Source organism: Rhizobium sp. BR 249, assembly GCF_047445895.1.
Lineage (GTDB): Bacteria > Pseudomonadota > Alphaproteobacteria > Rhizobiales > Rhizobiaceae > Rhizobium.
The window spans coordinates 1-56,876 of the sequence record NZ_JARWKX010000022.1; the positions used below are offsets into that span (position 1 = coordinate 1).

55 protein-coding genes and 1 tRNA gene (1 of these 56 running past the window's edge) are annotated in these 56,876 nt (G+C 61.5%); 10 read left to right on the forward strand and 46 right to left on the reverse strand.

Translation table 11 applies throughout. From position 1 onward, the window contains the following. Positions 1–262, forward strand: a 262-nt coding sequence (locus QD408_RS19840) for a transposase (RefSeq protein ID WP_414140476.1), incomplete at its 5' end; no start/stop codon positions are given. 408 nt (positions 263–670) lie between these two features. Here the strand turns inward: QD408_RS19840 and QD408_RS19845 are convergent. Next, entirely contained in the window at positions 671–955 is a 285-nt protein-coding gene (locus tag QD408_RS19845; protein WP_088685110.1) for a DUF982 domain-containing protein, read from the reverse strand. Positions 956–1,969: 1,014 nt separating this feature from the next. Between QD408_RS19845 and QD408_RS19850 the strand changes: the two genes are divergently transcribed. After that, a complete protein-coding gene (locus QD408_RS19850; protein WP_088685112.1) occupies positions 1,970–2,197 on the forward strand; it encodes a hypothetical protein in 228 nt (75 codons plus the stop codon). Between the two features lie 79 nt (positions 2,198–2,276). Here QD408_RS19850 and QD408_RS19855 read toward each other — a convergent pair. After that, positions 2,277–2,352: transfer RNA gene (locus tag QD408_RS19855), tRNA-Lys, on the reverse strand. A gap of 207 nt (positions 2,353–2,559) precedes the next feature. Between QD408_RS19855 and QD408_RS19860 the strand changes: the two genes are divergently transcribed. Continuing rightward, complete coding sequence (locus QD408_RS19860) at positions 2,560–3,309, forward strand: cytochrome c biogenesis CcdA family protein (protein ID WP_088685113.1); 750 nt, start codon at positions 2,560–2,562, stop codon at positions 3,307–3,309. A 41-nt stretch (positions 3,310–3,350) separates the two neighbouring features. Next, positions 3,351–4,313: an AEC family transporter gene (locus QD408_RS19865; protein ID WP_414140477.1), complete on the forward strand. Its 963-nt coding sequence runs from the start codon at positions 3,351–3,353 to the stop codon at positions 4,311–4,313. On the opposite strand, the gene QD408_RS19870 is transcribed toward QD408_RS19865, so the two are convergent. Genes QD408_RS19870 through cysG form a run of 5 tightly spaced genes read right to left on the reverse strand, consistent with a single transcriptional unit; the run spans position 4,281 to position 9,486 of the window. Further along, a complete protein-coding gene (locus QD408_RS19870; RefSeq protein ID WP_414140478.1) occupies positions 4,281–5,492 on the reverse strand; it encodes a UbiH/UbiF family hydroxylase in 1,212 nt (403 codons plus the stop codon). The two genes, QD408_RS19865 and QD408_RS19870, sit on opposite strands and share 33 nt — an antisense overlap. Before the next feature lie 38 nt (positions 5,493–5,530). Beyond that, the gene (locus QD408_RS19875; protein WP_414140479.1) at positions 5,531–6,043 is read right to left on the reverse strand and encodes a DUF934 domain-containing protein; all 513 of its coding nucleotides are present in this window, start codon (positions 6,041–6,043) and stop codon (positions 5,531–5,533) included. 10 nt (positions 6,044–6,053) lie between these two features. Continuing rightward, a complete protein-coding gene (locus QD408_RS19880; protein WP_414140480.1) occupies positions 6,054–7,724 on the reverse strand; it encodes a nitrite/sulfite reductase in 1,671 nt (556 codons plus the stop codon). Between the two features lie 8 nt (positions 7,725–7,732). Then, complete coding sequence (locus tag QD408_RS19885) at positions 7,733–8,047, reverse strand: DUF2849 domain-containing protein (protein WP_049735587.1); 315 nt, start codon at positions 8,045–8,047, stop codon at positions 7,733–7,735. A 2-nt stretch (positions 8,048–8,049) separates the two neighbouring features. Further along, entirely contained in the window at positions 8,050–9,486 is a 1,437-nt protein-coding gene (cysG, locus tag QD408_RS19890) for a siroheme synthase CysG (RefSeq protein ID WP_414140481.1), read from the reverse strand. Positions 9,487–9,754: 268 nt separating this feature from the next. Here cysG and QD408_RS19895 point away from each other — a divergent pair, with 268 nt between their 5' ends. Together QD408_RS19895 and mazG are read left to right on the forward strand one after the other, a co-directional pair. Further along, entirely contained in the window at positions 9,755–10,342 is a 588-nt protein-coding gene (locus QD408_RS19895) for a deaminase (protein WP_414140482.1), read from the forward strand. Positions 10,343–10,348: 6 nt separating this feature from the next. Beyond that, positions 10,349–11,194, forward strand: coding sequence for a nucleoside triphosphate pyrophosphohydrolase (mazG, locus tag QD408_RS19900; protein ID WP_414140483.1), 846 nt, complete (start codon positions 10,349–10,351; stop codon positions 11,192–11,194). A 101-nt stretch (positions 11,195–11,295) separates the two neighbouring features. On the opposite strand, the gene hflX is transcribed toward mazG, so the two are convergent. The 9 genes from hflX to dusB form a co-directional block, all read right to left on the reverse strand. Then, the gene (gene hflX / locus QD408_RS19905; RefSeq protein ID WP_414140484.1) at positions 11,296–12,621 is read right to left on the reverse strand and encodes a GTPase HflX; all 1,326 of its coding nucleotides are present in this window, start codon (positions 12,619–12,621) and stop codon (positions 11,296–11,298) included. A 77-nt stretch (positions 12,622–12,698) separates the two neighbouring features. Beyond that, on the reverse strand, positions 12,699–12,941 hold the full coding sequence (hfq, locus tag QD408_RS19910; RefSeq protein WP_003539403.1) for an RNA chaperone Hfq: 243 nt from the start codon (positions 12,939–12,941) through the stop codon (positions 12,699–12,701). Positions 12,942–13,052: 111 nt separating this feature from the next. Next, positions 13,053–13,916, reverse strand: a complete 864-nt coding sequence (locus QD408_RS19915) for a D-amino-acid transaminase (protein WP_414140485.1) — start codon at positions 13,914–13,916, stop codon at positions 13,053–13,055. Positions 13,917–13,981: 65 nt separating this feature from the next. Beyond that, positions 13,982–15,346 carry a sigma-54-dependent transcriptional regulator gene (locus tag QD408_RS19920; RefSeq protein ID WP_088685123.1) on the reverse strand — a complete coding sequence of 455 codons (1,365 nt, stop codon included), beginning with the start codon at positions 15,344–15,346 and terminating at the stop codon, positions 13,982–13,984. Next, the gene (locus QD408_RS19925; RefSeq protein ID WP_414140486.1) at positions 15,336–17,606 is read right to left on the reverse strand and encodes an ATP-binding protein; all 2,271 of its coding nucleotides are present in this window, start codon (positions 17,604–17,606) and stop codon (positions 15,336–15,338) included. The genes QD408_RS19920 and QD408_RS19925 overlap by 11 nt, the downstream gene beginning before the upstream one ends. 273 nt (positions 17,607–17,879) lie before the next feature. Beyond that, the gene (locus tag QD408_RS19930; protein ID WP_414140487.1) at positions 17,880–18,869 is read right to left on the reverse strand and encodes a potassium channel beta subunit family protein; all 990 of its coding nucleotides are present in this window, start codon (positions 18,867–18,869) and stop codon (positions 17,880–17,882) included. 576 nt (positions 18,870–19,445) lie between these two features. Further along, positions 19,446–20,897 carry a nitrogen regulation protein NR(I) gene (gene ntrC, locus QD408_RS19935; protein WP_088685126.1) on the reverse strand — a complete coding sequence of 484 codons (1,452 nt, stop codon included), beginning with the start codon at positions 20,895–20,897 and terminating at the stop codon, positions 19,446–19,448. Further along, positions 20,894–22,048: a two-component system sensor histidine kinase NtrB gene (locus QD408_RS19940; protein WP_414140488.1), complete on the reverse strand. Its 1,155-nt coding sequence runs from the start codon at positions 22,046–22,048 to the stop codon at positions 20,894–20,896. Before QD408_RS19940 ends, ntrC begins: the two co-directional genes overlap by 4 nt. After that, positions 22,045–23,064 (reverse strand): tRNA dihydrouridine synthase DusB, encoded by a 1,020-nt coding sequence (gene dusB / locus QD408_RS19945; protein WP_414140489.1) that lies wholly within the window; start codon positions 23,062–23,064, stop codon positions 22,045–22,047. The genes QD408_RS19940 and dusB overlap by 4 nt, the downstream gene beginning before the upstream one ends. Positions 23,065–23,206: 142 nt before the next feature. On the opposite strand from dusB, the gene QD408_RS19950 reads away from it, so the two are divergent. Further along, entirely contained in the window at positions 23,207–24,424 is a 1,218-nt protein-coding gene (locus QD408_RS19950; RefSeq protein WP_414140490.1) for a bifunctional 2-C-methyl-D-erythritol 4-phosphate cytidylyltransferase/2-C-methyl-D-erythritol 2,4-cyclodiphosphate synthase, read from the forward strand. Beyond that, positions 24,421–24,918 (forward strand): CinA family protein, encoded by a 498-nt coding sequence (locus QD408_RS19955; RefSeq protein WP_414140491.1) that lies wholly within the window; start codon positions 24,421–24,423, stop codon positions 24,916–24,918. Before QD408_RS19950 ends, QD408_RS19955 begins: the two co-directional genes overlap by 4 nt. Positions 24,919–24,927: 9 nt before the next feature. On the opposite strand, the gene QD408_RS19960 is transcribed toward QD408_RS19955, so the two are convergent. The 15 genes from QD408_RS19960 to QD408_RS20030 form a co-directional block, all read right to left on the reverse strand. After that, positions 24,928–25,380, reverse strand: coding sequence for a type II toxin-antitoxin system RatA family toxin (locus QD408_RS19960; protein WP_414140492.1), 453 nt, complete (start codon positions 25,378–25,380; stop codon positions 24,928–24,930). A 9-nt stretch (positions 25,381–25,389) separates the two neighbouring features. Next, on the reverse strand, positions 25,390–25,983 hold the full coding sequence (locus QD408_RS19965; RefSeq protein ID WP_414140494.1) for an AAA family ATPase: 594 nt from the start codon (positions 25,981–25,983) through the stop codon (positions 25,390–25,392). Between the two features lie 256 nt (positions 25,984–26,239). Beyond that, entirely contained in the window at positions 26,240–27,211 is a 972-nt protein-coding gene (lipA, locus tag QD408_RS19970) for a lipoyl synthase (RefSeq protein ID WP_414140495.1), read from the reverse strand. A 46-nt stretch (positions 27,212–27,257) separates the two neighbouring features. Beyond that, on the reverse strand, positions 27,258–27,506 hold the full coding sequence (locus tag QD408_RS19975; RefSeq protein WP_088683956.1) for a GlsB/YeaQ/YmgE family stress response membrane protein: 249 nt from the start codon (positions 27,504–27,506) through the stop codon (positions 27,258–27,260). Between the two features lie 23 nt (positions 27,507–27,529). Next, complete coding sequence (locus QD408_RS19980) at positions 27,530–27,784, reverse strand: GlsB/YeaQ/YmgE family stress response membrane protein (protein ID WP_088683955.1); 255 nt, start codon at positions 27,782–27,784, stop codon at positions 27,530–27,532. A gap of 76 nt (positions 27,785–27,860) precedes the next feature. Next, a complete protein-coding gene (gene lpdA, locus QD408_RS19985) occupies positions 27,861–29,306 on the reverse strand; it encodes a dihydrolipoyl dehydrogenase (protein WP_414140496.1) in 1,446 nt (481 codons plus the stop codon). A gap of 17 nt (positions 29,307–29,323) precedes the next feature. After that, positions 29,324–29,905 carry a GNAT family N-acetyltransferase gene (locus QD408_RS19990; RefSeq protein ID WP_414140497.1) on the reverse strand — a complete coding sequence of 194 codons (582 nt, stop codon included), beginning with the start codon at positions 29,903–29,905 and terminating at the stop codon, positions 29,324–29,326. Between the two features lie 2 nt (positions 29,906–29,907). Then, the gene (locus QD408_RS19995; RefSeq protein WP_414140498.1) at positions 29,908–30,549 is read right to left on the reverse strand and encodes an SGNH/GDSL hydrolase family protein; all 642 of its coding nucleotides are present in this window, start codon (positions 30,547–30,549) and stop codon (positions 29,908–29,910) included. Positions 30,550–30,568: 19 nt separating this feature from the next. Next, the gene (locus QD408_RS20000) at positions 30,569–31,909 is read right to left on the reverse strand and encodes a pyruvate dehydrogenase complex dihydrolipoamide acetyltransferase (RefSeq protein WP_414140499.1); all 1,341 of its coding nucleotides are present in this window, start codon (positions 31,907–31,909) and stop codon (positions 30,569–30,571) included. Positions 31,910–31,924: 15 nt separating this feature from the next. Beyond that, positions 31,925–33,307, reverse strand: a complete 1,383-nt coding sequence (locus QD408_RS20005; protein ID WP_414140500.1) for a pyruvate dehydrogenase complex E1 component subunit beta — start codon at positions 33,305–33,307, stop codon at positions 31,925–31,927. A gap of 15 nt (positions 33,308–33,322) precedes the next feature. Further along, complete coding sequence (gene pdhA, locus QD408_RS20010; protein WP_088683949.1) at positions 33,323–34,369, reverse strand: pyruvate dehydrogenase (acetyl-transferring) E1 component subunit alpha; 1,047 nt, start codon at positions 34,367–34,369, stop codon at positions 33,323–33,325. Positions 34,370–34,514: 145 nt separating this feature from the next. Continuing rightward, entirely contained in the window at positions 34,515–34,835 is a 321-nt protein-coding gene (locus QD408_RS20015) for an FtsB family cell division protein (RefSeq protein ID WP_088683948.1), read from the reverse strand. Positions 34,836–34,975: 140 nt separating this feature from the next. After that, entirely contained in the window at positions 34,976–36,250 is a 1,275-nt protein-coding gene (eno, locus tag QD408_RS20020; protein ID WP_414140501.1) for a phosphopyruvate hydratase, read from the reverse strand. A 140-nt stretch (positions 36,251–36,390) separates the two neighbouring features. Beyond that, on the reverse strand, positions 36,391–37,236 hold the full coding sequence (kdsA, locus tag QD408_RS20025; protein ID WP_414140502.1) for a 3-deoxy-8-phosphooctulonate synthase: 846 nt from the start codon (positions 37,234–37,236) through the stop codon (positions 36,391–36,393). Continuing rightward, positions 37,233–38,126 (reverse strand): VOC family protein, encoded by an 894-nt coding sequence (locus QD408_RS20030; RefSeq protein ID WP_414140503.1) that lies wholly within the window; start codon positions 38,124–38,126, stop codon positions 37,233–37,235. Before QD408_RS20030 ends, kdsA begins: the two co-directional genes overlap by 4 nt. Positions 38,127–38,324: 198 nt before the next feature. Between QD408_RS20030 and lexA the strand changes: the two genes are divergently transcribed. Continuing rightward, positions 38,325–39,044: a transcriptional repressor LexA gene (gene lexA / locus QD408_RS20035; RefSeq protein WP_088683944.1), complete on the forward strand. Its 720-nt coding sequence runs from the start codon at positions 38,325–38,327 to the stop codon at positions 39,042–39,044. Here the strand turns inward: lexA and QD408_RS20040 are convergent. Beyond that, positions 39,025–41,448 carry a ComEC/Rec2 family competence protein gene (locus tag QD408_RS20040; RefSeq protein WP_414140504.1) on the reverse strand — a complete coding sequence of 808 codons (2,424 nt, stop codon included), beginning with the start codon at positions 41,446–41,448 and terminating at the stop codon, positions 39,025–39,027. The genes lexA and QD408_RS20040 overlap by 20 nt on opposite strands. Positions 41,449–41,739: 291 nt before the next feature. On the opposite strand from QD408_RS20040, the gene gltA reads away from it, so the two are divergent. Then, on the forward strand, positions 41,740–43,029 hold the full coding sequence (gltA, locus tag QD408_RS20045) for a citrate synthase (RefSeq protein WP_038688692.1): 1,290 nt from the start codon (positions 41,740–41,742) through the stop codon (positions 43,027–43,029). 30 nt (positions 43,030–43,059) lie between these two features. Here gltA and lpxB read toward each other — a convergent pair whose 3' ends face one another. The 14 genes from lpxB to QD408_RS20115 form a co-directional block, all read right to left on the reverse strand. After that, complete coding sequence (lpxB, locus tag QD408_RS20050) at positions 43,060–44,229, reverse strand: lipid-A-disaccharide synthase (RefSeq protein WP_414140505.1); 1,170 nt, start codon at positions 44,227–44,229, stop codon at positions 43,060–43,062. After that, complete coding sequence (locus tag QD408_RS20055; protein ID WP_414140506.1) at positions 44,226–45,107, reverse strand: LpxI family protein; 882 nt, start codon at positions 45,105–45,107, stop codon at positions 44,226–44,228. The genes lpxB and QD408_RS20055 overlap by 4 nt, the downstream gene beginning before the upstream one ends. A gap of 3 nt (positions 45,108–45,110) precedes the next feature. Then, positions 45,111–45,929, reverse strand: coding sequence for an acyl-ACP--UDP-N-acetylglucosamine O-acyltransferase (gene lpxA, locus QD408_RS20060; protein ID WP_414140507.1), 819 nt, complete (start codon positions 45,927–45,929; stop codon positions 45,111–45,113). Next, on the reverse strand, positions 45,926–46,393 hold the full coding sequence (gene fabZ, locus QD408_RS20065) for a 3-hydroxyacyl-ACP dehydratase FabZ (RefSeq protein ID WP_064709042.1): 468 nt from the start codon (positions 46,391–46,393) through the stop codon (positions 45,926–45,928). The genes lpxA and fabZ overlap by 4 nt, the downstream gene beginning before the upstream one ends. Then, the gene (gene lpxD, locus QD408_RS20070) at positions 46,386–47,450 is read right to left on the reverse strand and encodes a UDP-3-O-(3-hydroxymyristoyl)glucosamine N-acyltransferase (RefSeq protein ID WP_414140508.1); all 1,065 of its coding nucleotides are present in this window, start codon (positions 47,448–47,450) and stop codon (positions 46,386–46,388) included. Before lpxD ends, fabZ begins: the two co-directional genes overlap by 8 nt. Before the next feature lie 50 nt (positions 47,451–47,500). Continuing rightward, positions 47,501–49,834, reverse strand: a complete 2,334-nt coding sequence (gene bamA / locus QD408_RS20075) for an outer membrane protein assembly factor BamA (protein WP_088680852.1) — start codon at positions 49,832–49,834, stop codon at positions 47,501–47,503. Between the two features lie 196 nt (positions 49,835–50,030). Next, the gene (gene rseP, locus QD408_RS20080) at positions 50,031–51,164 is read right to left on the reverse strand and encodes an RIP metalloprotease RseP (RefSeq protein ID WP_088680853.1); all 1,134 of its coding nucleotides are present in this window, start codon (positions 51,162–51,164) and stop codon (positions 50,031–50,033) included. 28 nt (positions 51,165–51,192) lie between these two features. Continuing rightward, positions 51,193–52,023 (reverse strand): phosphatidate cytidylyltransferase, encoded by an 831-nt coding sequence (locus QD408_RS20085; protein ID WP_088680854.1) that lies wholly within the window; start codon positions 52,021–52,023, stop codon positions 51,193–51,195. Beyond that, positions 52,023–52,763 (reverse strand): isoprenyl transferase, encoded by a 741-nt coding sequence (locus QD408_RS20090; RefSeq protein WP_088680855.1) that lies wholly within the window; start codon positions 52,761–52,763, stop codon positions 52,023–52,025. Before QD408_RS20090 ends, QD408_RS20085 begins: the two co-directional genes overlap by 1 nt. A gap of 37 nt (positions 52,764–52,800) precedes the next feature. Beyond that, a complete protein-coding gene (gene frr, locus QD408_RS20095; protein WP_088680856.1) occupies positions 52,801–53,361 on the reverse strand; it encodes a ribosome recycling factor in 561 nt (186 codons plus the stop codon). A gap of 165 nt (positions 53,362–53,526) precedes the next feature. Continuing rightward, positions 53,527–54,249, reverse strand: coding sequence for a UMP kinase (gene pyrH / locus QD408_RS20100; RefSeq protein ID WP_088680857.1), 723 nt, complete (start codon positions 54,247–54,249; stop codon positions 53,527–53,529). Positions 54,250–54,344: 95 nt separating this feature from the next. Beyond that, positions 54,345–55,271, reverse strand: a complete 927-nt coding sequence (tsf, locus tag QD408_RS20105; protein ID WP_088680858.1) for a translation elongation factor Ts — start codon at positions 55,269–55,271, stop codon at positions 54,345–54,347. A gap of 241 nt (positions 55,272–55,512) precedes the next feature. Continuing rightward, on the reverse strand, positions 55,513–56,280 hold the full coding sequence (rpsB, locus tag QD408_RS20110; RefSeq protein WP_008526906.1) for a 30S ribosomal protein S2: 768 nt from the start codon (positions 56,278–56,280) through the stop codon (positions 55,513–55,515). A 301-nt stretch (positions 56,281–56,581) separates the two neighbouring features. Then, positions 56,582–56,876: the 3' portion of a cell envelope integrity EipB family protein gene (locus tag QD408_RS20115; RefSeq protein ID WP_088680859.1), read on the reverse strand. 542 nt of this gene lie beyond the right edge of the window; the window shows 295 of its 837 coding nt (coding positions 543–837); its start codon lies beyond the right edge, outside the window; it ends in the stop codon at positions 56,582–56,584.

Consider the following 56,876-nt stretch of genomic DNA (forward strand, 5'->3'; position numbering starts at 1 on the left):
AGGCGAAGTCGACTACGATGGCCATATCTCTCGAAGAGGCGACTCCTATCTGCGGGGGCTGCTTTATGAAGCGGCGACGGTGATCCTTACCAGAACCAGTGCCAGCAACGAGAGCAGTCTCAAAAGTTGGGGGCTTAAGCTGCGTGAGCGGTTGGGCTTCAAGCGTGCTGCGGTGGCACTCGCCCGAAAGCTTGCGGTCATCATGCACAGCATGCTCAAGACAGGAGAAGGGTTCAACAGATTGGCCGGCGCTCCTGCATGAGCGAAGTGTCGGCCCCCTCCCTCAGCGCGTCAAACCTCATTTGAGGCCCTGAGCGTCCCAGCTGCGGGCGTGGGTCGGATCATTCCGCTGTCGCGGCTGCAGCTCATCGAGACTGCGCGCAAAACATAGGAAGGTCCTGCCTGCGAAGACCCATCATGCGGCGACCGTGTGTCGACCGCGCAGACAACCCTGCTCCCGGCGCTGGACAGCTTTGAAGACAACATCGCCCAAACATTCGAATCCCCCTCGCTACGCCGTCCCCAAAAGCGGCGTCGATGCCTGATGACAAAACAGCCTTGACTAAGGCAATGCGATTAGACAACCGTCGCACACTTTTGCGCGACATGCTCTAAAACGCGCCGCAGCGGCGGCGCATATTTGCCGTCCGATGGTCGATCCTATATCTGACTAAGCATTGCCGATATTTTGCTCGCTGAATACGCAATCAAATTTGGGACCGCCCTCGAGCACGCCCGACATCTTCAGGAAACGCCGGAAATTCTCGCGCGCGGCGCTGAGCGGAAAACGCCCGCTCGCCGTATCCCTGCATGCCTTCAACAGGGTATCATATGCCAAGCCCCGCTTGTCCGCCGGCCATTCGTCCAGAACATCGAAGATTTCATCGAGAGATGTGATCTGATCGACGAAATGATTGCGATGAAGAAAAACCGGATCAAACCGAGCTTCAGACATAGTAACCTCCCATTTATATTACTTTTATATGCGATAATTCTAATAAAAAACGATCACTCGTTCAAGACAAAATCGGGTTTCTTTTATTTTCAAGTATCGTGAAAATACTTCCACAGCGATAGAATAGCTCGATCAGATTATCCTGAAGCAAACTTGATCAGCGGGCTCAGAGGCCGTAGCTGGCATCCTCATTGGCCGATCGAGTTCACGAGCGTTCGGATCAAGCGAGAGTGATCAACCAAGCCGCGAGTTTCATGTAGATTTGAAATGGCACAATCGATTGGACGAGGGATCAACCTCGCAAGGAGGCGTTCAGATGAACCGATTTCTCACAGTGTTAGCCGCTGGAGCGCTGATCGGTGCGTCCACGATCACCTCTGCCTGCACCTCGACGGCAGGGCCTGATCGCCAGGATTTCCAATATCAGCGTGACACCTCCATAAACCCGGCGTGTGCAGGTGGCTTCCGGCCCAGCAACGCTCGCTCCTGCAGTTATTAACTGAGGTAAATATTCATTCGCGACTCCAGCACCGATAATATTGCGGCCGATTCGCCCAATCTCCGCGTGCACTATTTGAAAGTTGAGTATGAATCTGCAGCAATGAACCGCTGCTTTCAGTCATTGAAAACTGCAAGACTGCTGCGGCAATCGCTTGGCGGGAACTTCAAGCCAGCGCCGCAGTTAGTTATCGAGCCACGGAGGTTCAGTCGAACAGGAGAACAGTTCCCATGAATAATTTGATCTGGCTTGTCGGTGCTGTCGTTATCGTGCTCGCGATTTTGAGTTTCTTCGGCTTTCGCTGAGTGCAGACGTCGCCGACGTCATCATGGCGGTATAACCACGCCTCTCTCCGGGGAGCCGGGGATTTCGAAAGCGTGCGGGTCATGCAGCGTTACTAAGTTGGGTAATACCGGCTCAGCCGCGACGCAGGTTGTTCAAGTGAGCAGCCGCTCACGGAACGATCATCTCGGGATCTGGTTTTACCCACATCCCTCTCGTTAGCGGAGGCCATCATGTGGGCAATCCTGATCGGTGCCGCTCTCATAATCGGCGGACTTCTCTTTCTCTTTTCGTCGGCGCTCGGTCGAAGACCGAGTCATCCGCATCAAATGCCGCAAGGCGGAAGCACGCTGGAACCACGGCGCCAAGGCCTTAGGTTCCTCGGGATATCCCAGAATTGGCCAGCTCTGGCTGTTATCGCGGTCGGCGCGCTTCTGTTGGCTTTTGGGGGATATTCATGAGATCCGACAGCGCTTGACCGCGGCGAAACGTTCCCTCGACATCATCCGGAAAATGAATTTCACACTCTGCGGTCGATGATGGTGAGAGCGTCGGGGTTCGAACCCGAGACCTACTGATTAAAAGTCAGTTGCTCTACCGGCTGAGCTACGCTCTCCCTCTCCGCGGGTGAGACACCCCGGCTGGAAGTGGGCGGAACATAGGCAGGCGACCCATTGCGGTCAACCGAAAAATTCGGCTTTTTTCGGCGTTCGGCACATTTCTGCCGAGCGCAACGAACATTTCCTGCGCGCGCAAAAAGGTGATTGGCAATCAGGGGCCTGCAAAGCTAGGACATCACGCAGATTGCAGCCGGAGAGAATGCGTGTCGATTGCCGATATTTCCCTGTGGAGCGCACTGATCGCCGGGGCGCTTTCCTTTCTTTCGCCCTGCGTGCTCCCCCTCGTCCCGCCCTATCTCTGCTACATGGCGGGCATTTCAGTCGAGCAGTTCCGCGGCGGCTCCGCGGTTGCGGTGGCGCCGGACGTCAGGCGCGGTGTCCTCCTATCCGCGCTGCTCTTCACGCTCGGCTTTGCCACCGTCTTCGTGGCGCTCGGGGCCGGCGCCTCCAGCATCGGCATGGCGCTTCGCCAGCATCTCGATCTGCTCTCCAAGCTCGGCGGGCTGATCATCATCGTCATGGGGTTGAATTTCCTCGGCCTGTTCCGAATCGGGCTGCTCGCCCGCGAAGCCCGCTTCCAGGGCGGCGGCAAGCCGGCGACGCTGACGGGTGCCTATGTCATGGGCCTTGCCTTCGCTTTCGGCTGGACGCCCTGCATCGGCCCGGTGCTCGGCGCGATCCTCGGCGTCGCCGCCTCGCGCGAGACGGTCGGCTCCGGCGCCGGGCTGCTCGCCGTCTATTCGCTCGGCCTTGCCATCCCCTTCTGGATCGCCGCCGGCTTTTCCGGCGCCTTCATGCGCTTCCTGTCGCGCTTCCGCCGCCATCTCGGCACGGTGGAGAAGATCATGGGCGTTTTCCTCATCCTGACCGGCCTCGCCTTCCTGTTCGGCTGGGTCAGCGATGTGGCGATCTGGTTCCAGCAGACCTTTCCCATCCTGATGCAAATCGGCTAAGCAGTTCTCACCGCTTAACAAATGCCCAACTGGAAGATCCCTTGGCCGATATCGTCAGTCTGCTATTGCCGTTCTTCGGCCTGCTTCTGATCGGTTATACCGCCGCCAAGACGACGAAGCAGCCGGCCGAAGCGCTCGGCTGGCTGAACACCTTCATCATCTATGCCGCCCTGCCCGCTCTGTTCTTCAAGCTCGTCTCACGCACGCCGATCGAGCAACTGACGCGCGTCGATTTCATCGTCACCGATATCGCCGCGACCTATGCGGTCTTCATCCTGCTTTTCGTCATCGGCCGCGTGCTGCGCGGCAATACGCTCGCCGATTGCACCATTCAGTCCTTTGCCGGCGCATACGGCAATATCGGCTATATGGGGCCCGGTCTGGCGCTCCTGGCGCTCGGCGAAGGAGCAGCCGTGCCGGTGGCGCTGATCGTGTGCTTCGAAAACGCCCTGCATTTCATCGTGGCGCCGGCGCTGATGGCAGCAGCCGGCGACGACAAGCGGTCGGTCGGGCGGCTCGCCGCCGATATCGTGCGGAAGGTTGTGCTGCATCCCTTCATCCTGTCGACAGCAGCAGGCTTTGCCGTCGCCGCTTTGCATCTCGACCAGCCGCCGGCGTTTCAGCGTCTCGTCGATTATCTCGCCCAGGCGGCGGCTCCCTGCGCCCTCTTCGCCATGGGCGTGACCCTGGCGCTCAGGCCGCTGAAGCGAATCCCGGCGGAAATCTCATATATCGTGCCGGCGAAGCTGATCCTGCATCCGATCGTCGTTTTCATCGCGCTGACGGCGGTGGGCGGTTTCGAGCCGGTATGGATCTATGCCGCCGTGCTGCTCGCCTCGCTGCCGACGGCGACCAATGTCTTTGTCATCGGCCAGCAATACCGCGTATGGCAGGAGCGCGCCTCGGCGACGATCCTGATCACGACGGTATTTTCCGTGGTGAGCGTTTCGCTCTGGCTGATCGTGATCCGCTCAGGCCTTCTTCCGCTTCAGCTTTTCCCGTAAGGAATCGGGAATATCGCGGAAGCCGCGGCCCGGCTCGATGCCCTCGCGCATGACGATGTTGCGCAGGGGCGGAATGGCCGAGAGGATATGCAGGCCGGCCGCGCGCAGCATCTGCACCGGCAGGAAATCCGAAAGCAGCGAGCGGTTGAGAAGATCGACGCTTGCCGTGCGCGTCATGATATCGGCGCGCCGCCTGCGATCGAAGCTGTCGCCGGCATCGGCCGGCACCGGCAATTCGGCCCTGTCGCAAAGGATCTCGGCAAGCGTCATGATATCGCGAAGGCTGAGATTCAGGCCCTGTGCCCCGATCGGCGGGAAGACATGGGCTGCCTCGCCGATCAGCGCAATGCGCCCCTTGCCGAAGCGATGCGCCATCATGCCGGAGAGCGGCCAGACCTGGACTCCTTCTTCGACGTCAACCTTGCCGAGTATGGATTGCATGCGCGCCTCGACGAGAGAGCCGAGTTCGGCCAACGGCAATTCCCTGCGGCGTGCCGCCTCAGCGGGATCCTGGACCCAGAMGAGGCTGGAGCGGTTTCCGGGCAGCGGCACTTGGGTGAAAGGGCCGTGTTTGGTGTGGAATTCCGTCGAGATATTCTGGTGCGGCAGCGAATGGGCGAAATTCAGCACCATGGCCGACTGCGGATAAGACCATTTGCGGGTGTCGATTGCCGCCGTGTCCCGCAGCTTCGAGCCGCGGCCATCGGCGCCGACGGCAAAATCGGCAGAAAGCGTCTCGCCGCCGGCGAGCGTGATCAAAACCGCCTCAGCCGATATCTGGATCGATTCGGCCATATCGGTGAATCGGGTGATATTGCCCTCGCCGGCCGCCGCTTCTTCAAGCACATCGGCCAACGCTTCGTTGGGGAAATTGTAGCCGAAGGCATCGAGGCCGACCTCGGGCGCGCGGAAGGTGGTCGTCGGAGCGCGCAGCAACCGGTCGGTGCCATCGACGATGCGCATGCTGGTGAGAGGAGCCGCCGCCGGGCGCAGCTTTTCCCAGAGAGTCAGCCGATCGAGGAAGCGGATCGATTGGTCCATCAGCGCCGTGGTGCGCCGATCCTCTCTCGCAGCAACGGGCGCGATGAGCGCCACGTTGCGGCCGCCGCGCGCAAGCGCAATCGCGGCGATCATGCCGGCAAGACCGCCACCGATCACCGCCACTTCGAATGTCTTCATGCTATTATTCCGCCATCGTAAAAAGGCGGATCGGTCGCTTATGCGGCCGGCTTCGCCTGACGGCGCCAACTATAGCCCTTGCCGGCTTCGGCGTCACGCACCGCCGGCTGATAATGATGCGGAATCGCCGGAAGACGGTTTTCCGCCAGCCGCTTCAGCGCCGTGGCGTTGGTCACCGAAAAGCTGTCGATGCCGACGCGCAGCATCAGCGGCACCTGATCGATCAGCACGTCGCCGACGGCGCGCAGCTCGTTGGTGTAACCCAGGCGCTGGCGCAGCAGCGAGGAATGGCTGAAGGCGCGGCCGTCATTGAATGCCGGAAAGGCGACGGCAACGATTGCGAGGCGATCGAGGTAAGGCTCAAGCCGGCGCACGTCGTCGGCCGGCTTGATCAGCACGCCGAGGCCAACATCGTTGCTTTCATCTGCCTTGGCGATCAGTTCGTCGAGACCGAGCAGCGACTTCTGTTCGCCCGTCGCCTTCACCTCGTCTGTTTCGATTACCCAGGGATCGTTTTCGACAAAACCGATTTCTCTCCAGATCTTCGTCATCATCCCCTCCTTATGCCGCTTCCGCAGCCGAGCCGTAGAGCGCGGCCTTGAAAGGCTGCGGCCCGACGCGGCGATAGGCGGCGAGGAAGGTTTCGGAAGGGTCGAGACGCAGGCCGAGATAGGTGTCGACGATCGTCTCGATCGCGTCCGTCACCCGGTCCGGCTCGAAGCCGCGGCCGATGATCTCGCCGATCGAGGTATGTTCGTCGCCGGAACCGCCGAGCGTGATCTGATAGAGTTCGGCACCCTTCTTTTCCACACCGAGCAGGCCGATATGGCCGACATGGTGATGGCCGCAGGCGTTGATGCAGCCGGAGATCTTGATCTTCAGCTCGCCGATCTCAGCCTGACGTTCGGGACTGCCGAAGCGGCGGGAGATTTCCTGCGCGACCGGAATGGAGCGCGCATTGGCGAGCGCGCAGTAGTCCAGCCCCGGACAGGCAATGATATCGGTGATCAGGCCGGCATTGGCTTCCGCCAGATCGATGGCGACGAGGCCGCGATAGACCGCTTCGAGATCGGCCAGCGCCACATGCGGCAGGATCAGGTTCTGCTCGTGGCTGACTCGGATTTCATCGAAGGCATATTCTTCGGCGAGATCGGCGATCGCATCCATCTGCGCGTCTGTGGCATCGCCCGGAATGCCGCCGATCGGCTTCAGCGAGATGGTCACCATGCCGTAATCGGGGTTCTTGTGCGGCTGGACGTTCTGCTGGACCCAGCGGGCGAATCCGGCATCGGCCTTCTTCCAGCGGGCGAGATTTTCCCAGCCTTCGGCGCGCTCGGGCAGAGCCGGGGGTGCGAAATAGGCGGCGATCGCCTCGACATCCTGTTCCGGCAGCTTGAGCTCGGTATCCTTCAACGCGGCGAATTCGGCTTCCACCTGGCGCGTCAGCTCCTCGGTGCCGGTTTCGTGCACGAGGATCTTGATGCGCGCCTTGTACTTGTTGTCACGACGGCCGTGCAGATTGTACACACGCACGATTGCCGTGGTGTAGGAGAGCAGATCCTCCTCGGGCAGGAAGTCACGGATCAGCTTGGCGATCATCGGCGTGCGGCCCTGGCCACCACCGACATAGACGGCAAAGCCGATTTCGCCCTTGTCGTTCTTCTTCAGGTGCAGGCCGATATCATGGACCTGGATCGCGGCGCGGTCGCGGTCGGCGCCGGTGACGGCGATCTTGAACTTGCGCGGCAGGAAGGAGAACTCCGGGTGAACCGACGACCACTGGCGCAGGATTTCCGCATAGGGTCTGGGATCGGCAATCTCATCGGCGGCAGCGCCGGCGAAGTGATCGGCAGTCACGTTTCTGATGCAGTTGCCCGAGGTCTGCAGAGCATGCATCTCGACGCTTGCGAGGTCGGCCAGCGCATCGGGGATTTCCGACAGCTTCGGCCAGTTGAACTGCAGGTTCTGGCGCGTGGTGAAGTGGCCGTAACCGCGGTCATAGGTGCGGGCGATATGGGCGAGCATGCGCATCTGGCGCGCGCTCAGCGTGCCGTAAGGAATGGCGATGCGCAGCATATAGGCATGGAGCTGCAGGTAGACGCCGTTCATCAGGCGCAGCGGCTTGAACGCATCCTCGGCGAGTTCGCCGGCAAGGCGACGCTGAACCTGGTCGCGAAACTGCTCGACGCGCTCGGTGACAAAGGCATGGTCAAATTCATCGTAACGGTACATCGTCTTCCTCAGACTGCAATGAATTCGGGATCGGCAGGAGCGTAGCCCGGTGCGTATTCCATAGTGGGGCCTTGCGCGCGGATGCGCTCGCGCAGGCGAAGCGGCCAGAGAATGCCGTTGGTTTCCTGAACTTCGACGACGGCGACGTCAACGACCTCGTTGTCGGCATAGGATTTCTTGCCGATCGCTTCCAGCGCTTCGACGGCTTCGTTGTGACGGGCGACGAGCGCTTCCTGCAGCGAGGTGGACCACTTCCCGTTCGCATCCAGCCAGACGGCAATGCCGTCCGTCAGCCGGTTGGCCGTCAGAACCTTGTCTACCATATTCAGCTCCTTGCAAGTTCCTCGAGCCGGGCGTTCGCACGCACCAGCGGCTCGGACAGTTCGAAATTGGCGCCGGCGACCGCATCGCCGATAATGACCATGACCGGCCCTGACAATTCGTCACGGTGCTGCAGATCGGGCAGATCGGCAAGCGTGCCATGCAGCAGACGGCGCTCAGCGCGGCTGGCGTTTTCGATGACGGCGACTGTGGTCTCGGCGGGAATGCCCGCCTGCATCAGCCGCTCGGCGACGGAGGCAGCAACCGTGCGACCCATATAGACGGCAATCGTCGCGCCCGAGACGGCAAGGCTTGCCCAATCGGGCAGAACGTCGCCTGTAAGATCATGGCCCGTCGTGAAGACCAGCGAGGAAGCAACGCCACGCAGCGTCAGCGGCAGCTCGAAATCGGCAGCGGCGGCGAAAGCCGAAGTGATGCCCGGCACGACCTCATAAGTAACGCCGGCAGCGCGCAGCGCGGCCATCTCTTCCCCTGCCCGGCCATAGACCAGCGGATCGCCCGACTTGAGCCGGACGACGCGTTTGCCCTGACGGCCGAGATCGACGAGCAGTTCGTTGATCTCTTCCTGCGACTTGGAATGACAGCCCTTGCGCTTGCCGACGGAAAGGCGCTCGGCATCGCGGCGCCCCATATCGACGATCGCCTGCGGTACGAGCGCATCATAGACGATGACGTCGGCTTCCATCATCACGCGCTGAGCGCGCAGCGTCAGCAGATCTTCGGCACCCGGACCGGCGCCGACGAGCCAGACATGGCCGGCAACCCGATCCATGGCATGCAGCAGCCGGTCGGCGGCATATTGAGCCTGCGGCAGGTTGCCGTTGGCAACCGCATCGGCAACGGGGCCGGAAAAGAAACGGCGCCAGAAGACGCGGCGGGAAACGCCGCGGGGAACCAGTTGATCGACTGATTTGCGGTAGCTTGTCGCCAACGCAGCGAGGCGGCCGAGAGAAGGAGAAAGAAGCTGATCGATCTGGGCGCGGATCATCTGCGCCAGAACCGGCCCCGCCCCTTCGGTGCCGATCGCGACGGCTACGGGCGCGCGATTGACCAGCGCCGGCGTGAAGAAATCGCAGTAATCGGGCTGATCGACGGCATTGGCCGGGATTCTGGCAGCGCGGGCGGCATCAACGATGCTGCGATCCTCAGCGGCATCGCCGGTCGCGGCGAAAACGAGGGTGGCCCCTTCGATCTGCGCGGCGGAAAAAGCCGCGCGCACGGTTTCGATGCGGTTGGCGATCAGGAAGGCATGATAGTCGGCTTCCGGCCGATCGGCATAGGCGACGATATGCGCCCGCGTGTTCATGAGCAGCCGCACCTTGGCGAAAGCTTCGTCGCCATTGCCGAAGACAGCGGTCCTCTGGCCTTCCACGCGAAAGAAGGCGGGAAATACCGAAAGCTGTTCAGTCCTGGGAGGCATTATCAATCCACTTCGAAGTTGCCAGAATATGCCCTTGATCGACAAGGGATTGAAGGAACAGAAATTCGAAAGCCCCAGCAAGCGCGTATTCTTTTGCTCGCGCCATCCATGATTTGAGAAAAGTCACCCATGCTGACCAAAACAGCACATTCCGCAAGCGCTTGCTGCAGTGCACTATAAAGCCTGTGACAAACGGCGTCCACCGGCGACTGACGCATTTCACTTGCGCCGCCAAGGCGATAGACTACGGGGAAAACCGGAGATATCAATGCCCGACAAGACCATCGCCTCCCGCCTGCTTTCGGTCATCGAAGACGATATCCTGCCCTTGACGGAGCGCGGCGTTTCGCTGGGCAATAAAGTTTTCGGCGCGGCAATCCTGAGGAAATCCGATTTTTCGCTCGTCGTCGCCGAGACCAATAACGAGCTCGAGAACCCGCTCTGGCACGGCGAGGTGCATACGCTGAAGCGGTTCTACGAGCTTGGCGACAAGCCGCAAACCAAGGATCTGATCTTTCTGTCGACGCACGAACCCTGCAGCATGTGCATGTCGGCGATCACCTGGGCGGGATTCGACAATTTCTACTATTTCTTCAGCCATGAGGATTCGCGCGACGCCTTCGCCATTCCGCACGACCTGAAGATCCTGAAGGAGGTCTTCGGGCTTGAGCCCGGCGGTTATCGCAGGCAAAACGCCTTCTGGAACAGCTTTGCCATCTCCGATCTCGTCGAGACCGAAGAGACTTCTCTGAAGACGGCACTGGAAGCGCAGACCGCCCGCATCAAGGCGCGCTACGACGCGCTGTCTTCTACCTACCAATCATCGAAGAGCGCCAACGACATTCCCCTGAACTGAGGCATCATGGAACCTTCCAAAGACATTTCGCGCCTGATCGAGATCATGGCGGCGCTGCGCCATCCCGAGACCGGCTGCCCGTGGGACATCGAGCAGAACTTCGAGACGATCAAGCCCTATACGATCGAGGAGGCCTATGAGGTATCCGACGCGATCGAGCGCGGCGATATGGACGATCTATGTGACGAGTTGGGCGACCTTTTGCTGCAGGTGGTCTTCCATGCCCGCATGGCCGAGGAAGCCGGCGAATTCTCGTTCGGCGATGTTGTGAACGCGATCACCACCAAGATGATCCGCCGCCACCCTCACGTCTTCGCCCGCTCGGCCGCCGATACGCCTGATGCGGTGAAGATCCAATGGGATGAGATCAAGCAGGCCGAGAAACGCGAGCGCGCCGAGCGCCGGGCAAGGCGCGGCATCACCGAGGATTTCAAGGGCGGCTTCCTCGGCTCGGTACAGCGTAGCTTTCCGGCTCTGACGGAGGCGCTGAAGCTGCAGGAACGCGCCGCCAAGGTCGGCTTCGACTGGTCTGCACCTGAACCGATCCTCGACAAAATAGAGGAAGAGATCGGCGAATTGCGGGTGGCGCTAAGAGAAGGCGACCGGGCGAAGGTCAGCGACGAACTCGGCGACCTGATCTTCGCGGTCGTCAACATCGGGCGGCATGTGAAGGCTGATCCGGAAGATGCGCTGCGTGGAACGAACACGAAGTTTCGGCGTCGTTTCAATCACATCGAGCGTGTTCTTGAAGCGGAAGGTGAGACGCTGGAAGATGCGACCTTGGAACGGATGGAAGAAATCTGGCAGGCGGCCAAGGCGATTGAGCGTGCGGTGACGGCTGGAGGTGGGTGAGCTTTCTCCCCTTCGCCCCAGCGGGGGGCCATCCAGCCCTCGGTGCACTGTCCGATAAGCCCCTTTAGATGGATGGGGGAAAGCATGCCTCAAAGGCCAGCCTACCGCTCCCAGTCTTCCCTGGCTGCCTTCGGTCCATTGCCGATGCGGCGTTCGAGTTCGGCCGCCTCGGTTTCCGACAAGCGCAGGTCGAGCGTGATCGAACCGTCTTCATTGTCCTCGCGGCCATCGACGATCGCGTGGTCGTAGAGCCAGGGCAGCAGCGCCAGTTTGTCGACGGGAAGGCGGATCGTCGTTTCGGTCATCACGCCTGACAGTCTGCGGCTGATCTCTTCCATCAGCGTGTCGACGCCCTCGCCGCTGACGGCCGAGACCGCGACGACGTTGCCGGCGCCGGCGGCCTTCTGCACCATGGTGTCGTGCACCTCCGGCTCCAGCCGGTCGATCTTGTTCCAGACTTCGATCAGGCGCTTGGCGGCTTCGGCCTCGTCGATGCCGAGGTCGTTCAGGATGCGCATGACGTCGGCACTCTGCGCCTGGTTGTCGACATCGGACATGTCGCGGACATGCAGGATGAGATCGGCTTCCAGCACTTCTTCCAGCGTCGCGCGGAAGGCGGCGACGAGATGGGTCGGCAGGTCCGAAATGAAGCCGACGGTGTCGGACAGGATGACGGTGCGCCCGTGCGGCAGCTTCATGCGCCGAAGCGTCGGGTCGAGCGTGGCGAAGAGCATGTCTTCGGCGAGGACCCCTGCCCCGGTAATGCGGTTGAACAGCGTCGACTTGCCGGCATTGGTATAGCCGACCAGCGCCACGATCGGATGCGGCACCTTGCGGCGCTTGGCGCGGTGGAGCTGGCGCGTGCGCACGACCTGCTCCAGCTCGCGTTCGAGCTTGATGATGCGGTCCTGCAACAGCCGCCGGTCGGCTTCGATCTGGGTTTCACCGGGGCCGCCCATGAAGCCGCCGCCGCCGCGCTGGCGTTCGAGGTGGGTCCAGCTGCGGACCAGCCGGCCCTTCTGATAATTCAAATGGGCGAGATCGACCTGCAGCGTGCCTTCCTTGGTGGAAGCGCGGCGGCCGAAGATTTCGAGGATGAGGCCCGTCCGGTCGATGACCTTGGCGTTCCATTCCTTTTCGAGATTGCGCTGCTGCACCGGCGTCAGGGGATGATCGACGATGACGAGACCGGAATCGCGCTCGTCGAGCAGCGCCTTGATCTCCTCGATCTTGCCGGTGCCGAGCAGCGTCGCCGGTCTCGGATCGTTGACCGGAACGATCGAGCCGCTGACGACGTCGAGATCGATCGCCTGGGCAAGGCCCGTCGCCTCTTCGAGCCGGCTTTCCGGTGTGCGGGTCGAGGCCGATTCGGTCTGATTGCCGCGGCTGCGCGATTTCAAAACCGGCACGACGACGGTCGCGCGCATGTCGTCCCTGTGCTTGGCGGCCTCAGGGATGATCGAATCGTTCTTGGTATCGCGTGTCGAAATGACGGCTGATCCTGTTAGGACGCGGCTTCTTCACTCTCGAACATCTGCATGGGCTGACCCGGCATGATCGTCGAGATCGCATGCTTATACACCAGCTGCGAATGGCCGTCACGGCGAAGAAGAACACAGAAGTTGTCAAAAGAGGTAACAACGCCCGTGAGTTTCACGCCGTTGATCAGAAAGATTGTCAGGGAAATCTTTTGCTTGCGAACAGTATTGAGAAATAAGTCCTGCAAATTCTGAGAACGTTCCGCCATCGCGCCGCTTCTTTCTTTATTGCCGGCCTGAGCTGGCCGGTAGAATATCAATCAACCTCTCCATGCAAGACCGGCGGCACCCTCATTCCACCTGTCCAGCAAATCTTGGTATCAAATCGCAATCTTTTCCGCAACGTCGAAAAAGGCTTCGCGAACTTTCTGCGAGACGCTGCCGGGATGGCCGTTGGCAATCGCCTGATCATCGACGGAAACGACCGGAAAACAAATACTTGTGGCTGCCGTCAGGAAGACTTCGCGGGCCGCGAGCATCTCGGAAACGGAGAAGTTCCGCTCGGCGATCTTCAAGCCCAGCCTGGCCGCGACATCCATCAATGTGGTGCGGGTAATGCCGCGCAAAATGCCGTGTTCGGCCGGGCGCGTCACCAGCGTTCCGTCCGAATCGACGATCCAGACATTGGTCGCCGCCCCTTCCTTCACCATGCCGTCGGCATCGACATAAATCGCTTCCTGGGCGCCGGCTTCCTTGGCCTGCTGGCGAGCCATCGCATTCGGAAGCAGGCCGACGGATTTGATATCGACGCGGTCCCAGCGGTTGTCGGCAACGGTGATCGCCTTGATCCCGTTGGCATTCTTGGCGGCGATGATCTTCGGATCCGTGCTCTTGGCCGTTATGACGAGCGAAGGCGGGGTTCCCTCGGCCGGGAAAACATGGTCGCGCCGGGCGACGCCGCGTGTCACCTGCATGTAGAAGAGCCCGTTGCGGACATGATTGCGGCGCAGCGTCTCGCGAATGACCTGCGTCATCGCCGCCCGGCTCATCGGCCAGGCGATGCGGAGTTCACCGAGCGAACGGTCGAGACGGTTCAGATGGCGGGTGAGATCGACGATATAGCCGTGGCGCACCTCGCACACTTCATAGACGCCGTCGGCAAATTGATAGCCGCGATCCTCGATATGCACGCTTGCATCGGAATGCTTGACGTATCGGCCGTTCACATAAGCAATTCTCGGCATGGGAAACCTGGACTTCCGGGAGATAATTGAGGGACGCGGCGCGGCTTGCGCCGCGCCTTATATAATCAGACGCCGAGCGACTTCAGCTTGCGGTGCAGCGCTGAACGCTCCATGCCGACGAATTCGGCGGTGCGCGAGATATTGCCGCCGAAGCGGTTGATCTGGGCGATCAGGTAGTCCTTCTCGAACATCTCGCGGGCTTCGCGCAGCGGCAGCGTCATGATGTGGTAATCATTCTTGGCTGAAACTTTCGGCAGCATGTCACCGAGATCGGTCGGCAGCATGTCGGCGGTGATCGGCGCATCCGGGCCGTCGGTTCGGGCAAGAATCATCAGCCGCTCGATGTTGTTGCGCAACTGGCGGATATTGCCCGGCCAGTCATGGGCCTGCAGCACGGCCATGGCGTCGTCGCCGATTCGGCGCGGACGGATGCCGGCCTGCTCGGAAATCTGGCGCATCAGCTGATCGACCAGGAAGGGAATGTCCTCGCGGCGCTCGGCAAGCTGCGGCACGCGTACCGGCACGACCGCGAGGCGATGATAGAGATCCTCGCGGAACCAGCCTTCGGCAATGCGGCTTTCGAGATTATAGGCCGTCGAGGAGATGATGCGGACATCGACCTTGACGCGCTTGGAGCCGCCAACGCGCTCGAACTGCTGATCGACCAGCACGCGCAGGATCTTGTTCTGCGTCTCGCGCGGCATTTCGCCGACTTCGTCGAGGTAGAGGATGCCGCGATGGGCCTCCTCGAGCGCGCCGATCTTGCGAGCCTGGCCGGGCGTGCCCTCGGTGCCGAAGAGCGCCACTTCCATGCGGTCGGGCGTGATATTGGCGGCGTTCAGCGCGACGAAGGGGCCGCTGGCGCGGCTCGACTTCTTGTGGATCATCCGCGCCACCAGTTCCTTGCCGGAGCCGGATGCGCCGAGGATCATGATGCGGCTGTTGGTCGGCGATACCTTCTCGATCGTCTGGCGCAGCTGCGACACGGCGACCGAGGTGCCGATCAGCTCCAGAGCGTCGCCGGTGCGGCGCTTCAGCTCGGAGACTTCGCGCTTGAGCTTGGAATTTTCCAGCGCGCGTTCGGCGATTAGGATCAGCCGGTCGGCCTTGAAGGGTTTCTCGATGAAATCGAAAGCGCCGCGCTTGATCGCCGAGACGGCCGTCTCGATGTTGCCGTGACCTGATATCATGACGACGGGCAGATCCGGATGGCGGGTCTTGATCTCGTCGAGCAGCGACAGGCCATCGAGCTTGCTGCCCTGCATCCAGATATCGAGAAAGATCAGCCGCGGCACGCGATCTGATATCGCCGCCAGCGCGCTGTCGCTGTCATGAGCCGTGCGCGTCTCGTGTCCCTCGTCGGAGAGAATGCCGGAAACGATCTCGCGAATATCGTGCTCGTCGTCGACGACAAGAATATCAGAGGCCATAAACGCTTTCCTTGTCATTGGCTGCGGGAGAGGTGGGCGCCGGATCCAGACGCGGCAGATGCACGCGGATCATGGCCCCTCTTCCCCGGTCAAAATCGGCGGGCGCATCGTGCAACTCGAGCTGCCCGCCATGTTCCTCGATGATCTTCTTGACGATGGCGAGCCCAAGGCCCGTGCCCTTCTCGCGCATCGTCATATAGGGTTCCAGAATGCTGTGGCGGTTCTCCACTGGCAGGCCGCGGCCATTGTCGATCACGTCGACGGTGAAGCGGTCGCGGCCGGCATCGAGCACGGCTCGCACGAGAATCTTGCGTTCGTCCCGTTCGTCGCTCGGAACCGCCTCGATCGCTTCCACGGCATTCTTGATGAGATTTCCGAAAGCCTGGCCGAGCATACGGCTGTCGAACATACCCTCTAGCGGCTGATCGCCGAAATCCTGCCCGAAAGTGACGTGGTTGTTGCCCATCTCGCGCAGGAAGATCGCGTCGCGCAGGATGTCGCGCAGGTCGCTCGGCTCCTTGGTGGGCTTCGGCATACGGGCAAAGGCGGAGAATTCGTCGACCATGCGGCCGATATCACCGACCTGGCGGATGATCGTATCCGTGCACTGGTCGAAGACGGCCCGGTCGCCCTGGTCGATCTGCTTGCCGTAGCGGCGCTGGATGCGTTCGGCGGAAAGCTGGATCGGCGTCAGCGGGTTCTTGATCTCATGGGCGATGCGCCTTGCGACGTCCCCCCAGGCGGTCGAGCGCTGGGCGATGACGAGGTCGGTGATGTCGTCGAGCGTGATCACGTAGGATTCGCTCATGTCGCGCACTTCCTCGCGGGTGACCTGCACGCTGAGCGTTCGTACAGTTCCGCCGCGCACGAGCGCGATCTGCTTGCGGAAATCGCCGCGATGGCGCGCCGCCGCTTCGGTCAGCACCTGATCGACCTCGGGCGCGATATCGGCCAGCTGCTTGCCGAGCATCTCGTCGGCCGAGAGTGCCATCAGCGTCTCGGCCGAGCTGTTGACGATGGCGATGCGGCGGTCGTGCTCGACGCCGATAACGGCGGCGGTGACGCCTGACAGGACGGCTTCGATGAAGCGGCGACGGTCGTCGACCTCGTCCTTGGCCTCGAGGATTTCGTCGCGCTGGGTGCGGATTTCGGAGATCATCTTGTTGAAGGTGCGCGAGAGATTGGCGACGTCGCCATCGACGGCATGTACGGGCACGACGATGTCCATATTGCCCGACGCGACGCTGTCGGCCGCCGTGATCAGCAGGCGGATCGGCCGGACGATGCGGTCGGCGACGGCAATCGCCGTCCAGATCGCCGCGAGCAGCACGATCAGCGCGAAGCCGATATAGAGCACGGCGAAGGCGATCTGCAGCGAGAAGCGGTTGGCTTCCATCGAGCGGTATTCGGTGGCGTTCTCCTCCATCATGCGCATGGCGCCCATGACCTTGGGATCGACGGCGCGCACCGTATAGAGGAAGGTGCCCTGGATGGCATCGAGCTTGATGATGGCGCCGACGAGATTGGTAACGCCGGGCGGAATGAGCGTCGGCTGGCCGGCGGCGGCCTTTTCCAGCGCGTCCTGCGGGATCGCCGGCAGCGGCTTTTCGGTGGCGATGTCGGCCTGGACGATCACCGAGCCGTCGCGCTCTACGAGGAAGGAGCCAAGCAGGCCGCGGCCCCTCGCCTGGCGCGTCATCAGCTCGGCAAAACCTGTCCGGTCGAGACTGTAGAGGGCACGGTTGCGCTCCAGGTCGTTGGCCATGGAAACCGTCTGCCCCTGGAGGTAGCTGGCGTTCTCCATCATATAGGCTTGGCCGATATTGCGCGACGAGCTGACGATCGACTGGGTGCGCAAGGCAAACCAGCGGTCGAGACCGGCATTCAGCGTGATGCTGGCGAAGATGGCGACGAGGATCGCTGGCGTGATCGCCACGATCGAGAAGAGCACCACGATGCGGATATGCAGCCGCGCGGCCGCCCTGCCCCTGGTGCGCGCCTTGAGCAGCCTCGCCACCTCGCGCGCAATCAACGCCAGCAGCGTCAGGACGAAGAAGGAATTGACGATCACCGAAGTGATGACGACATGCGAAGTCGGGGCGATCGGCGTCAGGCCAAGCAGCACGAACAGCGTCACCGTGGCACAGAGAAGTGCGCCGCCCGCGAGCACGAGGCCGGGCACGGCAAAAAGGGCGCGGCGATCGGTCACCGTCGTCACCACCGTCTCGCCCGCCGCCGGCGATACCCCATCCTGCGTCATTCGGCCTCTCTTCAGACGGCACCGGCCGCCTTCTCCACGCAATCGAAACCGAACAACGCCGGCTCAAGAAAGCCAGCGCCGCAAGACTCGATCAGGAGCGAATGTCCAAAACCCTTGCGTGACCTTTAAGCAACGCATTGTGGCGAAAATGCAACGCATCTCGTCACATTGTCAAGCCGGGGCGAGCCTCACTACAGGGGACATTATGAGTTGGTGAGGATAGGTCAGCTACTATTTTTCCTTGATCTGACCGTGGCAGGAAATTATCTCGCCCTAGAAGCGACGCGGTCCTTCCGGCTTGTTTTCGGCAATCACGTCGATCCGCTCCAGCACGTCAGACGTCATCTTGTCCCTATGCGAAAGGGCCGCGAGATTGTCCTGCAATTGGCTGGCGCGCGACGCGCCAAGAATGACGGTCGAAACGTTGCGGTTGGCGAGGCACCACAAAAGCGCAAGGTGCGTGATCGACACGCCGATCTCGTCGGCGAGCTTTGCGAGCTGGCGCACCTTTTCGAGTTGCGCGCGGCCGGCATCGCTCGACCACTTCTCCTTCAGCCATTCGTAGCCAGGCAGGTTCATACGACTGTCGGCCGGCACGCCGTCGCTGTATTTGCCGGTCAGGACGCCGGAGGCGAGCGGCGACCAGATCGTCGTGCCAAGGCCGATGAGGTCGTAGAGCGGGAGATAGTCGGATTCGACCTTCTGGCGTTCGAAGATGTTGTATTGCGGCTGCTCCATGGTCGGCGGCGTGATGCGCAAGTCCCGAGCAACGGCATAGGCTTCCGTCAATTGCTGGGCGGACCATTCCGACGTGCCCCAATAGAGCACTTTGCCCTGGGCGACGAGATCGTGCATCGCCCGGACCGTTTCCTCGATCGGCGTGTCGATATCGGGGCGGTGGCAGAAATAGAGATCGAGATAATCGACCTGAAGCCTCTTGAGCGCCGCGTGGCAGGCGTCGGTGACATGCTTGCGCGACAGGCCGCGCTGCGTCGGCTTCTCGCCTCCCCAGAAGACCTTGCTCGAGACGACGAAGCTGTCGCGGCTCCAGCGGAGCGACTTGAGCGCCTCGCCCATCACGATTTCGGACTTGCCGCTTTCGTATCCTTCGGCGTTGTCGAAGAAATTCACTCCGTTGTCATAGGCGAGCTTCATCAGCTCGACGGCGTCGCCCCCTTCTACCTGCCTGCCGAAAGTGACCCATGAGCCGAAGGAGAACTCGCTCACTTTCAGACCCGACTTTCCCAAACGACGATATTCCATCATCCAACTCCCTCAAATTATGAACATGTGCCGGCGCGGGAACCGACGTCGACGTCGCACGAGCGATCCGCGTAATCTATGGCACGAGCAACGATATGCGAGGCTTAGCCTGCCAAATTGACCGGCATGAAACACGATGTCGCAGTTCGCGTCGCCCCGACCGAAAAGAAAGGGCGCTCCATGACATCAGTCGGAGCGCCCATGGCATGCTGTCGACGACAGTTACGGCGGAAGTCGGCAGCAGCAACGGCAGATGACGAGATTCGGAACGAATAGGCAACAGAGGAACCAAATGGGAACGCCATCGCCCGCTGGCCGACCTATGTCATCCACCTGTTATCCACAGCTTATCCACAGGCGCGGCGACGACGACCGCAACAACTTCAATGACATTTGCCTGGCGGCAAACAACAGCCTGCAAATACTATGTGACTGTTGAATGACACTGCCCTTTTGTTTGCCGGCGCGGATATAAACTGCGACCCCGCTCCATTAAATTCAATATCGCTCCCGACCGTGGCGGCGGATACTGGAGAGGGGATGGCGGTGGGCAAACGAGGTGCCCGCCGCCGCTTCTCAGGCGGTGCGGGAGCTTCTGTAGACAGAGACGCCGAGCTCCCTGATCTTCTTACGCAGGGTGTTGCGATTGAGACCGAGAAGATCTGCCGCCTTGATCTGGTTGCCGCGGGTTGCCGTCAGCGCCGCAAGGATCAGCGGGTACTCCATCTCCGTCAGCACGCGATCATAAAGGCCGGGCGGCGGCAAGTTTTCGCCGAAGCCAGCGAAATAGGTGCGCATGTTCTCCTCGACGGCCTGCGCGATCGTCATCGAGCCGCTTCGGATCGGCCCCTTGTCGATCGGGCTGTCGGGCACGTCGGAACGCAGCTCGGCATCGATGATCTCGCGGGTGATGACATCCTGCGGATAAAGCGCCATCAGGCGGCGGATGAGGTTTTCCAGTTCGCGGACGTTGCCCGGCCAGGCATAGGCCTTCATCAGTTCCAGCGCTTCCTGATCGAAACGCTTGGAACCGAGACCTTCCTTTTCGGCCTGCTGGATGAAATGGCGCACGAGATCGGGAATGTCCTCGGCGCGGTCGCGCAGCGGCGGCAGGCGCAGCGGCACGACGTTGAGGCGATAATAGAGATCCTCGCGGAACAGGCCCTGGTTGATCGCCTGCTTCAGGTCCTTGTTGGTGGCGGCGACGATGCGCACGTCCGTGCGGATCGGCGTTCGGCCGCCGACGGTGGTATATTCGCCTTGCTGCAACACACGCAGAAGCCGGGTCTGGGCATCCATCGGCATGTCGCCGATCTCGTCGAGGAAGAGCGTGCCGCCTTCGGCCTGCTCGAAGCGGCCGGTCGAGCGGGTCTGCGCGCCGGTGAAGGCGCCCTTCTCGTGGCCGAAGAGTTCCGATTCGATCAGATCGCGCGGGATCGCCGCCATGTTGATCGCCACGAAAGGCCCGTTGCGGCGCTTGCCGTAATCATGCAGAGCGCGGGCGACGAGCTCTTTGCCGGTGCCGGATTCGCCGGTGATCATCAGCGTCAGATCCGTCTGCATCAGGCGGGCGAGCACGCGGTAGATTTCCTGCATCGCCGCCGACCGGCCGACAAGCGGCATGCCGTCCTGCACGTCGTCTTCGAGCTTGGCGGGCTTGCGCTTCGGCTCGGCGAGCGCGCGGCCGATGATGCCGATCAGCTCGGTCAGGTCGAAGGGCTTCGGCAGATAGTCGTAGGCGCCCTTCTCCGAGGCCTTGATGGCGGTCATGAAGGTGTTCTGCGCACTCATGACGAGGACCGGCAGGTCGGGACGCGCCTTCTTGATGCGCGGAAGCAGGTCGAAGGCGTTTTCGTCGGGCATCACCACATCGGTGACGACAAGATCGCCCTCGCCTGCCGAAATCCAGCGCCAGAGGGTTGCGGCGTTGGAGGTGATGCGAACGTCATAACCGGCGCGGCTCAAAGCCTGGTTGAGCACGGTCCGGATGGCCGCATCATCATCTGCAACGAGGATCGTAGCTGTCATCGAGAAGGTCCTGTCGAGCTTACGGTAGAGGCGTCTTCAAGCGAGGCATCCTTGGATGCCGGCATGAGAACGCGGAATGTCGTGCGGCTGTTCTGGCTGTCGCATTCGATAATGCCGCCGTGATCACCGATGATCTTGGCGACCAGCGCCAGGCCGAGGCCGCTGCCGTTCGTCTTGGTGGTAATGAAGGGATCGAAGAGATGCGGCAGCAGATCGGAGGGAACGCCGGGGCCGTTGTCGTGAACGCAGAATTCCAGCGGCAGCGAGATCTTTTCGCGCGTGCCGGCGACGGAAAGGCGAATACCGGGTCGATAGGCCGTCGTCAGCACGATCTCGCCGTCCGTCCGGTCGCCGACCGCTTCGGCGGCATTCTTCACCAGATTGAGGAAGACCTGAACAAGCTGGTCGCGATTGGCATAGACGGCCGGCAGCGACGGGTCGTAACTCTCGGTGATGCGGATGTTGCGGGCAAAACCCGCCTTGGCGACGGCCTTCACGTGATCGAGCACGGAATGGATGTTGACCGGCATGCGGTCGACAGGGCGTTCGTCGGAAAAGACTTCCATGCGGTCGACCAGCGAAACGATGCGATCGGTCTCGTCGCAGATCAGCCGGGTCAGCGCCCTGTCGTCATCGATCGCGGATTGCTCGAGCAGCTGGGCGGCGCCGCGAATGCCGGAGAGCGGGTTCTTGATCTCATGCGCCAGCATGGAGGCAAGACCGGTCACGGAGCGGGCAGCGGCGCGGTGCGTCAGCTGCCGATCGATCTTGTCGGCCATCGAGCGTTCCTGGAAGACGATGACGACGGCGCCGGGCTCGCTGAGCACCGGTGCCACATAGAGATCGACGAGTTTATCCTGGCCGAGGCGCGGCGAACTCAGGTCGACGCGATATTCGTTGACCGGCGCCTTGCGCTCGCGCACTTGGTCGATCAGCGCGAGCAACGGGCTGCCGAAGGGAATGAAGGTCGAGATCCGGTAACGCGCGAGATGCGAGGCACTGGCGCCGAAGAAGGCCTCCGCCTCCCAATTGGCGAAGGCGACGAAACCGGATTCGTCGACCATGACGACGGGGTTCTGGATGGCGTTCAGCACGGCCATGGCGACGGTTCCGCCGGCGTGATCGGGCGGAGATGTCGTATCCTTCGTCATGCGGCCTCCCGGCTGTCAAGCGCGCCTGCCGCCAATGCATCATAAAGGCGCGCGGCCACTTCGCGCGGATCACGCGAGGTCATGATCGCGGCTTTTTCGCCACCGGCAAGCGCGGGGGCGAAACGCTCCAAATACCAGCCGAGATGCTTGCGGGCATGGCGGATTGCCACCGCCTCACCGTAGAAATCCAGCATCATCCGGTAATGTTCGACAGCGATATCAGCAATCTTTACTAAAGGCGGCTCGGCGGCGCCCGCGATGACGCCGGCATGCCATGGCCTGCCCTGACAGCCTCTGCCGATCATGACGGCATCGGCGCCCGAACGGCGCAATATTTCCTGTGCGTCCTCTGCAGTCTCCACATCGCCATTGGCGATCAGCGGGATGGAGATTACCTCGCGGACGGCGCGGATCGCGTCCCAATCGGCGCGGCCTTCATAGAATTGCATGCGGGTGCGCCCATGGATGGTCACAAGCTGGATGCCGGCCGCTTCGGCGCGGCGCGCAATGTCGGGCGCGTTGATGGAGTTTTCGTCCCAGCCGAGGCGCATCTTCAGCGTCACGGGGATGTCGACCGCCTTGACCGTCGCCTCGATCAGGCCGAGCGCATGATCGGGGTCGCGCATCAGCGCCGAACCGGAATAACCGCCGATCACCTTCTTGGCCGGGCAACCCATATTGATGTCGATGATATCGGCGCCGTGATCGGCGGCGATCTTCGCCGCCTCCGCCATCCAGTGCGCCTCGCGGCCGGCAAGCTGCACCATATGCGGACGGAATCCGGCGGCCTTGAGCCGCGACCAGGATTCGGCCGTATCATTGACCAGTTCGCGGCTCGCCACCATTTCGGTGACGACGAGGCCGGCGCCGAAGCGCCAGGCCAGCTCGCGAAAGGGCATGTCCGTGACGCCGGACATCGGCGCCAGCACGACGCGGTTCCGCACGGACACGGGTCCGATTCGGAAAGGCGCTGCGAGGTCCTTGGAAATCAACTGACTATCTTTCGGGCACACCATGGAACTGCATTATTTTTAGCCAGTGTTCTCTGGCTTGCCAAGGGGGTTGGGATCGAAATCGATATTTTTCGGGTAGATGCTGGAAAACGCCAAAGCAAGACGTTAGAGCACTCGGGTCAATTCGGGATATTTTTGGGGATTTATGCTGCAAATGCCTTCCAAGCAACCGATATCGGCTGGAATTGTCATCGTCGCCGCCGGCCGCGGCGAGCGTGCGGGGGCCTCTACGGAAGGCCCGAAGCAATATCGCATGATCGGCGGAAAGCCGGTTATCGCCCATACGCTTGAAAACTTCATGACATGGGAACTGGCGACACAGATCGTCGTCGTCATCCATCCCGATGACGAGGCACTGTTTGCGAAAGCCTTCCGCCACGTCGTCTCGGCAACGCCGATCGAAACGGTTCTCGGTGGCGCGACCAGGCAGCAATCCGTGCTCGCAGGCCTTCGATATCTCAAGGACAAGCATGTCAGCCATGTGCTGATCCACGATGCCGTCCGCCCCTTCTTCGACCACGTGCTTCTCGACCGAATCGCGGAGAGCCTTGAAAGCGGCGCACCGGCGGTCCTGCCGGCCATGCCTGTCACGGATACACTGAAACGGGCCGACAACGCCGGCACCGTGCAGACGACGGTTTCGCGCGAGCACCTTTACGCGGCGCAGACGCCGCAATCCTTCGCCTTCGAAACCATTCTCGACGCGCATGAGAAGGCGGCGGCGAGCGGACGGAGCGATTTCACCGACGACGCCTCGATCGCCGAATGGGCGGGCATTCCGGTGACGATCGTCGAAGGCACGCCCGACAACGTCAAGCTGACGGTCAAGAGCGATATCACGAAAGCCGACGACAAACTCTCGGCTCCATTGCTTCCGGATGTGCGCACCGGCAACGGCTATGACGTGCACCAGCTCGAAGCGGGCGACGGCGTCACCCTCTGCGGCGTGTTCATTCCACATGACCAGAAGCTCAAGGGCCATTCCGACGCCGATGTGGCGCTGCATGCGCTGACCGATGCGCTGCTCGCCACCTGCGGCGCCGGCGATATCGGCGATCATTTCCCGCCCTCCGATCCGCAATGGAAGGGCGCGGCCTCGCGGATCTTCATCGAGCATGCGGCCAAAATCGTGCGCGAGCGCGGCGGCACGATCATGAATGCCGACGTCTCGCTGATCGCCGAAGCGCCGAAGGTCGGCCCGCATCGCGACACCATGCGGGCGAAGCTTTCGGAATACCTCGGCATCGATATCGAGCGCTGCTCGGTCAAGGCGACGACCAATGAGACGATCGGCTTCGTCGGCCGGCGCGAAGGTATCGCGGCGATCGCCACGGCGACAGTCGTCTATCGCGGGAGGAAATGATGAGCCTTTTCCCGCAGGACATCGTTACAGCGGCAGAGACGATCATCCGCGATTTCACGGTGGCCGGGTTGATGGTCTCGACCGCAGAATCCTGCACCGGCGGGCTGATATCAGGCGCGCTGACCGAGATATCGGGCTCTTCCGCCGTCGTCGACCGCGGCTTCGTCACCTACACCAATACCGCAAAGATCGAGTTGCTCGGGGTACAGGAGCAAACGCTGCTTCAGTTCGGAGCCGTCTCCGAGGAAACCGCACGGCAGATGGCCCACGGCGCCCTCTTCCGCTCGCGCGCAGATATCGCCGTCGCCGTCACCGGCATTGCCGGCCCCGGTGGCGGATCGGCGGAAAAGCCCGTCGGCCTCGTGCATCTCGCCGCCAAATCGCGCACCGGTGCACTCGTCCACCGTAAAATGCTCTACGGCGATATCGGCCGCAGCGAAGTTCGGCTGGAGACGGTGAGAACGGCGCTGGAGATGGTGCTTTCGCTCCGCTGACCGGCAGTCTCAGGCGGTTGCGTAGATCTTGCCCGCGCGCGTCTCGAAGGCCTCGGTGAACATGCGGAAGGCGCGATCGAACATTGAGCCCATCAGCGCGCCCAGAATGCGGCTCTTGAACTCGTAGTCGATGAAGAAATCGACGGTGCAGCCGCCGGCAGGCGTCTCGGCGAAATGCCAGCGATTGTCGAGATATTTGAACGGGCCATCGATATATTTGACCTCGATGATGCGTTCCGCCCTGTTCAGCAGCACCTGTGTCGTGAAGGTCTCGCGGACCGCCTTGTATCCCACAGTCATGTCGGCCACGAGCAGGATCTTGCCGTCGCGCTCCCTGCGGCTCTTGACAGCGAGCGCTTCGCAGAGCGGCAGGAACTCCGGATAGCGTTCGACATCGGCAACGAGGTCGAACATCTGGTCGGGTGTGTGCGGGACGGGACGGTGCGTTTCGAATTGCGGCATAGGCGGCACTTAAGCGGGCCGGCTTAGAAGATCAAGAAGCTCGCGCATCTGGCGGCGGGATTTTAGCTGGAGAATGGGCACATCGGGGCCATGCTCGGCGATGCCGGCGACAATGCGCGGCGCGAATTTCTCCTCGAAAGTCCAGATGAAGTGGAGGAATTCCCAATCGATTTTTTCGATGCAGCCCGGAGCCATTTCCGGGCGAATGCGCCCGATCCATTTCGCCCACCGGCTGATCGCGCCCCAAATACAGAGAAGCCGCGGCATGCGGACCCAGATGACGAAATCGGTCCGCGGCAACCGAAGGTCGAAAGTCGAGGTGCTGGTGCCGTCCATGATCCAACGATCTTCGAGGATTCGGCTGGCGATAATATTTATCTGCTCGACCCTGTCACGCTGAATCCAGCCGGGAAGCCAGCGAACGTCGCGGTCGAGCGAGATGTAGGAAAGCCCGAAGCGCTTGGCGATCTTCATAGAAAGCGTGGATTTGCCGCCACCCGAGCAGCCGACGACAAGAATTCGACGGGCTGTCCGGATAAGTGCGGCGGCCTGCTCGATGTCGGTGATCTGTTGACGCAGCGGCAGCTCGGCTCTCTGGTCCATCGTGTTATCCTCGGTCCGTCTGCGCCAAAGGCTGCCCCTCACCCTAACCCTCTCCCCGTAAACGCGTAGAGGGGACGTGCCAAACGCAGCGTTGAGATTGAGGAAGCTGGTGCGGCATATCCCCTTCTCCCCGCGAGCGGGGGTCCGAAGGACGGGTCGAGACCCGTGGCTCGACCCCGGTCGGTGCCGGCAGGCGGATGAGGGGCAGGCGGCGATCTCGATGTAGGAGGTGTTCTCCTATCGCGGCACCCGAACCCTACTCGGCTGCGATCAGCAGCTTCTTCTCGCGCGCCGCCTTCAACCTTGCGAAATCGTCGCCGGCATGGTGGGAGGAGCGCGTGAGCGGGCTGGAGGCCACCATCAGGAAGCCCTTGCTGTAGGCGACGGTCTCGTAGGACTTGAACTCGTCGGGTGTGACGAAGCTTTCAACCTTGTGATGCTTGCGGGTCGGCTGCAGATACTGGCCGATCGTCAGGAAGTCGACATCGGCGGTGCGCAGGTCGTCCATCAGCTGCAGCACTTCGTTGCGCTCCTCACCGAGGCCGACCATGATGCCCGACTTGGTGAACATGGTGGGATCGAGTTCCTTCACCCGCTGCAAGAGCCGAATGGAATGGAAATAGCGGGCGCCGGGGCGAACGGTCAGATAGTTGCCGGGAACCGTTTCCATATTGTGGTTGAAGACATCGGGCTTGGCGGCGACGACGCGCTCCAGGGCGCCCGGCTTCTTCAGGAAATCAGGCGTCAGGATTTCGATCGTCGTCTTGGGCGAGGCCGCACGGATCGCCCAGATCACCTTTTCGAAGTGCTCGGCGCCGCCGTCCTCCAGATCGTCACGGTCGACCGAGGTGATGACGACGTGGCTGAGGCCCATCTCCTTGACCGCCTTGGCGACGTTCTCAGGCTCGGCCATATCGAGCGCATTCGGCTTGCCGGTCGCGACGTTGCAGAAGGCGCAGGCGCGGGTACAGATCTCACCCATGATCATGAAGGTGGCGTGCTTCTTGTCCCAGCACTCGCCGATATTCGGGCAGCCGGCTTCCTCGCAGACGGTGACGAGCTTGTGCTCCTTCACGATCGCGCGCGTCTCGGAATAACCCTTGGAGGTCGGCGCCTTCACACGAATCCAGTCCGGTTTGCGCATGACCTCCGTATCGGGCCGATGGGCCTTTTCAGGATGGCGCACGCGCTTGGCGTCGGGATTGATCGTGTCGAGGATGGTCACCATTGCAGTTTCAGCTTTCTATCGCCCCTATGCGGCAAATCATCAGGACCTAGCGCCGCACCAGCCGCGCAAGGAATATCAGCAGGCAGGCGCCAAGGAAACCCGTCACAAAATAACCGAGTCGCCCGCCGGCAAGCTGGACGTGAAACTGGGCGAGGATCGCGGTGGCAACGACCGAGCCGACAATGCCGAGCACGATGTTCAGGAAAATCCCGTATCGCGCATCCATCAGCTTGCCGGCGAGCCAGCCTGCGAGACCGCCGATGATGATTGCCGAAATCCAGCCCACGCCTTCCATGCCCGTCTCGCCCTCAAACTACGCTAAGCGACCGCCCTCGCGACCAGAACCACGACAATGGCGCCGACCGTCGCGTGGATGATCTGCACGACCAGCGCGTTTTCGATGCCCAGCGAAATGCCGAGCGCGCTGAACAGATAGCCGCCGACGAAGGCGCCGATGATGCCGCTGAGCAGGCATCTGATCAAACCGCCGCCACCGACGACGAGACTTGCGAGGAAGCCTGCCACCAGGCCGATCAATAAAAATACCAGCAACGCCTGCGTCTCCATAGACATGATAATTTCCTTTCGTTTTTTCCACCCGACCGGAGCAGCTTTCCACTCCGGGCAAAATGGGCAGTCCCGGAAATTATCAAGCGTTCAGCACACGACCATAAGCATCGAGCACTGCTTCCTTCATCGTTTCGGAGACAGTCGGATGCGGGAAGATCGTGTGCATCAGCTCTTCCTCGGTTGTTTCGAGGTTCATCGCGACGACGAAGCCCTGGATGAGTTCGGTGACTTCGGCACCGACCATGTGGGCGCCGAGCAGCTCGCCGGTCTTCTTGTCGAAGATCACCTTCACCATGCCCTGGTCTTCGCCAAGCGCGATCGCCTTGCCGTTCGCCGCGAAGGAGAAGCGGCCGACACGGATGTCGCGGCCCTGCTCCTTGGCCTTGGCTTCGGTGAGACCGACGGAGGCGACCTGCGGATTGCAATAGGTGCAGCCCGGGACCTTGCCCTTGTCGGTGGGATGAACGTTGGGCAGGCCGGCTATCTTCTCGACGCAGACGACGCCTTCATGCTCGGCCTTGTGCGCCAGCATCGGCGGGCCGGCGACGTCGCCGATCGCATAGATGCCGGGGACATTGGTCTTGCCGTAACCGTCGGCGACGACGCAGCCGCGGTCGGTCTTGATGCCGAGCGCCTCGAGGCCGAGGTTCTCGATGTTGCCCTGAACGCCGACAGCCGAAATCATCCGGTCGGCGGTGATCTGCTGCACCTTGCCATCCGAAGTCTCGACATGCGCGGTGATGCTTCCCGCACCCTTCTCGACCTTGGTAACCTTGGCGCTCGTGAAGATCTTGAGGCCGCGTTTTTCAAGCTGCTTGCGGGCGATGGCGGTGATTTCGGCATCCTCGACCGGCATGATGGTCGGCATGACTTCGACGACAGTGACGTCGACGCCCATTGAGCGATAGAAGCTGGCGAATTCGATGCCGATCGCGCCTGAGCCCATGACGATCAGCGACTTCGGCAGAGCATCCGGCTTCAGCGCCTCGAAATAGGTCCAGATCAGCTTGCCATCGGGCTCGATGCCGGGCAGCGCGCGCGGACGGGCGCCGGTCGCGATGATGATGTGCTTGGCGTTATAGGTGCCCTCGCCCTTGACGTTCTTCGGCAGCGGGTGCTGCGGCTCGACCACGGGCTTCGACGACTTGCCGACGACGATCTCGCCGGGCTTGGTGATTTTTCCTTCGCCCCAGATGATGTCGATCTTGTTCTTCTTCATCAGGAAGCCGACGCCGGCGTTGAGACGGGCGGAGACGGCGCGCGAGCGGCCGACGACGGCCTTGGCATCCGGCTTGACCGTGCCTTCGAGAACCAGGCCGAAATCCTTGAAGTGATTGGCATGGTCAAGGACCTCGGCCGAACGCAGCAGCGCCTTCGTGGGAATGCAGCCCCAGTTCAGGCAGATGCCGCCCATATGTTCGCGCTCGACGATCGCGGTCTTGAGGCCAAGCTGGCTGGCGCGGATGGCGGCGACATAGCCGCCGGGGCCGGAGCCGATGATGATGACGTCGTAGGATTCAGCCATGTGTTTCCTGCCCTTTGTTACGCTGCGCTGCGGGTCATGAGCACCCACGCATGTCTCTTGTTGTTTTCGAAGAGCGGCACGGCGTCAGCGCGCGCAGTCTCCAGGAATCCGTTTCTTCCATAAAGCGACAAAGCCGCTTCGTTATCACTTGCGGTAATGAGACTGACCGGACGGCAATCCGCCCTTTCGATCTGATCCTCCAGCAATCTGCGTCCGATGCCGATGCCGCGCAGGTGGCTGTAGACGCCGAGACTGCCGATGAACCAGCTTCCCACAACCGTTTTCTGCAAGGCGAGCATCGGTTCGGTCGCCGGAATGCTCGCCTCGATATCGCCTATGCCTTCGTCAAGCGCATGGCCGATCGCCACGCCCGCAACCTCACCATAGGCCTCGGCAATGACGGAATCCCGCCAGCCGCCGACAGCCTCTTCCTCGCTCATCTTCAGCCTGCCCCGTTCCAGCGGCGTGTCGCTGGCGCCATTCGCCACATCGGCGAACCAGAGCCAGGAGGCAAAGCCGTGCGATGCGATATCCGCCAGAATCGCCAGCTCCGATGCATCCCGCCGTGAGGCCTGCCGCAGCGCGATGAAGGCGGTCATGCTCAGATCCCCAGCATCATCCGCACGATCGATTCCAGCCCGCGTCCGAGCGCACGCGTATTCTCGGCATCGAGATGAATGCCATCGATCGGCGTGGTCTTGGCGACGGAATTGCCGTCGAAAAAGCCGCAGCCGAGTTCGTCGGCAAGATCGCGGTAGAGCGTTGCGAGCTTTGCCGATTCCTCGATGCCACCGGGGAAGGATGCGGCGAAGGGCACATTGCCCGTCGCGCAGATCGCCGGCGGCGCCACGATCAGGATCTCCGGCCCGTCGAATTCAAAGGGCCAGGCATGGTTGCGGATCAACCGAACGAGTCGGCCGATGCCCTGGCATGCGGCAAAGGCAGAGCCGGCGACCACCGGCTTCATGTCATTGGTGCCGAGCAGCAGAATGACGAGATCGAGCGGCGCATGCGTCTGCAGGATGGTCGGTAGGACGCGCGCGCCGTTACGGTCGCAATCGGCAAGATGGTCGTCGAAGGCGGTCGTGCGGCCGTTCAGGCCTTCGGCGATGACACGCGCCTCGTTGCCGAGCGCTGCCTGAAGCACGCTCGGCCAACGATTCTTGTAGTCGTGACGGCCGATCGTCTCGGCGTCATAACCCCAGGTCAGCGAATCGCCATAGCAAAGAACGGTCTTGGTCATTTCCGCCTCCGCCCAGCTATCAGACGAGCATGCCCATCGGGTTCTCGATGTAGCCCTTGAAGGCCTGGAGCAGCTCGGCGCCGAGCGCGCCGTCGACGCAGCGATGGTCGGTCGACAGCGTCACCGACATCACGGTGGCGATCGCCATTTCGCCGTTCTTGACGACGACCCGCTGTTCGCCAGCGCCGACCGCGAGGATGGTCGCGTGCGGCGGGTTGACGACGGCTGCGAAGTTCTTCACGCCCATCATGCCCATGTTCGAGACCGAGCTGGTACCGCCCTGATATTCCTCGGGCTTCAGCTTGCGGTCCTTGGCCCGCTTGCCGAGATCGCGCATCTCGTTGGAGATAACAGACAGCGTCTTCTGCTCGGCCTTGCGGATGATCGGCGTGATCAGGCCGCCGGGGATCGAGACGGCAACGCCGACATCGGCGTGCTTGTGCTTGACCATGTTGCTGTCGGTCCAGGAGACGTTGGCATCCGGAACATCGCGCAGCGCCAGCGCCATGGCCTTGATGACCATGTCGTTGACCGAGAGCTTGTAGGCCGGGGCATTGTCCTTGCGCGGAGCCGCATCGTTCAGCTGGGCGCGCAACGCCATCAGAGCATCGAGCTCGCAATCGACGCTGACATAGAAATGCGGGATCGTCTGCTTGGATTCGACCAGGCGCCGGGCGATCGTCTTGCGCATGCCGTCATGCGGCACCAGCTCGTAGGAGCCTGGTTCGAAGAGCTTGAGCACGGCGTCGTCGGAAGCACCCTTCGGTGCTGCCGCAGCCGGGGCCGGAGCGGCGGCTGCCGGAGCAGCAGCAACGGCCGGTGCGGCCGCAGCCTTGGCGCCACCGCCTGCAACGGCGGCTTCGACATCGCTCTTGACGACGCGGCCATGCGGGCCGGAGCCTGCGACAGCGGAAAGATCGATACCGGCTTCCTTGGCCAGACGGCGCGCGAGCGGCGAAGAGAAGGTGCGGTTGCCGCCCGATGAAACCGATGCGGGTGCGGCCGCGGGTGCCGGTGCAGCTGGAGCAGGTGCGGCGTCGGCCTTGGGCGCAGGGGCTGCTTCAGCCTTGGCCGGCGCGGCGGAACCTGCGCCGCTTGCGGCAGCGGCAACGTCCTCGCCATCGGCGGCGAGAACCGCGATCAGCGCATTGACCTTGACGCCTTCGGTGCCGGCGGCAACGACCAGCTTGGCGACCGTGCCTTCATCGACGGCTTCGACTTCCATCGTCGCCTTGTCGGTCTCGATCTCGGCGATCACATCGCCAGACTTGACCTTATCGCCTTCCTTGACCAGCCACTTAGAAAGATTGCCTTCTTCCATGGTCGGAGAGAGGGCGGGCATCGTGATATTGATCGGCATCGAAATACCCTCCCCTTATTTGTAGCAAACAGCTTTCACCGCATCGACGACTTCGCCGACGTTCGGAAGCGCCAGCTTTTCGAGATTGGCGGCGTAAGGCATCGGAACGTCCTTGCCCGCGATCGTCAGCACCGGCGCATCGAGATAGTCGAAGGCCTGCTGCATGACGCGGGTGGCGATTTCGGTGCCGACCGACGACTGCGGATAACCTTCCTCGACGGTGACCAGACGGCCGGTCTTCTTGACCGATTCGATGATGGTCGGCAGATCCATCGGGCGGATGGTGCGAAGGTCGATCAGTTCGACGTCGATGCCGATCTTTTCCAGTTCGGCGGCCGCCTTCGTCGCGTAAGTCATGCCGATGCCGAAGGAGACGACGGTGACGTCCTTGCCCGGACGGTGGATGCGGGCCTTGCCGATCGGGAGTACGAAATTATCGAGCTTCGGCACGTCGAAGTGCTGGCCGTAGAGGATTTCGTTCTCGAGGAAGATGACCGGGTTCGGATCGCGGATCGCAGCCTTCAGCAGGCCCTTGGCGTCAGATGCCGTGTAGGGCATGACGACCTTGAGGCCGGGGATGGCGCTGTACCAGGCGGCATAATCCTGGCTGTGCTGGGCGCCGACGCGGGCAGCAGCGCCGTTCGGGCCGCGGAAGACGATCGGAGCGCCCATCTGGCCGCCGGACATATAGAGCGTCTTGGCGGCCGAGTTGATGATGTGGTCAATCGCCTGCATGGCGAAGTTGAAGGTCATGAATTCGACGATCGGGCGAAGGCCGGCCATGGCGGCGCCGACGCCGACGCCGGCAAAGCCGTGCTCGGTGATCGGCGTATCGATGACGCGACGGGCCCCGAATTCCTGTAGCAGGCCCTGGGTGACCTTGTAGGCGCCCTGATATTCGGCGACTTCCTCGCCCATGACGAAGACGTCGTCGCTGGCGCGCATTTCTTCGGCCATGGCGTCGCGCAGCGCTTCGCGCACGGTCATCGACACCATTTCGGTGCCGGCAGGGATTTCCGGATCGTTCGGAACGACGGCCTTCGGCTCGGCCGGAAGTGGTGCCGAAGCAGAACCGGTATTGGTCGGCTTCTCTTCCTGGGCAACCTGCGGAGCAGCGGCGGCCGGCTTGGCGGCGGATATATCCGAAGCGGATTCGCCATCCTGCAGCAGCACGGCGATCTTGGTGTTGACCTTGACGCCTTCGGTGCCGGCATCGACCAGCAGCTTGCCGATGATGCCTTCGTCGACGGCTTCGACTTCCATCGTCGCCTTGTCGGTTTCGATTTCGGCAATCACGTCGCCTGAAGTGACCTTGTCACCTTCCTGCTTCAGCCATTTGGACAGCGTGCCTTCTTCCATCGTCGGAGAGAGGGCGGGCATGAGGATATCGATAGGCATGGGTTCCCTCCCCGATTAGAGCAGAATGTCGGTATAGAGCTCGGATGCATCCGGCTCCGGATCGGCCTGAGCGAAGTCGGCGCTGTCGGCGACGATGTCGCGGACATCCTTGTCGATCGCCTTCAGATCGTCTTCGGAAGCCCAGCCCTTTTCGATGAGGCGTGCCTTCACCTGCTCGATCGGGTCCTGCTCGGAGCGCATCTTCTGCACTTCCTCCTTGGAGCGATACTTCGCCGGGTCGGACATGGAGTGACCGCGATAGCGATAGGTCAGCATTTCGAGGATGATCGGGCCCTTGCCGGAGCGGCAATGTTCGAGCGCCTCGTCGGCCGCGGCCTTGACGGCGCGAACATCCATGCCGTCGACCTGGATGCCGGGGATGCCGAAGCCGGATCCACGCAGCGAGTAGTTCGACTGGGCCGTCGCACGGGCGGTCGAGGTGCCCATGGCGTAGCGGTTGTTCTCGACGATATAGACGATCGGCAGCTTCCAGAGCGCCGCCATGTTGAAGCTCTCGTAGACCTGGCCCTGGTTGGCAGCGCCATCGCCGAAATAGGCGATCGAGACATTGCCGTTGCCGCGGTAGTGGTTTGCAAAGGCAAGGCCCGTTCCGAGCGAAACCTGAGCGCCGACGATGCCGTGGCCGCCGTAGAAATGCTTCTCCTTCGAGAACATGTGCATCGAGCCGCCCTTCCCGTGGGAATAGCCGCTGCGGCGCCCGGTCAACTCAGCCATGACGCCACGCGCTTCCATGCCGGTTGCCAGCATGTGGCCGTGGTCGCGATAGGCGGTGATGACCTGGTCGCCTTCCTTCTGCGCCATCTGCATGCCGACGACGACAGCTTCCTGACCGATGTAGAGGTGGCAAAAGCCGCCGATGAAGCCCATGCCGTAAAGCTGACCGGCCTTCTCCTCGAAGCGGCGGATCAGCAGCATCTCGCGATAGGCCTTGAGCTCTTCATCGCGATCGAAGTCGGCTACCGGGCCGCCATTCGATGCTTTGACTGTGGATTTTGCTGCAGTTTTGCGGCTGGAAACGGTCGCGGTCTTTCGCGGCGCCATTCAACCCTCCCTATGGGTTTATCGGTTCTCGATGGCGCGTACCATAGGGAAGAAATATGACCACAGCAATGCCATAATTGCATGGCTCGTATTCGGCACTAAATTATTGGAAATACAGCAGAAATTCCAATTAACCGAATTTCGGTTAATTGGAATAATGGTTGAATATGACGATCTCGTCCGCGCGCGACATATTCAGTTGATATCGCGCCTTTTCGTCCAGCATATCCTTGTCGAGCGAGCCGTCACTGAGCAGCGCAACCTGACTTTCCAGATGTTCGCGCTTCGCCTTCAAGACTGCAAGCTCTTTTTCGCGCTCAACGCGCTGGCGCTCGAACGTCTCCGTTGCGCGCAGCCCATAGTCGCCATGGATGCAATGATAACCGAAGTAGGAAAGGAAGGCGACCGTCATGGCCGGAATGACGAAGCGACCGATTCTTCTCTTCTTATGATGCTTTGTCCACATACACGCATGCTCTTGAACGCATTACCAATTCGTTCAATCTAGCGCGCAGAGATTAACCGTTCGTTGACTCTAAAAAGCAGGCAACAAAAAACCCGCGCCCGGAAAAGGGCGCGGGTCAAGCCGTTAAAAATCAGTTCCGATCAGCCGCGGATGATCGAGCGGCCGGCATACTGGGCCTGGGGGCCGAGGCCTTCTTCGATGCGGATCAGCTGATTGTACTTGGCAAGACGGTCGGAACGCGACAGCGAGCCGGTCTTGATCTGGCCGCAGTTGGTGGCGACCGCGAGATCGGCAATGGTCGAATCTTCCGTTTCGCCGGAGCGATGCGACATGACGGCGGTGTAGGCAGCCTTGTGCGCCGTATTGACCGCGTCGAGCGTTTCCGTCAGCGAGCCGATCTGGTTGACCTTGACGAGGATCGAGTTGGCGACGCCCATGCGGATGCCGTCGCGAAGACGGGCGGAGTTGGTGACGAAGAGATCGTCGCCGACCAGCTGGGTCTTCTTGCCGATCAGGTCGGTCAGCGTCTTCCAGCCGTCCCAGTCGTCTTCGGCCATGCCGTCTTCGATCGAGATGATCGGGTACTTGGCGGCGAGTTCGGCCAGGTATTCGGCCATGGCGCCGGGCTCGAGCGTGCGGCCTTCACCTTCGAGAACGTATTTGCCGTCCTTGAAGAATTCCGTCGAGGCGCAATCGAGGCCGAGGTAGATGTCCTCGCCCGGCCTGTAGCCGGCTTTCTCGACCGACTTCATGATGAAATCGAGGGCTTCGGAAGCGCTCTTCAGGCCCGGTGCGAAACCGCCTTCATCGCCGACATTGGTGTTGTGGCCCTGTGCCGCGAGTTCCTTGCGGAGCGTGTGGAAGACTTCCGAGCCCATGCGCACGGCTTCGGCGATCGTATCGGCGCCGACCGGCAGGATCATGAACTCCTGGAAGTCGATCGGATTGTCGGCATGGGCGCCGCCGTTGATGATGTTCATCATCGGCACCGGCAGCAGGCTTGCGGAAGCGCCGCCGACGTAACGGTAGAGCGGCAGGCCGGAAGCCTGAGCGGCGGCCTTGGCGACTGCAAGCGAGACGCCGAGAATGGCGTTGGCGCCGAGGCGCGACTTGTTCGGCGTGCCGTCGAGCTCGATCATGATGTTGTCGATCTGGATCTGATTTTCGGCGTCGATGCCGCCGATCGCGTCGAAGATCTCGGTGTTGGCGGCCTCGACCGCCTTCTGGACGCCCTTGCCGAGGTAGCGCTTGCCGCCGTCGCGCAGCTCGACCGCCTCATGCGCGCCGGTCGAAGCGCCCGAGGGTACAGCCGCGCGGCCCATGCTGCCGTCTTCGAGATAGACATCGACTTCGACGGTGGGGTTGCCACGGCTATCGAGAATCTCGCGGGCAATGATATCGGTGATTGCAGTCATGGGTTCTTCCTGCTCGGGTGGGTGATAGGGGTTCGAAACCGTCTTAATCGAAGGTGCGCAAATTACAATGGCACTTTGCGATCCCTTCCATGTCCATATCCAGTCGTCGCTACAGCACGTTCGTGTCAGGCTTTTGACTGTCAGCCCTTGGCGACCGCGTCGAAGGCCAGCAGCTTTTCGAGAAGCCGCGGCATATCCTTGAGATAGACCATGTTCGGGCCGTCGGAAGGCGCATTGTCCGGGTCCTGATGGGTTTCGAGGAAGACGCCAGCAATGCCGGTGGCGACTGCGGCGCGCGCCAGCGTTTCGACGAACTCCCGTTGACCGCCGGAGGATTCGCCCTGCCCGCCCGGCTGCGCCACGGAATGGGTCGCGTCGAAAATCACAGGCGCACCCATCGCTGCCATGATCGGCAGCGAGCGCATGTCGGAGACCAGCGTATTGTAGCCGAAGGAAGCGCCGCGCTCGCACAGCAGCACGTTCGGATTGCCGCTGGCATTGAGCTTCTTCAGGACGTTCTTCATATCCCAGGGCGCAAGGAACTGGCCCTTCTTGACGTTGACGGCGCGGCCGGTCTTGGCGGCGGCGATGAGAAGGTCGGTCTGGCGGCAGAGGAAGGCCGGGATCTGCAGAACATCGACCACCTTTGCGACCTCGTCGCATTGCTCGGCGGTATGGACGTCGGTCAGGACCGGAAAACCGAATTCCTTCTTCAGGTCGGCAAAGATCTCCATGCCCTTCTCAAGCCCGATGCCGCGTTCTGCCGAAAGCGACGTGCGGTTCGCCTTGTCGAAGGAGCTCTTGTAGATGAGGCCGATGCCGAGCTTTGCGCAAAGCTCCTTCAGCGCGCCGGCCATCATGAAAGCATGATCCCGGCTCTCCATCTGGCAGGGGCCGGCGATCAAGGACAGGCGGCCGGTATTGGAAAAGGTGACCTGGCCGTTGCCTTCGCCAACCTTGACTTCGGAATTGGTATTGGAGCTCATCGTGGTTCCTCGAAGGCGAAGAGCGTGCCCTGACCGGGCGCGGGCTTCACCAGAATGCGATTGTTCTTGCGCGTGTAGGTCACCCCGTTAGCAGCCAAATGCGCTTCTGTCACGGCAAGATCGGCGACATTGAAGAGGATTGCCCGGCCCCGCAGGCCGCGCTCGGCGGATGAGACGGCGATCTCGAAATAGGCCTCAAGCCCTTCCGGCGTCATCAGGCTGATTCTCGCATTCGATGCCGCGATATTGACGCCGAAACCGGTTTTCTCGACTGCCGATTGCGCCGCGGCAAGGCTGACGAAGGCGCCGAAGGCCGCTGGTTCCGGGGCTGAAAGCGCCACCTCGGCAATTCCCGTGACGCCATTGGCATGTTTCTCCAGCGCACCACGATCGGCCGGCAGCGGGTTGATGCGCTGACAGGTGAACAGGAAGAGATCGGGCGCGCGCAGATCGCCCGCAAAGGCCAATTTGAAGCTGCCGACGCTCTCCGAACCATCCGGCATCTTCATCGGCCGGCTGAACTCCAACATCTCGCCGGCGCTCGATCCCCTGGTGGCGAACTTCTTATGATCGAGGGTGGAATTCTCGGTGGCGAAGACGATTGCCGAAAGCCCCTCCTCGCCGCAGCGGAAGCGGAAAGCCTGGTTGCGGGCGGTGAAGACATTGCCTTTCCGCGCCGATGCCTCGCTCTCCTCGACGCTCGCAACGCCGAGCGGCTCCAGATAGGTTTTGTCGGCGAAGAAGACGCAGGCATTTTCCGTTCCAAAGGGATGGCGCGCATCGGCGGCAACGGTGAAACCGAGCTTGCCGAGCCTCTCGCGCGCAAGATCGATATTGACGACCGGCAGCACGACATGATCCAGCGGGTGCGGCTTGGCATGCTCGTTCATCGGTTCCTCTCCCTGAAATGGCAAGAGATGTGCGACAGCGCACTCTCAATTCAAGACTTGCCTGCCAAATCCCGCAAATGAAAATAAAAATCGCAACGAGTTGATGGGAAGTTTTACGGAAATTTAGCTACTTGCGGAACACATATGGAACATATAGTGTCTGTTCTGGATTTGTTTCAATCACGGGGTCTGACGTCGATGCTCACGCGCAAACAACAGGAGCTACTCCTTTTCATTCATGAGCGCATGAAGGAATCCGGCGTTCCACCGTCTTTCGACGAGATGAAGGATGCCTTGGATCTCGCCTCGAAATCCGGCATTCACCGCTTGATCACGGCGCTCGAGGAGCGTGGCTTCATTCGCCGCCTACCGAACCGCGCCCGCGCCCTCGAAGTGATCAAGCTTCCGGAGGCCTACAGCCCCAGCATCCAGCCCCGGCGCGGTTTTTCGCCGAGCGTCATCGAAGGCAGCCTCGGCAAGCCCCAGCCGGTCGCCGCTCCCGCTCCTGCAAAGCCCGTCGCCGACAACGGCAACTCGGTCTCCGTGCCCGTCATGGGCCGCATCGCCGCCGGCGTTCCGATCTCGGCGATCCAGAACAACACCCACGACATCGTGGTTCCGGCCGATATGCTCGGCAATGGTGAACACTATGCGCTGGAGGTCAAAGGCGATTCGATGATCGACGCCGGTATCTTCGATGGCGACACCGTGATCATTCGCAATGGGAGCACCGCCAGCCCTGGCGACATCGTCGTGGCCCTCGTCGACGACGAGGAAGCGACGCTCAAACGCTTCCGCCGCAAAGGCGCTTCCATCGCGCTCGAAGCGGCCAACCCGGCTTACGAAACCCGTATCTTCGGGCCGGATCGCGTCAAGGTTCAGGGCAAGCTCGTCGGCCTCATTCGCCGCTATCATTGACACCGGGCGGGCTGGATTCGGCAAAACTCCCGCTGCGCCAATCATAAGCGCGATGGCGCATCCACGGCCGCGACAGCGTGCTGAATGCGGTGACGGTCTGCGGACCGTCATCCGTAAAGCGCAACTCGACGGAACCGGTCCGGCGCAGCGTCTCGCCAGTGAAGAGCGTCGCGCGTGAACGGCAGCGGTCGAACCGCAGCCGCACCGGCGTCACGACGATATTGCCCACATCGCAGGCCGGGCCGAGATAGGCGGCGTTGTCGATGACGGTTACGACTTTTCCATTTGCCAGCCGCGATATGCACCAGGCCTTCTTAACGCAGGAAAAGCGGTTGGCCTCGCCGTTTGCCGCGGCCGCCTGCATCGCGCTCCTCGCTTCCTCCCGCTGATCCGGGGAAAGCTGCAGACGCCGATCGTCTGCCTCGGGGATAGCGGGGCCATCCAGCATCTTCGGCGAATGATGGGTCGGCAGGACCAGCGCTCTCTGCCACTGATCGAAAATGAAATTCGGCGGCCTTTCGCGAGTGGAGGCCATGGCTGCGGCCTCAACGATCCCGACAAGACCGCCATCCTCCGAAATGACAAGGTCCGGCGAGTGGGCGGATGGAAGAACAAGCAAAACGAGCGTCGAAGCCGTCATGACGGCGGTGCCGATACGGCGCAGGCGCGTGCGCAAGAGCGTCATGAGCAGGAAGCCGGCAACGGCAACAGCGAAGTACCAGCCGGGCAAACGGCCGATCCCGATGCCGCCACCCCAGCCGGAAACCGTCTTTGCGACCGCGATCACCAGGTCGAGGCCAAATCCGACCACCTTCCAGGGCAGTGCGTCCAGACCGAAAGGCATGAGCAGCATTGCCAACAGGCCGGCGGGCATGACGATGAAGGAGATGATGGGTATCGTCGCGAGGTTTGCCGGCAAGCCGTAAGCCGTCAGGCGATGAAAATGCTCGATCGAAAAGAGCGCGGTCGAAAAGCCGCCGATCAACGAAGTTAGGAAGACGCCGGCAAAGAAGCCTCCGACCGCAACGAAGGGCCGAACGATCGGCAGTTTCAGAAAGGCATTTTCACGGACGCGCCGATCCTTCCAGAGCTGATAACCCGATACCAGCGCCAGCGTCGCGGCAAAGGACATCTGGAAGCTCGGACCCAATACCTCGGACGGTGAGATGGCAATGATGACCAGCGCGGACAGCGCGACATTGCGCAGGCTGATCGACGGCCGGTCGAAGAAGACGGCGATCAGCATGACGGCCATCATGATGAAGGCGCGTTCGGCCGAGACGGCGAAGCCGGAGATCAGAAAATAGGCGGTAACGGCGAGCAGCGCGCCGCCGGCGGCGATCTTCTTCGTTGGATAGGCCTGGGCGATACCGGGAAAGAGGCTGAGCAGCATTCGAAAGCCGACGAAGAAGATGCCGGCAGACAACGCCATGTTGAGACCCGATATGGCGATGATATGGGCAAGTCCGGACTGGCGCAGCGCCTCCGTCGTCTCATTCGAGATGGCGCGCCGCTCGTCGGTCACGAGGGCGGCCGCAAACGCACCGGTGTCGCCGGGCAGGACCGATCTTATGCGATCACCGATGCCACTGCGCAGCCGGTAGAGCCATTCGAGCAGCGCTTCCGATGTCGATGCCGCGGCCTGCGGCCCCGCCTGCACATCGACCTTGTCGGGTGCACCATAGAAGTAGCCGTTTGCGCCGATGCCGTCGAAATAGGCGCCGAAGGAGAAATCGTTGAGTTCGGGAAGCGCCGGCCCTGCCGGCGGCGTCAGCCGCGCCCTGCCGGTAATGATGTCGCCGATCTCGAAAGAAGCGTCCGCTCCGCGGGCGATCGCCGTGACACGCTCCGGCGGCCGTTTCAGCGTTGGCGCCTCGGTGGCGGTGACGGCAAGAATGTAGCGCCATCGCCCGCGATCGTCGCCCTCACGCCGCTCGACACGGCCGGTTATCGTCGTCGTCACGGCGGAATCAAGAATTACGGTCGAGGCTCGCCAGGTCTCGAACTGCGCCGAAAGCATGCCGCAGACCACAAGTGCGAGCGCCAGCAGCGTTGCCCGCAAGACCGTCCTGCCGCTGCCGATGACGGGGATGGCGACCATCAGCACCGACAGGCAGATCAGCGACGTAACAATCGGAAAATCCGATGCCGCGAGAAACCAGAAGGCGGCTCCCGAGCCGAGGAAGACCGGTGAGAACAGCAGTAGTCCTCCGTGGTCCGCCTCTTCGCCCAACATGCGGAGGCCGGCACGCAACGCTCGTCGAGCCGCGCCCGGCAGCCGATGGCGCAATGGCGTCGCCGACTGCGTCCTTGCCGGCCGCACCGCAGATGGCGCAAAACCCGAGGCATCGGCGGCTCCAGCGCCTGTTTCCGGCCGCAATTCGACTGTCCTCAACCCCTGCATGCACCGCCCGAAAACCACCCGCCAAGGCAGCCAGAATGCAGCCTCCCATCAAATCCTGCAAGGATAATCGATTGAAATACGAGGGAAAATCGCGAACACCAAAAGACCAGTCGAATCATCGGCTTCCGCTATGCACGCCGCTCATCGCTGCAGTGCCTAAAAGGTGATGCCGCAATGCACAAAATGCCATCACGGTAACTTGGCATTAGCTTCGCGATCATATAGCTATCGATGAGGACGCTTAACCCCTATGGCGCTTTTATGGCGCTACCGACATTTCGGAGGATCAGCATGACGGATCAAAGCGCTACAATAAAAATCGGTGACAAATCAGTCGACCTGGCCGTTAAAAGCGGCACGATCGGCCCCAGCGTCATCGATATCGGTGCACTCTACAAGAACACCGCCTCCTTCACGTACGATCCGGGTTTCACCTCGACCGCATCCTGTGAATCGAAGATCACCTACATCGACGGCGACGAAGGTGTCCTGCTGCACCGCGGCTATCCGATCGAGCAGCTCGCCGAACACGGCGACTTCCTGGAAGTCTGCTACCTGCTTCTCTACGGCGAACTGCCGACGGCCGCGCAGAAGAAGGATTTCGATTATCGCGTCACGCACCACACCATGGTGCATGAGCAGATGAGCCGCTTCTTCACCGGCTTCCGCCGCGATGCGCATCCGATGGCCGTCATGTGCGGCTGCGTCGGCGCACTGTCGGCCTTCTATCATGACTCCACAGACATCACCGATCCGCACCAACGCATGGTCGCCAGCCTGCGCATGATCGCCAAGATGCCGACGCTTGCCGCCATGGCCTACAAATACCATATCGGCCAGCCCTTCGTTTACCCGAAGAACGACCTCGACTATGCGTCGAACTTCCTGCGCATGTGCTTTGCCGTTCCGTGCGAAGAATATGTCGTCAATCCGGTTCTGTCGCGCGCCATGGACCGTATCTTCATCCTGCATGCCGACCACGAGCAGAACGCTTCGACCTCGACCGTCCGCCTCGCCGGTTCGTCGGGCGCCAACCCGTTCGCCTGCATCGCTGCCGGCATCGCCTGCCTCTGGGGTCCCGCTCACGGCGGCGCCAACGAAGCAGCGCTCAACATGTTGACGGAAATCGGCACGGTCGATCACATTCCGGAATATATCGCCCGCGCCAAGGACAAGAACGACCCGTTCCGTCTGATGGGCTTCGGTCACCGCGTCTACAAGAACTACGATCCGCGCGCCAAGATCATGCAGAAGACGACGCATGAAGTGCTCGGCGAACTCGGCATCAAGGACGATCCGTTGCTCGAAGTGGCGATGGAGCTGGAGCGCATCGCGCTCACCGACGAATATTTCATCGAAAAGAAGCTCTATCCGAACATCGACTTCTACTCCGGCATCACGCTGAAGGCGCTGGGCTTCCCCACGACCATGTTCACCGTGCTCTTCGCGCTCGCCCGCACCGTCGGCTGGATCGCGCAGTGGAACGAGATGATCGAAGATCCGGAACAGCGCATCGGCCGTCCGCGCCAGCTCTATGTCGGCGAACCGAAGCGCGACTACATCCCGGTTTCGAAGCGCTAAAAGCTGCAACAAGACAAAAAGAAAACCCGGTCAGAAATGGCCGGGTTTTTTATTTGCGAGAACATCGAGCAATATCTTAGCCGCGTGCTCTCCTGGCGGTCTTTCCGTCTGCATTCGCTGCCAGATGAGCTCGTAGCCTTCCTTCATCGCCTTGAGCTGATAGGTGTCGGCTGACAACCTTTCCATCCAGCGTGCAAGGCTTGCGCCGCGAACGACATCGTTCAGATATTCCGGCACGACCGGGTAGTCGGCGATCAGATTCGGCAACGCGCCGGTCCAGGTCTTGATGCTCGACGTCAGCATCCGCATGATCCAGTCGACCTTATAGGCCGAGACGACGGGAACATCGGCAAGCGCCAATTCGAGAATGACCGTTCCGGACGCCGCCATGGCTGCATCGGCTTCCGCGAAGGCCTTCCATTTCGCTCCCGCGCCGACAACGATCTCCGGCTGCACCGCCCATCCCGCCGTCATTTCGCGAACGAGCGCCTGCCTGTGTGGCACGGTCGGCAGAATAAAGCGCATAGAGCCGTTGCGGGCGACAAGCTCGTTCGTTGCGGCCTCGAAGTAAGGCAGGAGTTTCTTGATCTCGGAGGAACGCGAGCCGGGAAGAAGAAGGATCGGGCCATTGCCGGGCTGCCTGCCGGCGCGCAGGCGACGGGTCTCAAGCAACGCAGGCTCGGCAGTCAGGCGATGCCCGACATAGGTCGTTGCCGGTCCGCCGAGCGCACGCATCACTGCCGGCTCGAAGGGCAGAACGGCGAGCACGTGATCGACATAGCCAAGCATGCGCGTCGCGCGATATTCCTTCCAGGCCCAGACGCTTGGACAGACATAGTTGACGACAGGCAGATCGGGCAGCGCGGTACGCACGCGCTTGGCCACGCGATGGGTGAAATCCGGGCTGTCGATAATGAGCAGGATATCCGGCCTGGCCTCGATGATATCAGCCGTCGTCCTGCGGATCAGGGTGAACAGCCTCGGCAGCCGGCTCAGCACCTGGGTGATGCCCATGATCGACAGCTCGGAAAAATCAAACAGGGATTTCAAGCCTTCGGCCTGCAGCCCCTCGCCGCCGACGCCGACGAGCTCCACCGGTCCGGCATGAATGCGCTTGAGCGCGGCGATGAGATCGGCGCCGAGCAGATCACCCGAGACCTCGCCGGCGATGACGGCGATCTTCAGCGGCACGCCACTCATTCGAGCCCCCATGCCGGCAGGCCGCGATCGATGCCGCAGACGAAAAGCCCGGCCTCATCGGCAGCCTTGATGACGGCGGCGCGATCGAGCACCAGCGACCGCCCGGCCTCGACGGCGATGCCTGCAAGACCGGCTTTGCCAGCATTCAAGACCGTCGAAACGCCGATCGCCGGCAGATCGGCGCGAATATCCTGCTGGGGCTTGCAAAGCTTGACGAGCCCGCCGCGGCGGCGCGGAGAGATGCGCCCGGCGGCTCTGAGACCCGCGACACGTTCCAGCATCTCATCCGTGCCCTCAAGCCCCTCCAGGGCAACGACGCGCCCGCCGATGCTGACGGCGCCCTGCCCGATATCGAGCCGGCCGAGCGTTTCGGCGGCTTCGGCAGCGCGGGCGATATCGCGGCGATCTTCCTCACTGGGCGCCACCGCGCCAAGGGGGCCGATGGAAGCAAGAAGATCAGGAGCGATCTCATGGGCACCGACGACGCGCCGGCCGTTTCCCTCGATCAACCGGATCACCATCTGCAGAACCGTATCATCACCGCCAGACAGCAATGTGCGGATGGCGGCCGGAACCTTCATCAGGATGCGCAGGGTCGGCCGCACCTCACGCCACTCCGGCCGGCGGCGCACGCTGCCGGACATGACGACGCGGCTGACGCCGTAGCGGTTGAAGAGGCCGTCGAGGGCGGCGAAATCGCCGATGCCGACGACCGCGTGGTCATAGCCTTCCCAGCGCCGGTCGCTCTCGTCCTTCAGCGCAACGATAACGGGATTTTCGCCAGCCGCTCGCGCGGCCTCGGCGACATAGGAAGGCAGAAGACCACCGCCGGCGATGATCGCCAGCCGGCCCGCCGCGGTGTCGCCTGATAAAGCCACGGACTAGCCCTTCTGCCCTCGGGTCGGCGAGGACAGGGCGCGGTCGCTTTCAGCAGCGATGAAATCGAGGATCTGGACCACCTGCTCGCAATCGGCATATTCCTCGCGGATCGCGGCGGCATTTTCGCGGACGGAGGCCGTTCCTTCGAAAATCGCCTTGTAGGCGCGGCGAACCCTGTGGATGACGGCGCGATCGATGCCGGCGCGGGTCATGCCGACGACGTTGAGACCGCCCAGCAGCCCGGGATTGCCGTTCAACATGCCGTAGGGGATGACGTCGTAACTCACTGCCGACAGACCGCCGACGAAGGCGTGACGGCCGACGCGGGTGAACTGGTGAACGGCCGAGCCGCCGCCCAGGATGACGCGATCCTCGATGACGACATGGCCGGCGAGCATGACGTTGTTCGACATGATCACGTGGTTGCCGACGCGGCAATCATGCGCGACATGGGAATTGGCAAGGAAGAGGTTGTTGTCGCCGACGATCGTCTGACCGCCGAAATCGGCCGTGCCCGTATTCATCGTCACGCCTTCGCGGATCGTGCAGTTGGCGCCGACCGTCAGTGTCGTCTCCTCGCCGCCATGATGCACGCTCTGCGGATCACCGCCGACCACGGCCATCGGGAAGATGCGCGTGCCTTTGCCGATCACGGTGCGGCCGGTGACGACCGCATGCGCCAGGAGCTCGACATTCGCATGAAGCACGACATGCGCGCCGACGTAGCAGAAGGGACCGATTTTCACGCCCTCACCGATATCAGCTCCGTCTTCGACGACGGCCATCGGATGAATACGGGCGCTTTCGGCGATATTGCTCATGCCTGATCCTTACGAACGATCATCGCGCCGATATCGGCCTCGGCGACAAGCGCGCCGTCAACCTTGGCGTCGCAATGGAATTTCCAGATATTGCCGCGCTGCTTGTGCTTCTTGACGTGAAATTCGACGCGATCGCCGGGCACGACGGGCTTGCGGAAGCGCGCATTCTCAATGGTCATGAAATAGACGAGGTTGCCCGGCTGGCCTTCCTTCTTGGCACAGATCGCACCCGCCGTCTGGGCCATGCCCTCGATCAGCAGAACGCCCGGCATGATCGGAGATTCCGGAAAATGGCCGGTGAAATGCGGTTCGTTCACGGTGACGTTCTTGATGCCGATCGCGGTGTTGTCGCCGTCGATCTCGATAATCTTGTCGACCATGAGAAACGGATACCTGTGCGGCAGCAGCTTCATGATCTCAATGATGTCAGCCGAAGAAAGCGTTGTCGTGGCTTCCTCAGTCATTTTGCTTGCCTCCAGGGTTCTTTCCGCGCAACTTGCTCTTCGAAACCTGCTGCGCGGCCTCTCTCAGATAGTCTTTTAGCGGACGTGCAGGGACACCGCCATATTGTCCGCCGGCGGCAAGATCGGTCATGATACCGCTTTTGGCGGCAATCTGCACGCCGTCACCGATGGTCACGTGCCCCTTGATTCCGGCCTGGCCGCCGATCTGCACGCCATTGCCGATCTTCGTGCTGCCGGCAATGCCGACCTGCGAAACGATGGCGCAATGGCGGCCGATCTGGACGTTGTGGCCGATCTGCACCTGATTGTCGATCTTGGTGCCCTCGCCGATGACCGTATCGTCCATGGCGCCGCGGTCGATCGTCGTATTGGCGCCGATCTCGACATTGTCCTGAATGATCACGCGGCCAATCTGGACGATCTTGATCATGCCGCGCGGACCCGGCGCATAACCGAAGCCATCCTGGCCGATGCGAACGCCATTGTGGATGATGACGCCATTGCCGATCAGCGCGCAGAGAATGCTGGCATTGGCAGCGATCGAACTATCCCGGCCGATCTTGACATTTGAACCGATGACGGCGTGCGCGCCGATGCGCGTCCCCTCGCCGATCTCGGCGTGCGCACCGATGACGGCCAACGGCTCGACGATCACGCCTTTCTCGAGTTTGGCGCTCGGATCGATCACCGCGCTCGGAGCGATCTCGCTCTCGCCTGGAAGGCCAACTGGACGCAATGCAGCGGGATAAAACAGGCCGCCCGCCATTGCGAAAGCCGCGTGCGGATTGGACGACAGGATGATCGGGATATGCGGAGGTACGAGGTCCACAAGCGCCTTGTCACAGATCACCGCAGAGGCTTCGCACGTCGCGAATTCATCGCGGCTGCGGCGCGACAGGATATAACAGACGTCGCCCGCCCGCGCCCGGCTGATGGGCGCGACGGACCTGACGACGACATCGGCATGATCGGAATTAGCGAGCTCCGCCCCAAGAAACTCTGCCAGCTCCGCGAGCTTCAGACCTTCATGGGGCAGAAAAAAAGCGTTGTGCTCCATCGGCAATGCTCCAGAACGGAATTGAGTCTTACAGTTCCGGACTGCCGATATCAGAATTGGTTGTTGATGCCAAACTTGAAGTTCTGCGTCTTGTCGAAGTCTTCCTTGAGAACCGGGATCGCGTAATCCAGACGCAATGCACCGAAAGGAGACTGCCAGACGACGCCGACACCGACGGAAGCGCGCAGCGAAGCGCTGGTGCCTTCAGCCTGGTCTGCACCAAGAAGATCGACATCATTGCCAAACAGCGTACCGGCGTCCGCAAAGACTGCGCCACGCAGGTTGAAGTCACGCGGGAAGCCCGGCATCGGGAAGGTCGCTTCCGCGGACGCCGTGAAATAGGTCGTGCCGCCGAGCGGATCGTCGTTGGTGCCCTGGATGCGCGGACCAATACCCTTGTTCTCAAAGCCGCGAATATCGGCGTTGGTCAGGGTGAACTGGTCGAAGACGTTCAGGTTATCGCCGAAGCCGACGACATAACCCGCCGAAGCAGAAAGCGATCCGATAATATCGGCATCGTCGGCGAGCAGGTGGTAATAACGCGCTTTACCGTAGATCTTGTAGAACTGGGAGTCGCCGCCGAGGCCGGCAATTTCCTGCGTCGCCGTTGCGTAGATGCCTTCACGCGGCAGGACGGTGTCGTCGAGCGTGTTATAGGTCAGCGTCTGCGAGACGGAAGAGCGCGTCCACGGGCTCTCGTCGACCAGATTGGCGTAGGTGGCCGAAAGGTCGGCGGTATCGCCGTCATACTTCATCTGCTTGTAATTATAGCGGAAGGTCGTCGCCAGATCTTCGGTGATCGGCGCCGTGACGCGCAGAACGACGCTGGTTTCCTCGTAATCGTAGTCGTCGTTGCTCGACGTTTCGCTGTGGTTGACGTCGAAGCCTGCCGCCAGACGGTAACCGAGGAAATAGGGTTCGGTGAAGCTGACGCCGTAGGCGCGCGAGCCTTCCTGACCGCCGCCGGCCGAGATGCGGATGTACTGACCGCGGCCGAGGAAGTTCTTTTCTTCGATCGAGGCTTCGAGCAGCAGGCCATCGCCGCCGGCCGCATAACCGGCGCCGACACCGAACGAACCCGTGGACTGATCCTGCACGTCGACGACCACCACGACGCGGTCCGGCGAGCTGCCGGGCTGGGTGGAGATATTGACGGAGGAGAAGTAACCGAGCGCTTCGAGGCGACGCTTGGCCTTGGTGATCATCTGCTGATTGAAGGCGTCGCCTTCGCTCATATCGAATTCGCGGCGGATGACATAGTCGCGCGTGCGGCTGTTGCCGCGGATTTCGATGCGCTCGACATAGGCGCGCTCGCCCTGATCGACCAGATATTCGACACCGATCGTATTGTTGTTGAGGTCGCGGTTACCGCGCGGCGTGACGCGTGCGAAGGGATAACCGGCAGAGGCCACCTGATCGGAGATCGCCTCGATCGACTTCTGAACTTCCTTGGCGCTGTAGAGGTGGCCCTCTTTCGTGCGCACCAGCGGCTGCAGCTGATCCGAGCCGACGCCTTCGACAGTCGACTGAACGGTCACCGGTCCGAAGTCGTAACGCTGGCCTTCCTCGATGTTGAAGGTGAGCGTGTATTTGTTGGTCGCTTCGTCGAAGCTGGCATCGGAAGAGACGATGCGCATGTCGGCATAGCCGCGGTTGTAATAAAACTGGCGCAGCGCCTCTTCGTCGGCGTGAAGCTTGTCTTCGTTGTAGACGTCCTTGCGGGTCAGGAACGACAAGAAGTTCGAGCGCTTGGTCTGGATGACGGCAGCCAGGCGGCCGGCGCTGTAGGCATTGTTACCGACGAAATTGATCGCATCGATCTTGGTGCGGTCGCCTTCATTGATGACGAAAGCCAGGTTGACGCGGCCTTCGCCGAGCGGCACCACCTGCGTCGTCACTTCGACTTCGCTGCGACCGGTGGCGGCGTAGGCATCCTTGATCGCCTGAATGTCGGACTGGATCTGGGTATCGCTGTAGGGGCCGGCGGCATGGGTCTGAACCACGGTCGCGAGCTTGTCGTCCTTGATCTTGCGGTTGCCGTTGAAGACGACCTGATTGACGAGCTGGGCTTCCTGGACATTGACGACGAGCGTGCTTCCGGAGACCGAGATCTTGACGTCCGAGAAGTAGCCGGTGCCGTAGAGCTGCTTGACCGAGTCATCGATATCGGTGTTCGAAAAACTCTTGCCGGGAGCGATGGTGAGGTTCGACCGGACGGCTTCCGCGCCGACGCGGCTTGCGCCGCGCACATCGATGCGCTGGATAACCGCGGCCTCAGCGGCCGTAGCAGAAACGAACGTCACAGCACCTGCGCCCGAAGCAACAACACCAGCAGACAGCGCAACCGCCGATACTGCGTTCAAAAACCTTGAACCAGCCTTCATTTCACCTATTACCTTTTTTCCCTCGTCCCCGTCCCCGGGAAACCCCGATTCCGGTCACGTGTGTCGTTTTACCCGCTTTTGACATACAAGCAAGGGAGGTCGTTAATTTCTGTTTACTTCATTTCCAAGCGTGACCCATTCGCCACTACAGCCTTGAAACATCGTAAATAAATAGTAATTCCCTTGCCTTGCGCGTTTATCCTATCAGCGCGCTAATGTCGTTCCAGGTCGCGAAAACCATCAATGTCAGTACCATGGCCAAGCCAATGCGAAATGCAATTTCCTGAGCCCCAGAGCCCAGCGGTTTTCCCCTTACCGCCTCCACCGCATAGAACATCAGGTGGCCGCCATCAAGTACCGGAACCGGCATCAGGTTAAGCAATCCTATCGAAACCGAAAGCACGGCAGCAAGCTGCAACACTGCGCCTATACCAAGCGTGGCCATCTGGCCCGAAGCCTGCGCCACGCGGATCGGCCCACCCAACTGATCGGCCCGCATCGATCCCGTGAGGAGATTGCCGATATATTTGAAAGTGCCGGTGACGATATCCCTGGTCTGGATCACACCCTCGCGCAGCGCCTGGAGCGGCGTATAGGTCTGCAGGCGGAAATGACCGACTTCCTGGTTGGTGACGATGCCGATCAGGCCCACTTCGATCTTGTTGCCGAACTGGTCGGTCATGTCGGTCCGTTGCGGCACCATCGGCAGGTCGAGTTTCTGGCCGGCGCGATCGATCGTCACGACGATCTTCTGGTTCGGGCGGATGCTGACATAGCGGCGCACGTCGTCGAAGGTCTCGACCTTGCCGCCGTCGATGGCAACCAGCAGATCGCCGGGGAGGATGCCGGCGGCCGCAGCCGCACTATCCGGCTTGACCTCGGCCACGACAGGATCGGCGACCGTGCGGCCATAGACCGCGAAAAGAACGGTGAAGATGGCGATTGCCAGCAGAAAATTGGCGATCGGGCCGGCCGCAACGGTTGCCGCACGTTTCCACAGCTTTGCGCCGGCAAAGGAACGCGCTCTATCCTCCTCGGACATGGCGGCGAGCTTGTCGGCATCGGGTTTGCTCGAGGCATCCTCGTCGCCGAAGAAGCGGACATAGCCGCCGAGCGGGATTACCGAAATCTTCCAGCGCGTTCCGTGGCGGTCGGTAAAACCGAATATCTCAGGACCGAAGCCGACCGAAAAGGCAAGGATGCGGATGCCGCTCCAGCGCCCGACGAGATAGTGGCCCATCTCATGCACGAAGACGAGCAGCGAGAGGACGAGGACGAAGGGAACGATATAGCCCGTCAAAAATCCGAATATGCCGGTCACCGCTTCCATGAGTTCCTTCCGTCAGGCTGCCGCGTCATCAAAGGCCGAACAACGCCGCACCAAGCGACGTCATCCCGTTCCCCTTTATCAAGGAAAATAGCCCAGCAAGCAAGAACGCCGAAAAGCAGGCAAAAATCAGCCCGTCGACGCGGTCCATGACGCCGCCGTGGCCCGGGATGAGATGGCTCGAATCCTTGACGCCGAATTTGCGCTTGATGAAAGATTCGAAAAGATCGCCAGACTGGCTGCAGACCGACAGAACGAGCGCCACGCCGGCGGCAATGTTTTCCGCGCCGGGAAGAAGAAAATGAACGAGAAGGACGCCGGCTGCGACCGCAGAAACGGCACCGCCGATTGCCCCCGACCATGTCTTTCCAGGCGAGATCGACGGGGCAAGCTTCGGCCCGCGAAGCGCCCTGCCGACGAAATAGGCAAGGATATCGGTGGCCCAGACGACGGCGAAGACGAAGAGCATGGCGTAGAGACCCGGCTGATCGTCGCTTCTGATCGCAGCGAGCGCCACGCCGGTGGCGCCGGCATAAAACAGGCCTGCCGGGAACCAACGGCTCGTACCGTGCAGGATGATGAGGGCAATACCGACGGCGGTGACCCCGACCAGCATGCCGGTGGCGAATTCGAAATTGCCGACAAGCACGAGAAAGGCGATCGCCGCCTCGCCGACCCAGCCGACCGCATTGGCGACCCAGTCACGCGCGATGCCGGTGATCTTCGTCCACTCATAATAGATCAGCAGGCCGATCAGTGCTGCGAGGATGCGGAAGGCAAGACCGCCATACCAGGTGGCGGCGAGAACGACGACCGCAAGAATCAGTCCTGAAACGATGCGGAGCTTCAATTCCCTATGCATCAGGTGCCGACCGCGGCTGCTTGTGACAAGCCACCGAAACGCCGGTCGCGGGAGGCGAATTTCTCCAGCGCCGAGCGGAAGATTTCGGGGCTGAAATCCGGCCAGTATTCCGGAAGGAAGACGAATTCCGAATAGGCGGCCTGCCACAGCAGGAAATTGGACAGCCGCTCCTCGCCGCTCGTGCGGATGATGAGATCCGGATCGGGAATACCTGCCGTATCGAGACGGGCATTGATCAGAGCGGGGGTGATATCCTGCGCTCTCAGACGGCCGGATTCGACATCCCTTGCCAAGCTCACCACGGCGCGGGAGATCTCATCCCGGGAGCCGTAGTTGAAAGCGATGACCAGCGTCAGCGCCGTATTCTCCTTGGTCGTCTCCTCCGCTTCGAGCAGGAGGCCGAGAATGTCGCTGCGCAGGCTGTGACGATCGCCGATCACCTTGATCCGCACATTCTGGCGATGAAGCTCGGCAAGGTCGCGCCGGATGAAAGCCTTGAGCAGGCCGAGCAGATCGGAGACCTCGGCCTCCGGCCGGCGCCAGTTCTCCGAGGAGAAGGCGAAGAGCGTCAGATATTTGATGCCGGCGGCACCGGCGGCGCGCACCGTCTCGCGCACCGCTTCGACACCCTTTCGATGGCCCATGGTGCGCGGCAGGCCGCGCTGCTTGGCCCAACGGCCATTGCCGTCCATGATGATGGCAACATGCTCTGGCACAGTCACAAATACAGCTTCCGACATTTCCCGTCCGGTCTTTCCAGGCAAAGGCACAGATCCCTTAGACCTGCATGATTTCCTTTTCCTTCTCGGCAAGCAAGCGGTCGATTTCGGAAATCGTCTCGTCCGTCATCTTCTGTACGCGTTCGGACTGCGCCCTGCCCTCGTCCTGGCCGATTACGCCATCCTTCTCGGCCTTTTTAAGGCCGTCCATACCGTCACGGCGGACATGGCGAATCGCCACCTTGCTCTTTTCGGCATAATCGTGAGCCACCTTGACGAGCGACTTGCGGCGCTCCTCGTTCAGTTCCGGCAGCGGAATGCGCAGGCTCTGGCCGTCGACGATCGGATTGAGGCCGAGATTGGATTCGCGAATGCCGCGATCGACGGCGCTGACCATCGACTTGTCCCAGACGGAAACCGTCAGCATGCGCGGCTCGGGCACGGTGATGTTTGCGACCTGGTTCAACGGCACGCGCGAACCATAGGCCTCGATCGTTACCGGATCGAGGATGTTGGCCGAAGCGCGGCCGGTGCGCAGCGATGCGATGTCGCTCTTGAATGACGAAACCGCGCCGTCCATGCGGCGCTTCAGTTCCTTGATGTCGATACCTTCACTCATGTCGATGCTCCCGTCCGGAGCATGATGCCGAAAAGTGTCAGCGGCTTTCGGGAGACATCATGCTCTAACTATTTAATGTAGAACATGATTCAGATCTCAGGCCAACCAAGCCTCAAATCATCATGTTCTAGCGAGGGCTGCGCCAAATAGACGGCGCAGCTTATATCAGTTGTCCGAGACGATGGTCTTGAGGCCACCGCCCGTCAAGATTTCGGTAAAACCGCCTTTCTCGTGGATCGAAAAGACGATGATCGGAATGGAATTTTCCCTGGCAAGCGCTACGGCGGCAACGTCCATCACCGCAAGCCCCTTTTCCAGCACCTCCTGGTGCGTCAGGCGGTCGAAGCGGGTCGCGTCGGGATATTTCTTTGGGTCGGCGGTGTAGATGCCGTCCACCTGCGTGCCCTTGAAGATCGCTTGCGCGCCCATTTCGGCAGCGCGGAGTGCCGCGGCGGAATCGGTGGTGAAGAAGGGGTTGCCGGTGCCGCCGGCAAAGATCACCACGCGCCCCATCGACAGATGATAGAGCGTTGCGCGCTGCGAAAAGCTCTCGCAGATCTCCGGCATGGAGATGGCCGAAAGCACCACCGTATCGATGTTCAGCTTGCGCAGCGAGGTCGCGAGCGCCAGCGCGTTGATGATGGTGCCGAGCATGCCCATATGGTCGCCGGTGACCCGGTCTCCGCCCTTGGACGCCACCGCGACACCGCGGAAGATATTGCCGCCACCGACGACGACGCCGACTTCCACACCCATATGCCTCGCCTCGGCGATATCGGATGCAATGCGGTCCGCTACCGCGACATCGATCCCGAAACCCTGGCTACCCATGAGCGCTTCGCCGGAAGCCTTGAGCAGAACGCGTTTATAGACAGGCTCTAAAGACATCTTGGCTCCTCGTAAATTGCCGTGAATGCCCGATACACGAAGGGCACCGCGTTGTCACGCGATGCCCTGGTGTTTTCCCAATTATGGCTGGAAGATCAACCCTTGGCGGCAGCCGCGACTTCGGCTGCGAAATCGGTTTCTTCCTTCTCGACGCCTTCGCCGAGCAGGAGACGGGCCATGCCGGCAACTTCGATCGGCGCGCCGACGGCCTTTTCAGCTTCCTTGATGGCTGCTGCGACCGTGAGATCAGGATTGATGACGAAAGCCTGCGAGAGAAGAGCAACTTCCTCGAAGAACTTGCGCATGCGGCCTTCGACCATCTTCTCGATGATGTTGTCGGGCTTGCCGGAAGCGCGCGACTGCTCGATGAAGACGTTGCGCTCGCGCTCGGCGACGGCAGCATCGACTTCCTCGGGGCGGATCGCCAGCGGCGCGGTCGCGGCAATGTGCATGGCGACCTGGCGGCCGATGGCGTTCAGGGCTTCCTTGTCGCCGGTCGACTTCAGGGCGACGAGAACGCCAAGCTTGCCGAGGCCGTCGGAAACGGCATTGTGGATATAGGTGGCAACGACGCCGTCCTCGACGGAGAGAGCAGCCGCGCGGCGCAGGTTCATGTTCTCGCCGATCGTTGCGACCGCGTCCTTGATCGTGTCGGAAACGGACTTGCCGGATGCCGGGTAGGTCGCGGCAGCAATGGCGTCGACGGTGCCGTCGGTCGCGACGGCGACCTTGGCGACGCCACGGACGAGATCCTGGAAGGCATCGTTACGGGCGACGAAGTCGGTTTCGGAGTTGACTTCGACGACGACGGCCTTGGTCCCTGCGCTCGAAACGCCGATGAGGCCTTCAGCGGCGGTGCGGCCCGACTTCTTGTCGGCCTTGGCGATGCCCTTGGCGCGCAGCCAGTCGATTGCCGCTTCCATATCGCCGTTGGTTTCAGCAAGAGCCTTCTTGCAGTCCATCATGCCTGCGCCGGTCTTTTCGCGCAGTTCCTTCACCATTGCAGCCGTAATCTCGCTCATTAGCTTCCTCTTGTCGGTTCATACGGTGGGCCGCAAAGCGCGGCGCGGCACCGGATTGACGCTCGAAATGTACCTGTATGTATGACAGCGTGATGAAGACGCGTCATATCGAAACTTGTCTGGCAAAGCGCCCTGGCGCCTTTGCCCTGAAACAGGCAAGGCCGCCGAACTTCGATGAGTCGCGAGCGGCCTTTCCCAGTCTCTGCAAGCATTGGCGGAACGTTCGCTCCGCCCGCTTTCATCAGCCTTCGGCTGCTTCCTCGAGAGCCGGCTCGACCGGAACTTCGGAGGATGCGCCGAGATCGCGGCCGGAAGAGCTCTGCTGACGCGCGATGCCGTCGATGGCGGCGCGGGAGATCAGCTCGCAGTAAAGAGCGATCGCACGCGATGCGTCGTCGTTGCCCGGGATCGGATAGTCGATCAGGTCAGGATCGCAGTTCGAATCGATGATGGCGACGACCGGAATGCCGAGGCGCTTGGCTTCGTCGATCGCGATCTTTTCCTTGTTGGTGTCGATGATGAACATCAGGTCGGGGGTGCCGCCCATATCGCGGATACCGCCGAGAGCCTTGTCGAGCTTTTCACGCTCGCGCTCGAGGTTCAGACGTTCCTTCTTGGTGAAGCCCTGGGCTTCGCCGCCGAGGATCTCATCGAGCTTGCGCAGGCGCTGGATCGAGTTGGAGATCGTCTTCCAGTTCGTCATCATGCCGCCGAGCCAGCGCGAGTTGACGTAGTACTGGGCCGAGCGCTTGGCGCTGTCAGCGATGATCTCGGACGCCTGGCGCTTGGTGCCGACGAAGAGAACGCGGCCGCCGCGGGCAACGGTGTCGCTGACGACCTGCAGGGCGCGCGACAGCATCGGAACGGTCTGTGCCAGGTCGATGATGTGGATGTTGTTACGATCGCCGAAGATGTACGGCTTCATCTTCGGGTTCCAGCGGTGCGTCTGGTGGCCGAAGTGGACGCCTGCTTCGAGAAGCTGGCGCATAGAGAAATCGGGCAATGCCATGCCTTTTTATCCTTTTCCGGTTGAACCTCCGCAAGGCGAACAGCACCCTCTTCGAGGATGCCACCGGGCGGAACAGCCCGGATTCCTCCCGGACGATCCCATGCCTTACGTGTGGAATGGTGGTGCCCATACATTCCGTTTGGCATAAAAGCAAGCAAAACATTCCGTTTGGAATATTATACTGAGAAAGCTGCCGTATTCGCCCCTGCGCACCTCACGCAAATGGGAACATGACGAATGCAGGAACCATCCGGCCCCGCAAATGCCGCTGTGACATGGCTTTATCACAACCGCAGACGGCTTAGTTGCAAACCTCGGCCTTGCGGTCGAGCAGCTCCAGCTTGGCGAGCTTTCCGGTCAGGACGAAATCGCCGTAATCCATCGTCAGGTCGCGGGTAATGCCGTTTTCATAGAGCTTGAAGGACATGCGGTAGACCGGCAGGGCATCCGTTTTCGCATTCTCGTTGAAATAGGCGATCGTCACCGGCCAGAAGGCCGTCTTGGAAAAAGCGCCGGCATTGCCGGCATCGGCCTCGTCCGTCACCGGCGTTTCCTGTTTGCCGACGATCGTTGTCGTCACCAGCGACTTGTCGCCG

Coding starts and splice junctions, on each gene's coding strand:
- QD408_RS19845 (WP_088685110.1), bottom strand. CDS start 955: ATGTCTGAAGCTCGGTTTGATCCGGTTTTTCTTCATCGCAATCATTTC.
- QD408_RS19850 (WP_088685112.1), top strand. CDS start 1,970: ATGTGGGCAATCCTGATCGGTGCCGCTCTCATAATCGGCGGACTTCTC.
- QD408_RS19875 (WP_414140479.1), bottom strand. CDS start 6,043: ATGACGAAGATCTGGAGAGAAATCGGTTTTGTCGAAAACGATCCCTGG.
- QD408_RS19880 (WP_414140480.1), bottom strand. CDS start 7,724: ATGTACCGTTACGATGAATTTGACCATGCCTTTGTCACCGAGCGCGTC.
- QD408_RS19885 (WP_049735587.1), bottom strand. CDS start 8,047: ATGGTAGACAAGGTTCTGACGGCCAACCGGCTGACGGACGGCATTGCC.
- cysG (WP_414140481.1), bottom strand. CDS start 9,486: ATGCCTCCCAGGACTGAACAGCTTTCGGTATTTCCCGCCTTCTTTCGC.
- QD408_RS19895 (WP_414140482.1), top strand. CDS start 9,755: ATGCCCGACAAGACCATCGCCTCCCGCCTGCTTTCGGTCATCGAAGAC.
- mazG (WP_414140483.1), top strand. CDS start 10,349: ATGGAACCTTCCAAAGACATTTCGCGCCTGATCGAGATCATGGCGGCG.
- hflX (WP_414140484.1), bottom strand. CDS start 12,621: ATGCGCGCGACCGTCGTCGTGCCGGTTTTGAAATCGCGCAGCCGCGGC.
- hfq (WP_003539403.1), bottom strand. CDS start 12,941: ATGGCGGAACGTTCTCAGAATTTGCAGGACTTATTTCTCAATACTGTT.
- QD408_RS19915 (WP_414140485.1), bottom strand. CDS start 13,916: ATGCCGAGAATTGCTTATGTGAACGGCCGATACGTCAAGCATTCCGAT.
- QD408_RS19920 (WP_088685123.1), bottom strand. CDS start 15,346: ATGGCCTCTGATATTCTTGTCGTCGACGACGAGCACGATATTCGCGAG.
- QD408_RS19925 (WP_414140486.1), bottom strand. CDS start 17,606: ATGACGCAGGATGGGGTATCGCCGGCGGCGGGCGAGACGGTGGTGACG.
- QD408_RS19930 (WP_414140487.1), bottom strand. CDS start 18,869: ATGGAATATCGTCGTTTGGGAAAGTCGGGTCTGAAAGTGAGCGAGTTC.
- ntrC (WP_088685126.1), bottom strand. CDS start 20,897: ATGACAGCTACGATCCTCGTTGCAGATGATGATGCGGCCATCCGGACC.
- QD408_RS19940 (WP_414140488.1), bottom strand. CDS start 22,048: ATGACGAAGGATACGACATCTCCGCCCGATCACGCCGGCGGAACCGTC.
- dusB (WP_414140489.1), bottom strand. CDS start 23,064: ATGGTGTGCCCGAAAGATAGTCAGTTGATTTCCAAGGACCTCGCAGCG.
- QD408_RS19950 (WP_414140490.1), top strand. CDS start 23,207: ATGCTGCAAATGCCTTCCAAGCAACCGATATCGGCTGGAATTGTCATC.
- QD408_RS19955 (WP_414140491.1), top strand. CDS start 24,421: ATGATGAGCCTTTTCCCGCAGGACATCGTTACAGCGGCAGAGACGATC.
- QD408_RS19960 (WP_414140492.1), bottom strand. CDS start 25,380: ATGCCGCAATTCGAAACGCACCGTCCCGTCCCGCACACACCCGACCAG.
- QD408_RS19965 (WP_414140494.1), bottom strand. CDS start 25,983: ATGGACCAGAGAGCCGAGCTGCCGCTGCGTCAACAGATCACCGACATC.
- lipA (WP_414140495.1), bottom strand. CDS start 27,211: ATGGTGACCATCCTCGACACGATCAATCCCGACGCCAAGCGCGTGCGC.
- QD408_RS19975 (WP_088683956.1), bottom strand. CDS start 27,506: ATGGAAGGCGTGGGCTGGATTTCGGCAATCATCATCGGCGGTCTCGCA.
- QD408_RS19980 (WP_088683955.1), bottom strand. CDS start 27,784: ATGTCTATGGAGACGCAGGCGTTGCTGGTATTTTTATTGATCGGCCTG.
- lpdA (WP_414140496.1), bottom strand. CDS start 29,306: ATGGCTGAATCCTACGACGTCATCATCATCGGCTCCGGCCCCGGCGGC.
- QD408_RS19990 (WP_414140497.1), bottom strand. CDS start 29,905: ATGACCGCCTTCATCGCGCTGCGGCAGGCCTCACGGCGGGATGCATCG.
- QD408_RS19995 (WP_414140498.1), bottom strand. CDS start 30,549: ATGACCAAGACCGTTCTTTGCTATGGCGATTCGCTGACCTGGGGTTAT.
- QD408_RS20000 (WP_414140499.1), bottom strand. CDS start 31,909: ATGCCGATCAATATCACGATGCCCGCCCTCTCTCCGACCATGGAAGAA.
- QD408_RS20005 (WP_414140500.1), bottom strand. CDS start 33,307: ATGCCTATCGATATCCTCATGCCCGCCCTCTCTCCGACGATGGAAGAA.
- pdhA (WP_088683949.1), bottom strand. CDS start 34,369: ATGGCGCCGCGAAAGACCGCGACCGTTTCCAGCCGCAAAACTGCAGCA.
- QD408_RS20015 (WP_088683948.1), bottom strand. CDS start 34,835: ATGTGGACAAAGCATCATAAGAAGAGAAGAATCGGTCGCTTCGTCATT.
- eno (WP_414140501.1), bottom strand. CDS start 36,250: ATGACTGCAATCACCGATATCATTGCCCGCGAGATTCTCGATAGCCGT.
- kdsA (WP_414140502.1), bottom strand. CDS start 37,236: ATGAGCTCCAATACCAATTCCGAAGTCAAGGTTGGCGAAGGCAACGGC.
- QD408_RS20030 (WP_414140503.1), bottom strand. CDS start 38,126: ATGAACGAGCATGCCAAGCCGCACCCGCTGGATCATGTCGTGCTGCCG.
- lexA (WP_088683944.1), top strand. CDS start 38,325: ATGCTCACGCGCAAACAACAGGAGCTACTCCTTTTCATTCATGAGCGC.
- QD408_RS20040 (WP_414140504.1), bottom strand. CDS start 41,448: ATGCAGGGGTTGAGGACAGTCGAATTGCGGCCGGAAACAGGCGCTGGA.
- gltA (WP_038688692.1), top strand. CDS start 41,740: ATGACGGATCAAAGCGCTACAATAAAAATCGGTGACAAATCAGTCGAC.
- lpxB (WP_414140505.1), bottom strand. CDS start 44,229: ATGAGTGGCGTGCCGCTGAAGATCGCCGTCATCGCCGGCGAGGTCTCG.
- lpxA (WP_414140507.1), bottom strand. CDS start 45,929: ATGAGCAATATCGCCGAAAGCGCCCGTATTCATCCGATGGCCGTCGTC.
- fabZ (WP_064709042.1), bottom strand. CDS start 46,393: ATGACTGAGGAAGCCACGACAACGCTTTCTTCGGCTGACATCATTGAG.
- lpxD (WP_414140508.1), bottom strand. CDS start 47,450: ATGGAGCACAACGCTTTTTTTCTGCCCCATGAAGGTCTGAAGCTCGCG.
- bamA (WP_088680852.1), bottom strand. CDS start 49,834: ATGAAGGCTGGTTCAAGGTTTTTGAACGCAGTATCGGCGGTTGCGCTG.
- rseP (WP_088680853.1), bottom strand. CDS start 51,164: ATGGAAGCGGTGACCGGCATATTCGGATTTTTGACGGGCTATATCGTT.
- QD408_RS20085 (WP_088680854.1), bottom strand. CDS start 52,023: ATGCATAGGGAATTGAAGCTCCGCATCGTTTCAGGACTGATTCTTGCG.
- QD408_RS20090 (WP_088680855.1), bottom strand. CDS start 52,763: ATGTCGGAAGCTGTATTTGTGACTGTGCCAGAGCATGTTGCCATCATC.
- frr (WP_088680856.1), bottom strand. CDS start 53,361: ATGAGTGAAGGTATCGACATCAAGGAACTGAAGCGCCGCATGGACGGC.
- pyrH (WP_088680857.1), bottom strand. CDS start 54,249: ATGTCTTTAGAGCCTGTCTATAAACGCGTTCTGCTCAAGGCTTCCGGC.
- tsf (WP_088680858.1), bottom strand. CDS start 55,271: ATGAGCGAGATTACGGCTGCAATGGTGAAGGAACTGCGCGAAAAGACC.
- rpsB (WP_008526906.1), bottom strand. CDS start 56,280: ATGGCATTGCCCGATTTCTCTATGCGCCAGCTTCTCGAAGCAGGCGTC.